The sequence below is a fragment of the Pseudoalteromonas phenolica genome, from assembly GCF_005886345.1.
GTDB lineage: Bacteria > Pseudomonadota > Gammaproteobacteria > Enterobacterales > Alteromonadaceae > Pseudoalteromonas > Pseudoalteromonas phenolica_A.
In genome coordinates, this window is sequence record NZ_PNEC01000042.1 from 57,672 (window position 1) to 115,342 (window position 57,671).

39 protein-coding genes (1 of these 39 only partly in view) are annotated in these 57,671 nt (G+C 41.0%); 20 read left to right on the forward strand and 19 right to left on the reverse strand.

Translation table 11 applies throughout. The features are described from left to right. The 4 genes in view from CWB72_RS14405 to CWB72_RS14420 are tightly spaced (each overlapping or abutting the next) and all read right to left on the reverse strand, a layout consistent with a single transcriptional unit that may run on beyond the window. Window positions 1-792, reverse strand: the 5' portion of a protein-coding gene (locus CWB72_RS14405) for an efflux RND transporter periplasmic adaptor subunit (protein WP_138632697.1). The gene continues 399 nt to the left of window position 1, outside the view; only the first 792 of its 1,191 coding nucleotides appear in the window; its start codon is at window positions 790-792; its stop codon lies off the left edge, out of view. After that, window positions 789-1,970 (reverse strand): efflux RND transporter periplasmic adaptor subunit, encoded by a 1,182-nt coding sequence (locus CWB72_RS14410; RefSeq protein WP_138632700.1) that lies wholly within the window; start codon window positions 1,968-1,970, stop codon window positions 789-791. Before CWB72_RS14410 ends, CWB72_RS14405 begins: the two co-directional genes overlap by 4 nt. Next, window positions 1,963-2,961 carry an HlyD family secretion protein gene (locus CWB72_RS14415; RefSeq protein WP_138632703.1) on the reverse strand — a complete coding sequence of 333 codons (999 nt, stop codon included), beginning with the start codon at window positions 2,959-2,961 and terminating at the stop codon, window positions 1,963-1,965. The genes CWB72_RS14410 and CWB72_RS14415 overlap by 8 nt, the downstream gene beginning before the upstream one ends. Further along, complete coding sequence (locus tag CWB72_RS14420) at window positions 2,958-3,632, reverse strand: ABC transporter ATP-binding protein (RefSeq protein WP_138566321.1); 675 nt, start codon at window positions 3,630-3,632, stop codon at window positions 2,958-2,960. The genes CWB72_RS14415 and CWB72_RS14420 overlap by 4 nt, the downstream gene beginning before the upstream one ends. 243 nt (window positions 3,633-3,875) lie before the next feature. On the opposite strand from CWB72_RS14420, the gene CWB72_RS14425 reads away from it, so the two are divergent. Further along, window positions 3,876-4,892, forward strand: a complete 1,017-nt coding sequence (locus CWB72_RS14425) for a hypothetical protein (protein ID WP_138632706.1) — start codon at window positions 3,876-3,878, stop codon at window positions 4,890-4,892. Window positions 4,893-4,975: 83 nt separating this feature from the next. Here the strand turns inward: CWB72_RS14425 and CWB72_RS14430 are convergent, their stop codons facing one another. Together CWB72_RS14430 and CWB72_RS14435 are read right to left on the reverse strand one after the other, a co-directional pair. Further along, complete coding sequence (locus tag CWB72_RS14430) at window positions 4,976-6,784, reverse strand: alpha-amylase family glycosyl hydrolase (protein WP_252371564.1); 1,809 nt, start codon at window positions 6,782-6,784, stop codon at window positions 4,976-4,978. Between the two features lie 73 nt (window positions 6,785-6,857). Further along, window positions 6,858-8,495 (reverse strand): alpha-glucosidase family protein, encoded by a 1,638-nt coding sequence (locus CWB72_RS14435; RefSeq protein ID WP_138632709.1) that lies wholly within the window; start codon window positions 8,493-8,495, stop codon window positions 6,858-6,860. Between the two features lie 237 nt (window positions 8,496-8,732). Between CWB72_RS14435 and CWB72_RS14440 the strand changes: the two genes are divergently transcribed. The 4 genes from CWB72_RS14440 to CWB72_RS14455 all read left to right on the forward strand — a co-directional run bounded on the left by CWB72_RS14440 (window position 8,733) and on the right by CWB72_RS14455 (window position 18,269). After that, window positions 8,733-11,237: a TIM-barrel domain-containing protein gene (locus CWB72_RS14440; RefSeq protein ID WP_252371565.1), complete on the forward strand. Its 2,505-nt coding sequence runs from the start codon at window positions 8,733-8,735 to the stop codon at window positions 11,235-11,237. Between the two features lies 1 nt (window position 11,238). After that, window positions 11,239-12,219: a glucokinase gene (locus CWB72_RS14445; RefSeq protein ID WP_138632712.1), complete on the forward strand. Its 981-nt coding sequence runs from the start codon at window positions 11,239-11,241 to the stop codon at window positions 12,217-12,219. Window positions 12,220-12,422: 203 nt separating this feature from the next. Next, on the forward strand, window positions 12,423-16,568 hold the full coding sequence (locus CWB72_RS14450; RefSeq protein ID WP_138632715.1) for a hybrid sensor histidine kinase/response regulator: 4,146 nt from the start codon (window positions 12,423-12,425) through the stop codon (window positions 16,566-16,568). 216 nt (window positions 16,569-16,784) lie between these two features. Further along, on the forward strand, window positions 16,785-18,269 hold the full coding sequence (locus CWB72_RS14455; protein WP_138632718.1) for an MFS transporter: 1,485 nt from the start codon (window positions 16,785-16,787) through the stop codon (window positions 18,267-18,269). Window positions 18,270-18,459: 190 nt separating this feature from the next. Here CWB72_RS14455 and CWB72_RS14460 read toward each other — a convergent pair whose 3' ends face one another. The 4 genes from CWB72_RS14460 to CWB72_RS14475 all read right to left on the reverse strand — a co-directional run bounded on the left by CWB72_RS14460 (window position 18,460) and on the right by CWB72_RS14475 (window position 23,068). Continuing rightward, window positions 18,460-19,473, reverse strand: coding sequence for a LacI family DNA-binding transcriptional regulator (locus CWB72_RS14460; protein WP_138632721.1), 1,014 nt, complete (start codon window positions 19,471-19,473; stop codon window positions 18,460-18,462). Window positions 19,474-19,772: 299 nt separating this feature from the next. Continuing rightward, window positions 19,773-20,219 (reverse strand): inner membrane protein YiaA, encoded by a 447-nt coding sequence (gene yiaA / locus CWB72_RS14465; protein ID WP_436409858.1) that lies wholly within the window; start codon window positions 20,217-20,219, stop codon window positions 19,773-19,775. A gap of 694 nt (window positions 20,220-20,913) precedes the next feature. Next, window positions 20,914-22,308 carry an alpha/beta hydrolase gene (locus CWB72_RS14470; protein ID WP_138632726.1) on the reverse strand — a complete coding sequence of 465 codons (1,395 nt, stop codon included), beginning with the start codon at window positions 22,306-22,308 and terminating at the stop codon, window positions 20,914-20,916. A gap of 13 nt (window positions 22,309-22,321) precedes the next feature. Beyond that, window positions 22,322-23,068: a helix-turn-helix domain-containing protein gene (locus tag CWB72_RS14475; RefSeq protein ID WP_138632729.1), complete on the reverse strand. Its 747-nt coding sequence runs from the start codon at window positions 23,066-23,068 to the stop codon at window positions 22,322-22,324. Window positions 23,069-23,310: 242 nt separating this feature from the next. Here CWB72_RS14475 and CWB72_RS14480 point away from each other — a divergent pair, with 242 nt between their 5' ends. Both CWB72_RS14480 and CWB72_RS14485 read left to right on the forward strand, forming a co-directional pair. Beyond that, window positions 23,311-23,661 (forward strand): hypothetical protein, encoded by a 351-nt coding sequence (locus CWB72_RS14480; protein ID WP_130255111.1) that lies wholly within the window; start codon window positions 23,311-23,313, stop codon window positions 23,659-23,661. A 601-nt stretch (window positions 23,662-24,262) separates the two neighbouring features. Continuing rightward, on the forward strand, window positions 24,263-25,063 hold the full coding sequence (locus CWB72_RS14485; RefSeq protein WP_138632732.1) for a DUF2145 domain-containing protein: 801 nt from the start codon (window positions 24,263-24,265) through the stop codon (window positions 25,061-25,063). Window positions 25,064-25,308: 245 nt separating this feature from the next. Here CWB72_RS14485 and CWB72_RS14490 read toward each other — a convergent pair whose 3' ends face one another. Next, window positions 25,309-25,839: a TetR/AcrR family transcriptional regulator gene (locus tag CWB72_RS14490; protein ID WP_138632735.1), complete on the reverse strand. Its 531-nt coding sequence runs from the start codon at window positions 25,837-25,839 to the stop codon at window positions 25,309-25,311. Between the two features lie 82 nt (window positions 25,840-25,921). On the opposite strand from CWB72_RS14490, the gene CWB72_RS14495 reads away from it, so the two are divergent. The 6 genes from CWB72_RS14495 (at window position 25,922) to CWB72_RS14515 (ending at window position 31,501) form a co-directional block, all read left to right on the forward strand. Beyond that, window positions 25,922-26,575 (forward strand): glutathione S-transferase family protein, encoded by a 654-nt coding sequence (locus CWB72_RS14495; protein WP_171037314.1) that lies wholly within the window; start codon window positions 25,922-25,924, stop codon window positions 26,573-26,575. A 621-nt stretch (window positions 26,576-27,196) separates the two neighbouring features. Continuing rightward, a complete protein-coding gene (locus tag CWB72_RS14500; RefSeq protein WP_138632741.1) occupies window positions 27,197-27,451 on the forward strand; it encodes a helix-turn-helix transcriptional regulator in 255 nt (84 codons plus the stop codon). After that, a complete protein-coding gene (locus tag CWB72_RS14505) occupies window positions 27,452-27,991 on the forward strand; it encodes a hypothetical protein (RefSeq protein WP_138632744.1) in 540 nt (179 codons plus the stop codon). After that, window positions 27,969-28,118, forward strand: coding sequence for a hypothetical protein (locus CWB72_RS20600; protein ID WP_171037315.1), 150 nt, complete (start codon window positions 27,969-27,971; stop codon window positions 28,116-28,118). The genes CWB72_RS14505 and CWB72_RS20600 overlap by 23 nt, the downstream gene beginning before the upstream one ends. A 192-nt stretch (window positions 28,119-28,310) precedes the next feature. Beyond that, complete coding sequence (locus CWB72_RS14510; protein WP_138632747.1) at window positions 28,311-29,690, forward strand: M23 family metallopeptidase; 1,380 nt, start codon at window positions 28,311-28,313, stop codon at window positions 29,688-29,690. 260 nt (window positions 29,691-29,950) lie between these two features. Further along, window positions 29,951-31,501, forward strand: a complete 1,551-nt coding sequence (locus CWB72_RS14515) for a hemolysin (protein WP_138632750.1) — start codon at window positions 29,951-29,953, stop codon at window positions 31,499-31,501. A gap of 239 nt (window positions 31,502-31,740) precedes the next feature. Here CWB72_RS14515 and CWB72_RS14520 read toward each other — a convergent pair whose 3' ends face one another. The 4 genes from CWB72_RS14520 to bcsE all read right to left on the reverse strand — a co-directional run bounded on the left by CWB72_RS14520 (window position 31,741) and on the right by bcsE (window position 38,039). Next, window positions 31,741-34,467: a bifunctional metallophosphatase/5'-nucleotidase gene (locus CWB72_RS14520; RefSeq protein WP_171037316.1), complete on the reverse strand. Its 2,727-nt coding sequence runs from the start codon at window positions 34,465-34,467 to the stop codon at window positions 31,741-31,743. A gap of 175 nt (window positions 34,468-34,642) precedes the next feature. Then, on the reverse strand, window positions 34,643-36,217 hold the full coding sequence (gene bcsG / locus CWB72_RS14525) for a cellulose biosynthesis protein BcsG (protein WP_252371567.1): 1,575 nt from the start codon (window positions 36,215-36,217) through the stop codon (window positions 34,643-34,645). Window positions 36,218-36,271: 54 nt separating this feature from the next. Further along, window positions 36,272-36,442 carry a hypothetical protein gene (locus tag CWB72_RS20605; protein WP_165385523.1) on the reverse strand — a complete coding sequence of 57 codons (171 nt, stop codon included), beginning with the start codon at window positions 36,440-36,442 and terminating at the stop codon, window positions 36,272-36,274. Further along, window positions 36,435-38,039, reverse strand: coding sequence for a cellulose biosynthesis protein BcsE (gene bcsE, locus CWB72_RS14530; RefSeq protein ID WP_138632756.1), 1,605 nt, complete (start codon window positions 38,037-38,039; stop codon window positions 36,435-36,437). Before bcsE ends, CWB72_RS20605 begins: the two co-directional genes overlap by 8 nt. A 372-nt stretch (window positions 38,040-38,411) precedes the next feature. On the opposite strand from bcsE, the gene bcsQ reads away from it, so the two are divergent. The 5 genes from bcsQ to CWB72_RS14555 are packed head-to-tail and all read left to right on the forward strand — an operon-like array spanning window position 38,412 to window position 48,923. Continuing rightward, complete coding sequence (bcsQ, locus tag CWB72_RS14535; protein WP_171037317.1) at window positions 38,412-39,119, forward strand: cellulose biosynthesis protein BcsQ; 708 nt, start codon at window positions 38,412-38,414, stop codon at window positions 39,117-39,119. Continuing rightward, the gene (gene bcsA / locus CWB72_RS14540; RefSeq protein WP_252371568.1) at window positions 39,116-41,752 is read left to right on the forward strand and encodes a UDP-forming cellulose synthase catalytic subunit; all 2,637 of its coding nucleotides are present in this window, start codon (window positions 39,116-39,118) and stop codon (window positions 41,750-41,752) included. The genes bcsQ and bcsA overlap by 4 nt, the downstream gene beginning before the upstream one ends. A 1-nt stretch (window position 41,753) precedes the next feature. Then, entirely contained in the window at window positions 41,754-44,009 is a 2,256-nt protein-coding gene (bcsB, locus tag CWB72_RS14545) for a cellulose biosynthesis cyclic di-GMP-binding regulatory protein BcsB (RefSeq protein WP_252371569.1), read from the forward strand. 4 nt (window positions 44,010-44,013) lie between these two features. Further along, window positions 44,014-45,141 (forward strand): cellulose synthase complex periplasmic endoglucanase BcsZ, encoded by a 1,128-nt coding sequence (bcsZ, locus tag CWB72_RS14550; protein WP_138632761.1) that lies wholly within the window; start codon window positions 44,014-44,016, stop codon window positions 45,139-45,141. Further along, on the forward strand, window positions 45,126-48,923 hold the full coding sequence (locus CWB72_RS14555; protein WP_171037318.1) for a cellulose synthase subunit BcsC-related outer membrane protein: 3,798 nt from the start codon (window positions 45,126-45,128) through the stop codon (window positions 48,921-48,923). The genes bcsZ and CWB72_RS14555 overlap by 16 nt, the downstream gene beginning before the upstream one ends. A gap of 317 nt (window positions 48,924-49,240) precedes the next feature. Here the strand turns inward: CWB72_RS14555 and CWB72_RS14560 are convergent, their stop codons facing one another. The 3 genes from CWB72_RS14560 to CWB72_RS14570 are packed head-to-tail and all read right to left on the reverse strand — an operon-like array spanning window position 49,241 to window position 53,649. After that, window positions 49,241-51,664 (reverse strand): ABC transporter permease, encoded by a 2,424-nt coding sequence (locus CWB72_RS14560; protein WP_138632767.1) that lies wholly within the window; start codon window positions 51,662-51,664, stop codon window positions 49,241-49,243. Then, the gene (locus CWB72_RS14565) at window positions 51,657-52,346 is read right to left on the reverse strand and encodes an ABC transporter ATP-binding protein (protein WP_138632770.1); all 690 of its coding nucleotides are present in this window, start codon (window positions 52,344-52,346) and stop codon (window positions 51,657-51,659) included. The genes CWB72_RS14560 and CWB72_RS14565 overlap by 8 nt, the downstream gene beginning before the upstream one ends. A 55-nt stretch (window positions 52,347-52,401) precedes the next feature. Beyond that, window positions 52,402-53,649 (reverse strand): efflux RND transporter periplasmic adaptor subunit, encoded by a 1,248-nt coding sequence (locus CWB72_RS14570; RefSeq protein WP_138632772.1) that lies wholly within the window; start codon window positions 53,647-53,649, stop codon window positions 52,402-52,404. Window positions 53,650-53,826: 177 nt separating this feature from the next. Here CWB72_RS14570 and CWB72_RS14575 point away from each other — a divergent pair, with 177 nt between their 5' ends. Both CWB72_RS14575 and CWB72_RS14580 read left to right on the forward strand, forming a co-directional pair. After that, window positions 53,827-55,197, forward strand: a complete 1,371-nt coding sequence (locus CWB72_RS14575; protein WP_138632775.1) for a sigma-54-dependent transcriptional regulator — start codon at window positions 53,827-53,829, stop codon at window positions 55,195-55,197. Beyond that, window positions 55,130-56,491, forward strand: a complete 1,362-nt coding sequence (locus CWB72_RS14580; RefSeq protein WP_138632778.1) for a sensor histidine kinase — start codon at window positions 55,130-55,132, stop codon at window positions 56,489-56,491. The genes CWB72_RS14575 and CWB72_RS14580 overlap by 68 nt, the downstream gene beginning before the upstream one ends. Before the next feature lie 59 nt (window positions 56,492-56,550). Here the strand turns inward: CWB72_RS14580 and CWB72_RS14585 are convergent, their stop codons facing one another. Continuing rightward, complete coding sequence (locus CWB72_RS14585; RefSeq protein WP_138632781.1) at window positions 56,551-57,609, reverse strand: Kelch repeat-containing protein; 1,059 nt, start codon at window positions 57,607-57,609, stop codon at window positions 56,551-56,553. Window positions 57,610-57,671: the final 62 nt, after the last annotated feature.

The following is a 57,671-nucleotide window of genomic DNA, read 5'->3' on the forward strand; positions in this document are numbered from 1 at the left end:
CTGCAAGTTAATGGCTTCGCGCTCTTTCACGAATAGTTTAATTTGCATCACTGAGATATCCGGTAAACCCGCAATTTTCTGGCCCGGCCAAAGTGTTTGCCCAGCTCTTGGTTTTTCGCCGCGCCAGTTCACACTGTGCGTTAACAAGCCATCATGGGGAGCAACAACTTCTAATGACGACAAGTTACCATTGAGCATATCAATTTTGCTTTGGTGCTGCTGACTCTGCATGTTTAAGAGATCTAATTCACCTTGGGCACTGCTATTAAATTGCTCTGATTGCCAATTAAAATAGTCTGTTTTTGCATTTAGGTAATCAACCTTTTGTGCCTGCTCTAAGATATCGAGTTTGGAGATGATGCGTACATCATCAATTGAGAAGGTTTCAGCAAATTGCTTTTCTTCTTCAACGATATCAATGTCATACCCTAGATGCTTTCTTCTTGTGTCAATCTCAGAATTTTTACCAGACAAGTCTTGTGAAACTTTATTGTTTGAAAATTCATTTTCGCGCTTTTGCTTACTCATGACACGACCGTCGAATCTCGCTACCACTTCACCCTTTTTCACTTGCGAATATTCAGGCATTAACCATGCGAGCGTTTGTGGACCACGCGAAGAAACAGGCGTACTGATCACAGTTTCTGTTGCTGCGATTAATTCGCCCTTTGCCTCAACATAGTTCTTAAATGGTGCTGTTTTAACCACATAGGTTAATTGCACATCAACTTCTGCCAGTTCTGAGCAAGCCGTTAGTAATAATGCACTGATCACTATCGCTAAATATTTCATAGACGTACCTCATCTCCTTGTTTTACTCCCTCTGTGATCACAGCAAAGCCATTACTGATATTACTGACTTGAACAGACAGTTTATCGCCGCCTTTTTCTATCACGTAAGCGCTGGCTCGCTCTCCACTTGACTGCTCATTGTGTAAGGCCGAGATAGGCACAACTAACACATTTTCAATTTTATCTGTGGCGATTTCTACCCGAGCAGTTAAGCCAGGACGCATGATCGCAGCATCAATGTCATCTAAGGTGATCAGGGTATCAACTATGCGGCGTTTGTCTTGTGGTGATTTTTCACGAAAAGCACTGCCAATGGTAGTAATTTTACCTGAAGTAATGAGCGGCTCGGGGCCATCTATGGTGACTTTAACATGTTGATTAAGGGCAATACGGCCAAAGTCTGCTTCATCTATTTGTGCTTTTACTTGCATGTCTTCTATTACTGCCATTTCAATAACTGGCTGGCCAAATTGCACACTTTCACCCACCGTCGGCTTTTCACCACTCGAATTACTGTAATACATCACAATACCATCCATAGGGGCTTTAACTTTAAGCCTTTCGATGTCTTGCTTTAGTGCGTCAACTTCGGCCTTCAAGCGGCCTACTTTGCCTTCAGCCAATCGAATATTGAGCTCTTTGGTTTCTTTTTGAAATGTTAATTTTTTTTGTGCCAGCTCTAGGTCATTTTTAGCAATGGTGAAATCTATCTGCGCCTTGCGCTTATCGTTGTCTGAAAGCGAATCATCGTTAATGTCGGCTTTACGCTCAGCAATATCAAAGTTCATCTGCGCTTCGGCAAGGGCTAGTTTAAGCTCTTCTTGGTTTTTAATTTCGAGTGCTTTTTGGTTCTCTAGTTCTTTGACTGCACGATCATATTCGCTGTTTTTATCAATTAAGCGATCGCGAACAGGTTTGTCGTCAAACGATGCAACCACCTCGCCTTTTTTAACTTGCTTGTTTTCAGGCGCTAGAAACTTTACCTTGTATTGCCACATGCGAGCAATGGAAGGAGGCGCAATCAGCGACTGCTTTGCTGACTCTAGTTCACCATTGGCCTGTACAGCAAGTTGAAAACTGGTTTTCTCGACAGTGTGATAGTCAAATTCATCACTACCACAGCCAGCTAATGATAAAGCGACAATACTGGCTAGTATGCCTAATTTAAACTTATTCACTTTGGCCTCCTTGTAAACGCACACGCCCAGTCATCCCCGGCAGTATTTTTAGCTTTTGTGTTTCATCAAATGAGAAAACAGCACGATAATAGGCGTCTTTCCCCCATTCTTTTCGTTCTTCAGGTTGTGTTGATAAATTAGTTAACTTGGCTGTAATAGGTGTTTTTTGGTAGGCGTCTAGGGTCAAATTAACGCTTTGGTCAAGCGTAAGGTGCTTATAATCAATTTCATGTACCCAAGCCTCAAGGTAGAGCCCTGTCATAGCTGGAATTTCTGCAATTTTCCAGCCTGGTTGTGCCGTCGCCCCCGAAAATAATTTAGACCCATACCAAGGGTGATTTGCATATAAGATCGGGCCTTGATTGGTTGCCTTATGGGTTAAGTCATTTAAGCGTTCTCGGTTTTCTTTTAAGTTAATTTGTAAACGTGCGATTTCGATTTCTTGTTTACGAATATTCACCTGCGCTGTGGTTTTTGCTTCAGCTAGACTGGCTTTAGCTTTGTGTTTTTGGATCACCGCTTGCTCAAGTTTGAGCTGGTTTTCTTCGTAGTCGAACACGCTGACATGACTTTTCGGCACAGCGGCATCAATTTTCGCTTTTTCGAGTAATAACTCAGCCCGAGTCAAAGCAAACTCAGCTTCTAAAATAGTTTGCTTGCCTTTATTTTTCTGTCGCTTTAATTCATCTTGCGCGTTATTAAGGCTGACCTCATCTTGCTCTATGGTGCTGGCGATTGAGCCGCCTTCGAAAACCACCACCACATCGCCGGGCTTCGCCACTTCGCCTTCTGGCAACATCCATTCAATTTGCACACGCCAAGTATCACTTTGTGGCGAAAAGAAAGTTTGGCTATCACCGGCCTTGATTTCACCTGTGATGAAAATGCTTTGAACATCCTCTGCATAGCTATTAGCGCTGAGCATTGAGCTTGAAAGCAACATAGCCAAACACAATGGTTTTAATGTGCATCGTTTTAAATTAGCTTTCATCGGCGGCTGTCCTCTATTTTCACACCATCTTTCATTCGGATAATACGTTTTGCATACTCGGCAATATCGTCTTCGTGGGTCACCATCACAATGGTGTGCCCTTGATGGTGTAAGTCACATAGCAGTGACATAATTTCGTGAGAGGTTTTGCTATCTAAGTTACCTGTAGGCTCATCGGCAAAAATGACTTTTGGCTCATTCACTAGGGCTCTAGCAATTGCCACCCTTTGTCTTTGACCACCCGACATTTCATTCGGTTTGTGCCCTGCTCTATGATCAAGTCCGACTTTGGCAAGCATGGCTAAGCCTTTTTGCTTGGCTTCTTCTGGTGAAGTCTCGCTGTAACGCAGTGGCAGGGTGACATTTTCAAGTGCACTCAAGCGGGTTAAAAGGTGAAAGGTTTGGAAAATAAAACCGATACGCTCGTTTCTTATTTTTGATAAGTCTTCATCGCGCATATCTTGAATAGACTGACTCGACAAAAAGTATTCACCCTGTGTCGGTGTATCAAGACAGCCTAAGATGTTCATGAGGGTTGATTTTCCCGAGCCCGAAGAGCCCATAATGGCAACAAATTCGCCCTCATCAATGGAGATAGAAACATCGTTTAACGCGGTGACTCGCGTTTCCCCATTGCCGTATTCGCGATATAAGTTCTTAACTTCAATCACTTGCTACAATCCTTGATTATTATTTTTATCAGATATTCACCGTATACAATGTGAACAACTGAGTCAACTATCATAAGCGACTGATTTTAGTAACAATAAATCAAACTGTACCGATTTACCAAAAGTTAACTTTATAGTAAAAAAAGCATTACCAATGAAACATAAAATGCAAAATAATAATGGTTACATTCCAAACCTGTTTCCACTATAGTAACTTTCAGGTTACGGAAAACAGTGATTGTTATGAGAAAAAGTCTTATATTTTTAAGTGTTTGTCTACTTGCCGCCTGTAGTAAAGAAAGTAAACTTGAAGAAAGTTACTACCAGGCTGAAGTACAAAGAGATCACCAAAGCCAATATCAATTCGCGCAGCAACTTGTTGAACTCGGTGAGACATCGTGGCAACAGCGAGCACAGCAACACAAAACAGCCATTGATAAAGTCACACAATCACGGGCACATCTTATTCAACAAGATCTGATAACGGCATTTAATTTAGCCGCTGAAGCTAAGAAATTAGACAATTCAATGGCGGCCGACACTGTTCTTAAACAGATCCTCAGTGACGACGCTTTACAAAAGCTAGTTAAAAGCACCTATACCTTATTAGACAAGCACTCTGCTTTAATTTCACAAGGGCAGAAATTGCTAAGTGAAGCACCAATAGAATGGAATATCATTGAGTTAAACGAATTCTTATTTCAACTAAATTCACTGATTCAAAACTCAGAAAAAACAATTGAATTAACGCCTTGGCAGCAAAGCAATCAGGCTTACCATTTAATCACGTTAAATACGCAGCACATTGAGCAGCTAAAATTAATGCAACAGCAGCTTTTAAGCACAGTTAAAACAGCAACTTGTGATACGCTTTGCGCTGGATTAAAAGCCAATCTAAAAGACGTACAGAAAAACATTAATCTCTTTGATAAAGTCGCTGTAGAAAGCATGATGGCCTTCCCATTTGAACAACAGCTAAAAAAATCGAGAGAATGGCTAGAGCTAAACAATAATATTCGTATCACACTTGAAGAAGTAGATACCATTCTTGGCGCAAATCATAAAGCCTACTATCAATCTTTACTTCGAGCGGTCAGAGGTCCTAAGTATGATCAACAATATTGGCAATTTGCTGATGAAGATGTCGTCAGGGTAAGCAATGCCGAACAAGTCGAAGACGTGAGTTTTATTGCCATCGAGCTCTCGGCGAATTTAAAAACATTCTTAGAAAACTATGAACAGCTTGCGTTTTTGAGATAGCTAACTCAGGCAATAAACAAAAAAGCCCCATCAGCATAAGCAAATGGGGCTTTTTTCGGTGTGATGAATTGGCCTTTATTTGGTTAATCTAGCTGATAAACGCTAAATCCAAGACCAACTACTTGGCCTTTCTCACCTTCAGCTGATTGATAAATCAGTTTCGCATTTTCACTCATCCCAGTCAGCTTAATGCTCTGAGATTTCGTGCTGTTATTAAAGATAACCGCTAGGTTTTGCTTACCTTGCTCACCCTGATACGCTCGTTTGATGGCGAATAAGCCAGGCTCATCTTGTGAGAATAGAATGCTTTGCTCACCTTGACGTAGTGCGATATGCGCTTGATATAGCTCAGCATATTCAGCAAAACGCTGATAGAACAGGTGCGATGTATCAAAGTTGTCGTCAGCTGTGGTTTTATCTGTGGCTAACAGGTCATCATCGTTATAGGTTTTAACCAATGATGGCATCATGTTTTGTCTTGAATCTTGGTCGCCACCGTCACCCACAAAGCCTTGCTCATCACCGTAGTAAATAACCGGTACACCACGGCTAAAGTACATCAATGCATGGGCTAATAGAGTACGTTCAACCATTTCGCTTTCACTATAGTTAAACTCGCTGCTCTTTAAGCGATATGCAATACGGCCCATATCATGGTTACCCGTAAAGCTCACAAGGTGATTGGCATTAAAACCATCTTCATGCTTGTATAAATGATCTTTCGCGAAAAGCTTTGTCAGTTCACTTGTGCCTTTTTGATTCACCACAACCGCTTCAATACAGCCTTGAAGTGCAAAGTCGAGTACCGATGGCATTTTACCTTCAGTTAAGAAAGTACTAAGTAGTTCTGGCTCAAAGCTATACGCTTCGCCATACATCATAAAGTTGTTGATACCTAATGAGGCAGCATGATCCATCAGTGCCGGCGAGAACTGCTCCCAGAATGACATGTCTACGTGTTTTACTGTATCAATTCTAAAACCATCAGGCTTGAACTCGGTGATCAGGTTCTTGTAGATATCGATCATGCCATCAACCACTTTTTGTTGTGTGGTGTCGACATCGTCTAACCCTGCAAAATCACCTTTGATTGAGCTTTCGCCCGACCAATGTGAGTCGCCTTGGTTATTATATAAATCAATGTCATTTAGCCAAGCGGGTACTTTAACTGCTTCTTCGCCTCTAGGGATCAGTGGCTTATAGCGCTCGTTTTCTGGTGTATTATTGTCTTTAAATTGGCAACGGTCACCTTCTACCAACCACCCTAGGCCATCTTTACCATGGCACTGTTCGTATTTGATCACGTCAGCAGTGTGGTTAGTGATGATGTCAAAGTACACTTTGATATTGCGTTCGTGCGCTTGGTCAATGAAGTTTTTAAGCTCTGCGTTTGAACCCCAGTGTGGGTCAATCTCGGTAAAATCTAAGATCCAATAACCGTGGTAACCCGATGTATCGGCTTGCATTGCACGGTTACGTAGTACTGGCGTTAACCAAATCGCGGTAATACCCATGTTATCTAGGTAAGGCAGCTTTTTAGTTAAACCTGCTAAGTCACCACCGTGATACATGCCTTTGTGAGTAACGTCTAAACCACCTCGTGATAACGCACGTTTAGTGTCGTGTTCAGCTGCGCCCATATCGTTACTCGGATCGCCATTGTAAAAACGATCGGGCAATACAAAGTAGAATACTTCGTCACGAAAGTCTCGTTGCTGATACGGTGTCAGCTTAGCCGCTTTACGCTCAAACTGTTCAACGTTCGTCGCTGCAGCTGCGGTATTCGCCTGCGCTGCTGACTCTTTTGCCGTATTCGCTGATTGGCTACACGCTGTAAGACCTGTCGCTAACATGAGCGACAAGGCAATCTTATTCAATGGTGATTTAAACATAGGATCTCCTTTTTATACCAATCCTCTATATTAAATAGTCTATTTTGAGGATTGGTATTATGCTTGCATTCAATTAAGAAAGCTTTGCATAAACGCTCGCAAACGCTGGCATTTCTAAGTTGTTGTCATTAATGGTCGCTGTCACAAGCTTGTGATCTGTAATAAGTGATAGCTCACTTACACCTAACTGCTCAAGGCGGATTGTTTGCGCTTCATTACTTAGGTTAAAGCAGACTAAAAGTGTCAGGCCATTGTAGCTACGTTTAAACGCAAGAATTGGCTCCGGCGTTTCGATAAACTCAATGTCACCGTAAAGAATAGCTTCAAAGCCTTTGCGCCATGCACTGAAATGACGGTAGCTATTTAGTACTGAGTTTTCATCATGTTCTTGGGTATCTACTGCGGTAGTATAATGTGCTTCAGGCACAGGTAACCAAGGTTTTGCTGTGCTAAAACCCGCATTGTCTTTTTGGCTTTCCCAAGGGTGTGGTGTACGGCAACCATCGCGGCCTTTGAATTGTGGCCAGAACGTGATGCCATATGGGTCCTGTAAATCTTCATAAGCAATTTCAGCTTCAACCAAACCAAGCTCTTCACCTTGATAGCTACAAACACTACCGCGCAATGATGAAATCATCGCATACAGCATTTTCGCGAGAGTTGTATTGCCCTCTGCGCTTTGCGTTCTACCCCAGCGGCTTGCAACACGAATAACATCGTGATTCGACACTGACCAACACGGCCAACCATCCGATACACGTGCTTCTAATGACTCTACTACTTGCTTAATGTAGCTTGCTTTAAAATCGTCTGTTAAAAGGTCAAAGCTATACCCCATGTGCAGACGCTTATCACCCTGGGTGTATTCAGCCATGGTCTTTAATGAATCTTCAGACGAAATTTCACCTAATGCCACTGTGCCCGGGTACTTGTCTAACAGTGCGCGGATGTCTTCCATAAAGCCCAAGTTTTCATCTTGGGTATTGTTGTAGTAGTGATACTGATATGCATACGGGTTCTTTGAGTCAAAACCGATATTGGTACGCAGTTCTTGCGCTTTAGGCGGGTTGTCACGTAATTGCGCGTCATGGAAGCAGAAGTTAATTGCATCTAAACGGAAGCCATCTACACCACGTTTTAGCCAAAACTCAATATTATCAAGCGTTGCTTGACGTACCTCTGGGTTATGGAAGTTAAGGTCTGGCTGACTGGTTAAGAAGTTATGTAGGTAGTATTGTTGACGGCGCGGTTCCCACGTCCAAGCAACACCACCAAAAATAGACATCCAGTTGTTTGGCGGTGTGCCATCTGGCTTAGCATCGGCCCATACGTACCAATCAGCTTTGTCATTGGTTTTATCTTCACGACTTTCTAAGAACCAAGCATGTTGATCAGATGTATGACTTAATACTTGGTCAATCATGATCTTAATGCCACGGTCATGGGCTTTGGCGATCAGCTCATCAAAATCTGATAACTGACCAAATAGTGGGTCGATATCGCGATAATCACTGATGTCGTAACCGAAATCTTTCATAGGAGATTTAAAGAATGGCGATACCCAAATCGCATCTACACCTAAACTTTTGATGTAGTCTAATTTTGCGATGATACCCGGAATATCACCAATACCATCTTGGTTGGCATCATAGAAGCTGCGTGGATATACCTGATAAATTACAGCGCCGCGCCACCACATTTGTTCTTTCATTTAAAACCCCAAAGACTCTTCTTCATCGCCCTATACCTCATTTTGTGCTCAGTGCCACGGTTACCGACACTCAGTTTTAAAAGACCCGAGGCATAATCGGATAGTCGTTATAATATTGTCATAAAGAATACGCGTTATGATTTTTTCGTAACAGCCTTTGCATACGTATTCAGGATTTGCAGTTTTATGAATGACGCTATGATGCAATCATCAAGAAAAATGACAAAGAGGTTGGGTGTGAGTAAAGTTTTTTTGGGTATTAGCCTAGTTACAGGGCTGCTTTTAAACCCTTTAGTTGCAGTACAAGCTTTTGAAAATAATAACAATGACAAACCTTATACAATTGTATCAAAAGCGCATAAATATGTGTCGCACAGCTATCAAAATGGTGAGTTGACGGTTACCACAACACTGGGTGATGTTACCTTCTCTGCACTCAATGACAGTGCCATTGAAGCAGTATTCAATGCCAAACAAGCTGTTGTGTCGGCAAGTGACCTGCCTTCTTATACCATCAGTGAAACACACCAAGACCACACCTTACTCTTTAGTCAAAAGGCTTCACAGCAAGGCAATGTGCTTGTTGGCTCAGCAGGCAATATGCGTGTTGAAATTACCACGCAGCCTTATTCAGTAAGTTACTTTAAAGGCAAACAATTACTGATAAAAGAAGAGCAAGGTTTTTACTCAGGCACTGTGATTGAACAACATGACAGCCAAACTCAAACACATAACGTACACGGTGTTCGCTTTAACTTAAATGAAGGTGAGCAATTGCTTGGCACAGGTGAGCGTGTATTAGGTATGGACCGCCGTGGTCATCGCTTACCTTTGTACAATCGAGCGCATTACGGCTACGAGACTGAATCAGTACAAATGAACTTCAGCTTACCTGCGGTGATGTCCAATAAACAATATATGCTGCTATTTGATAACAGCGCCAAAGGCTGGGTTGATTTAGCAAAATCTGAACAAAATGTCTTGCAGTTCGAAGCTGTGGCAGGTCGTAACGCTTATATTGTCATCGCGGGTGATTCTTACCCTAAACTTATCGCCAACTTCACCGATATCAGTGGCACACAGCCCATGTTACCTCGCTGGGCGTTTGGTAATTTTGCCTCACGCTTTGGCTATCGCACACAACAAGAAGTGATGGACACGGTTGCCAAATTCAAAGCACTGAATATCCCACTCGACTCCATCATCATTGATTTATATTGGTTTGGTAAGGACATTCAGGGCCATATGGGCAACCTTTCTTGGGATAAAGACGCGTTTCCTGAACCTGAAAAAATGCTCCATGAACTACGTGAACAAGGCATTCAACCTATTTTGATCACTGAACCATTTATTCTTTCGAGTTCAAAACGTTGGGACGATGCAGTTGCGCAAAAAGTACTGGCAAAAGATGCCGAAGGCAACCCAAAAACGTTTGATTTTTACTTTGGTAATACCGGTATTGTCGATGTCTTCAACGACACAGGTCGAAACTGGTTTAATTATATTTATCAAGAACTTGCTGAACAAGGTGTACAAGGTTGGTGGGGCGATTTAGGTGAACCAGAAGTTCACCCGAGCGATGCATTGCACACCTTAGATAATGGCCAGCAAGTGTCTGCCGATGCCATTCATAATGCCTACGGCCATCAGTGGGCAAAAATGTTATTTCAACATTTACAAACGACGCAACCTGAACAACGTCCATTTATTTTAATGCGTGCAGGTGCTGCAGGCTCTCAGCGCTACGGCATGGTGCCTTGGACTGGGGATGTGAATAGAACTTGGGGCGGATTAAAACCGCAAGTTGAGTTATCACTGCAAATGGGTATGTTTGGTTTGGGTTATACGCACTCTGATTTAGGTGGGTTTGCCGGTGGTGAGCAATTTAATAAAGAGTTGTATATCCGTTGGTTACAATACGGTGTGTTCCAACCAATTTATCGCCCGCATGGTCAAGAACATATTCCTTCAGAAGTGGTATTCCACGATAAAGAAACGCAAGATATTTTGCGTCAGTTCATCGAACTTAGATACCAAATGATGCCTTATAACTACACGTTAGCGTATCAGAATAGCCAATCGGGTCTCCCGCTGATGCGACCAACCTTTATGGATGACGCTGCCAATACAGACCTTTCGAACAAAGACAGCTACCTATGGGGCGATGCGTTTTTTGTACACCCTATTACCTCTGCGAATTTAAGTTCTGTTGACGTCACGCTGCCAGAAGGTGTGTGGTTTAACTATTTCACAGGCAAAAAGTTCGAAGGCGGCAAAACACATAAAGTCGAAGTAAACCTTGAGCAAATCCCTGTGTTCGTTAAAGCGGGGGCATTTGTGCCTATGGTTGAGAAGTTCAAAACCACGCAAAACTACAGCTCTGAGCACCTAGCCTTACATTATTGGGCCGATAACCAAGTGCAAAATGCCACGGGCAGTATGTATGAAGACGATGGCCATACCATAAACGCCGACAAGCGTGGTGAGTTTGAATTACTTAACTTCGCTGCGAAGCAGAATAATAGCCAACTGGGCATGCTGCTTATGCGTCAGGGTAAAGGCTACAAGGGCATGCCTAAAGCTCGTGAAATCACCTTAAAAATCCATAACTGGCAACAGCAGCCAAAGCAGGTTAAGGTAGGCGACCAAATCATTCAATCTTATGATTGGAATAATAAAAACAGCACCTTAACGGTGAAATTTAACTGGCAGCATCAGCCACTGACACTACAGGTTCAATAACATGACAACACAACAGTCTGAGTCTTTAACCCGTATTATCGCCGACATTGGCGGCACCAATATTCGTCTTGCGATTGTCGACGAGCAAGCCGATGGCTATTACCGCAATATCAGCACCTATAAATGTGCTGATTATGCCGGTCTTGCCGAAGTATTAAAGCTGTATATCAGCGAGCAGCAATTAGAAGGCAATCGCTTAAGCGCTTGTTTAGCCATTGCATGTCCGGTGGATGATGATTTGATTTCGATGACAAACCTGCCTTGGCAGTTTTCTCAATCGGCTTTAAAAGAGACATTAAAGCTTGAGTCTTTAACGCTTATTAATGATTACACCGCCATTGCTATGGCTATTCCACTTTTGAGTGATGAACAAAAAGTGAAAATCGGTGACAGTGAAGCCGTTGCAGGTAAACCTATTTCAGTGTGTGGTCCAGGTACAGGGTTAGGTGTTGCGAATCTTATTCCTGTTGGTGACAAATGGCACTGTGTCAGTGGCGAAGGCGGTCATGTAGATTATGCCCCTGTTGGCGAGCTCGAAATCGAGATTTTGCGTTTCTTAAACAAGATTAAGCAGCGCGTTTCTTACGAGCAATTGCTATCGGGTTATGGTTTAGAGCAAGTTTATCAAGCTGTTTCTGCCATTAAACAAAACCCAAATACTGAAAAGCTCTCAGCACAGCAAGTATCAGAGCGCGGCTTATGCAATGACTGTGAATACTGTAACCTCGCACTCAATGTGTTTTGTCGTGTACTCGGCGCCTTTGCAGGTAATTTGGCACTAACATGCAATAGCGTCGGCGGTGTCTACATCGCCGGAGGCATAGTACCGCGTTTTGTTGATTTCTTAAAATCAACGGCATTCAGAGAGCGCTTTGAAAATAAAGGCCGTTTATCACATATTCCGCGTCAAGCGCCGACCTATGTGATCACAGAAAGCCAACCGGGCCTATTGGGTGCTGCGGCCTATGCGATGCAAAGCTAAAAGCTAAAAGCTAAAAGTTAAGTAAAGCCCTCACTTAGCTTTTAGCTTAATTATTTATTCTATATTGTATTTTTTAACCCTACGCCTTCAGCTAAACCGCTAAAAAACCTGCTAAATTTACTTTCTTTTAATTAGAAATAGTCCCTTTTTTAAACTAGTCTTAATTCAATCCAATTTAATTTATAAAAACCTAAAAGCCTTTTATGGATAAACTGTTTAGCTTTGCCCGTGCTGTTTTCATGTTACTACTAATTATTTCTAGCAACAGCTTCGCGCAGATCCCACTACTGACCAATGAATATGCGGTGAAAAGACTCACTGCCGAAGACGGCTTTGTATCCTCTGAAATCTACTCAATCATTCAAGATCAACAAGGGCTGATTTGGTTTGGCACCGCCGAAAATGGCGTAATGCGTTACGACGGCCGAAAAGTCTCTTTATTCGAGTTTGACAGCATGAGTGAAAATGGCCTGTCACATAACGATGCCGGTAACTTGATGCTTGATAGAGAGGGCAATATCTGGATTGGTACATGGGGGGGCGGCGCCAATCGTTATAACCACCAAAAAGGAGTCTTTGAAAACTTTCTCCACGACCCTAAACGCCCAGACTCTATTTCAGCCAATCGTATTCAATCTCTTCACCATGATGAAGATGGCACAATTTGGCTTGGTTCGTATGATCAGGGCTTGAACCGCTTTCTCGGTAATAACAAATTTGAGCACATCAAAAAAGCGACTTTTAATACGCCTGGTCTTTCCCATAACCGCATATGGGATATAGAAAACCATGATCTGAACTCATTATGGATAGCAACTAGTTTTGGGTTAAATTTATTTAACAAACAGACCAACACTTTTCAGTATTTTTTCCCTGACGAAAACAATAAGACCCCAACTGGCGCAAATGAAATACGCCATATTTTAAAAACCCAAGACGGTAAAATTTACATTGGTACACAACAAGGCCCATTTGCTTTTGATATTCAAAGTGGTTCATTTAACTCTATTGGTGCACTCAACGGTGACAATCTAGGCCAAGTTAACTCTATGATACAAGATCAAGAAGGGTTTATTTGGTATGTCACAAGTAAAGGGGTTTTTAGACAAAGCCCTAATGATGATGAAGTTAAACAACTCGATCTTGATCATAACAATGGTCTGCGCATTATTTTTGAAGACAATGCCAAAACACTTTGGATCACCAATGAAGTTCAAGGCATCTATAAACTGGTCCCTCACCGTAAATTTAAATCAATCCAAAAGCCTGAATTACTTGCACCAAACGGTATTCTCACCGATAAAAAAGGCGATTTACTGATCGCAACATCGAAATCAGAAATTTATAAATGGCGTGTTGCTTCGCAAACACTGGTTAAGCTTTCTGACGCCATTTTTACAGAGGCCCGTGGTTTTACTAGCAATCGCTTACTCGAAAAGCCCGTAATGTACTTATCTCAAGACAATATGCTATGGGTTGCGCAAGATAATGGTTTAGCTAAATTTGATCTAAATAACCAACAAGTTGAGCTTATTACTTACCCTAAGGACGACCCAAAGCATCAAGAGTTTAGGGAGTTCAGAACACTCAACTCTGATGAATTTGGAAAAATCTGGATAGGCACATATAAAAATGGCATTTATACCTATAACCATACTAATAATAAGTTTAACCACCTAGATGCTGCTTACGGGTTAACTCACCCCGAAGTATTAGAAATTTTCAGAGATAACAAAAACAACATGTGGGTGGGTACTGGTGACGGTGTAAACCTCTGGCAAGAAGATATGCAATTATTCTTGCCATTTAAAAATAATAGATACAACCCGGATAGCTTGCTAGGCAGTTTAGTTCAAGACATACATCAAGATGATGACGGTAATATTTGGATAGCAACACAAAAGGGTTTAAACCTATATCAAGCTGATTCAAAAAGCTTTAAACATGTAAAAAAAGAAGATGGTCTACCGACTAATTTAATCAGAGCCATTGCCGATGATTCTGAAGGCTATTTATGGTTAACAACGAACAAAGGCATTTCAAAATATTCACCGATAAACAACACCATTAAGAACTTTGATAGTCAAGATGGTCTGCTAGGTCTGAATTACTATCCAAGTAGCTTAGTAAAAGGTCGTGATAATACGCTTTTTACCAGTAGCCAAAGGGGCATTGAATACTTTAGCTCCACAACATTAAACAGTCGCCAAGTTGAGCCAAATCTAGTCCTCACTGGATTTAATATTATGGGGCAACCCATAGAGCTTGATAGACCTTATGAACATGTTACTGACATACAGCTATCTTATTTAGATTATGTGTTTTCGTTTGAGTTTTCGGTTTTAGATTTTGTTTCTCCTAATAAAAATCAATATGCCTATAAGTTAGAAGGATATGACAACAACTGGATTGAAATTGGTAATCGCAATATTGCATCTTTCACCAACTTAGATGGGGGTGAATATAAATTTATGGTAAAAGCCACCAATAGTAATGGAGAGTGGAGTGACAACATGCTCACCATTAATCTGCATGTATCTCCTCCAGTATGGCAGACATGGTGGGCCTATACCATTTATGTGCTATTGCTTACTGGGGCTATTTTTGCAGCCATATATTTAAGAACTCGCCTTCAACGCTTGGAAATAACAAGACAAAAGCAATTTGTTACGAAACTAGAGCAGCAAGTTTCAGAGAAAACTGCCTCTCTTGAATCTCAAGCGAAAGACTTAGCTGTTGCGCTAGAAAAAGCAGAAGAAGCCACGCAACTAAAGTCTGACTTTTTAGCCAATATGAGCCATGAAATTAGAACACCTATGAACGGGGTTATTGGCATGCTCAATTTATTGAAAGCTGGTCAACTAAACTCAGAACAAGCACATACTGTAGATATAGCTAGAACTAGCGCCAACTCTCTATTGTCGTTAATTAATGATATTTTAGACTTCTCGAAAATAGAAGCCGACAAATTAGAATTAGAAGAGATCGAATTTGATATAAGAGAGCTTATTGAATTATTAGCAGAGTCTATGTCATTAAGTGCACAGAGTAAGGGAGTTGAAATGGTGTTAGATTTGGCTGAATTATCAAATCATGTCATTCAATCTGATCCAGGTCGCATAAGACAAGTTCTGACTAATATTCTCAGCAATGCAATTAAGTTCACAGAACACGGCGAAGTCGCTATTTCAGCTAAGTTTGAACCTAGCGATGATGGCTCAACTATGTTACTAACATGTCAAATCCGCGATACAGGGATTGGTATACCACAAGATAAACTGGCCACGTTATTTGACGCCTTCAGCCAAGTTGATGCCTCCACCACCCGCAAATATGGCGGTACCGGGCTCGGACTCAGCATCACTAAGCGATTATGCCAACTGCTTCAGGGGGATATTCAAGTGACCAGTGAAGTTGGTGTGGGAAGCTGCTTTACAGTTACGAGCCTAGTGAAAGTTAAAACCATACAAAAGCACCACGCCGTAAGCAACTTAAGCCTTAAACTTTTGTTGGTCGATTCAAACAGCTCCTGTCGTTTCGCGATCAGAAAACAACTTGAGCTTTGGGGCGTTACAGTTTTTGATGCTGTCAGTGGCGAAGCTGCAGTCCGAGTTTTAAAAGAGCATACTTCGCATTCAGAAACTCCTTTCGATATCATCTTGTTCGATAAGTATCTTCCTTGTATGCAAGGCGAGTCTTTGGCTAAATCACTACGAGCAAACACCTCGAATAAAGTGACTAAACTCGTCATGATGGGGCGATTGAATGAACAATACACCCAAGCGCAAACTTTTGAGTTAGGTGTTGATGCCTACTTCCATAAACCTATGACACAGATAGCCCTAATTAAGACTTTGGCTGTTGCTGATACTGCGCTTAAATATCAACTTACAAATGAACTGGTTGAAGCTAAGGAAGTCAATGAAACCTCGACACTGGATGATAAAACCAATTGGATAGATAAAACTCATGTACTACTGGTTGAAGACAATAAAGTAAACCAATTAGTTGCATTAAAAATACTCAGTAACCTTGGCGTAAAAACCGAAGTGGCAGAAAATGGTCGACTCGCCATCGAGCGTATTAAATCCTGCTCGGAGAAAAATCCATTTAATGTCGTCTTAATGGACTGTCAAATGCCGGAGATGGATGGCTATCAAGCGACTCACGCTATTCGTTTAGGTGAAGCTGGTGGTGGCAATATCAATATTCCTATTATTGCTATGACCGCAAATGCTATGCAGGGCGACAAGCAAAAATGCCTAGATGCGGGTATGAGCGACTACATTACGAAGCCAATTGTGGAAGCTCAAGTCATTGAAAAGCTAAAAGAGTGGTCGTTAAAATAAGCGGCCCACTTCGCTTAACAGTCACTTAATCTAGTGTTTTACACAACATTGAATACGTATGCATAACATGGTGGTTGTTTCATATACTCGGTAGTATTGATTGAATGTCATATTAAATACCATGATTTTTCGATTTAGACTCACTAATTAGTGATAACTAAATAGCCTTAGTCTCCAATCAAAATATCGGTAGAAATTCACAATAAGAGTCGCTTTATGACCAGACAACAAACACAACACACCAAGCCCCAATTGAGCTTCTGGCAGATCTGGAATGTCAGTTTTGGTTTCTTAGGCGTACAGTTTGGCTTTGCCTTACAAAACGCCAACGCCAGTCGAATTCTTTCAGACCTTGGCGCAGATCTTCACTCTCTTTCTCTTTTTTGGCTAGTTGCCCCTGTAATGGGCTTAATCATTCAGCCGATTGTTGGCTCAGCGTCTGATAAAACATGGAATCGCTTAGGACGACGTAACCCATATATTTTAGCCGGTGGTATTGCCGCTGCATTCGGTATGTTACTGATGCCAAACTCTTCAAACATTGCAACCTTTATGACACCACTTTTATTTGGTGCCATGATGCTTGCATTGATGGATGCCGCATTTAACCTCGCTTTCCAGCCATTCCGTGCACTTGTTTCAGATATGGTGTCTGAAGACCAACGCAACCTTGGTTATTCAATTCAGTCTTTCTTAATAAATATTGGGGCGGTATTTGGCTCTATTTTACCTTTCTTACTGACCAATGTGATTGGGCTAGAAAACGTTGCAGATAAAGGCGAAGTTGCCCCTTCTGTGATTTGGGCTTTCTATATTGGCGCAACTGTGATGTTAGGCTCAGTGCTTTGGACTGTTCTGCGTACTAAAGAATATGCTCCAGGCGAGAATGGCTTACCAGAATTAAACCAAGAAGCCGAAAAACTGCCACTAGTTGAGCGTCTTGCTGGTTTCTTCGGGTTAATGAAAACCATGCCTGAAACAATGAAACGCCTTGCTGTTGTTCAGTTTTTCTCATGGTTTGCTCTATTCATTATGTGGGTTTACACCATGCCAGCCATTACCCAACACATCTGGGGGGTTGACGCTAAATGGTTTGATCCTGACTACTTATCTCAAGTTGGTCAAGTTCCAGCGTATATTGCACAAGCTAAGGGTACTGCAGGTGACTGGGTCGGTATTATGTTCGCTGCATACTCGGTTTTTGCTGCTATCGCATCATTATTTATGGCAAAAGTTGCCAACCAAATAGGTCGTAAGCTGACTTATTCTGTCTCACTATTAGCTGGCGCCATTGGCTATATCAGTATCATTTTCTGGCAAGACAGTACGCTGACAATGGTGAACTTAGGGATCACTGAAATCGAGGTGCCACAAGGTGCTGTGATGTTACTTATTTCTATGATTGGCGTTGGTATGGCGTGGGCGGCAATCTTAGCCATGCCTTATGCCATTCTTGCTGGCAGTTTACCACCGAAACAAACTGGTGTGTATATGGGTATTTTCAACTTCACCATTGCCGCGCCACAAATTGTATCTGGCTTGTTTGCGGGTTGGATTTTAACCTCAGTGTTTGAGAGCCAAGCGATTTACATCATGATGATGGCCGGCGGCGCAATGCTGCTCGCAGCCTTGGCTGTTTACTTTGTAAAAGAAAATGGGTCGGAAACAACTGAGACCAATTCAAAGCAAGCAACAGCTTAATACGAGAATCAAAGTAGCGTTTAAAAGTTAAAGTTTATTTAACGTTATCCCAAGCGAAAAGCCGATTGAAGCCAGACTTCAATCGGCTTTTTATTTATCGAATACAACAAAATGACGCTCAAAGCCTGGTGGGAATATATAAGCATTTGTTGTGAATGTGGGAAGAAAGGCCCACATTCTTATTTCTTCTTTAACAAGACTGCCTAACAATAAGCTGAGGCTCTATCAAACGGCTTTCTACCGCTTTGCCTGCAATCATATCAAGCAGCGCTTCAACCAATAACTCACCTGCACGCTTGGTGTCTTGTTTCACCGTAGAAAGCGGTGGCGAGGTAAAGTTGGCAACAGCAATATCATCAAAGCCAACGACTGCCACATCTTCAGGAATGCTTAAACCATGCTCTTTAAGCGCACGCATCGCACCTACAGCAATCAAATCACACGCAGCACAAATAGCATCAAATTCAACGCCTGAATCGAGCAATTTTTTCGCCGCATCATAACCCGCTTCTTCAGTATACAAAGCGTTTATTTGCAGCTTCTCATCAGCTTTAATACTGTGCTCTTCAAGCGCATCACAGTGCCCTTTATATCGGTCGAAAAACTCTGGCGCATGGCTTGAAGCTGTACCTAAGAAAGCCAACTTTCTGCGGCCTTGCTTCAATACGTGTTGCGTTATTTCTTTACCACCCGCAAAGTTGTCGCAGCCAATTGCAGAGCCTTTGAGTTGGTCTTCTCCCACACCCCAGCGTACATAATGGGTGCCTTGCGCAGACAGTTTTGTGAGTTTTTCAGCAAAATCGACATAGTCTCCATAACCCAACAAAATGAGGCCATCGGCTTTGTTACTATCTTCAAAGTCTGCATGCCAATCATTACTCGCTTGCTGAAAAGAAACCAATAAATCATAGCCTCTATCAGCACAGGCACGGGTAATGCTACCCAGCATAGATAAAAAGAAAGGGTTAATGGCTGAACCATCATCGGTTGGGTCTTCAAAAAGCAATAAGGCTAACGTATCACTGTGTTGAGAACGCAGATTACTGGCGTTTTTATCAACTTTGTAATTTAATTCTTTAGCAATTTTTTGCACTTTTTCGCGGGTTTCTTGGTTCACCAAAGGGCTATTGCGCAAAGCGCGCGAGACCGTTGATTGCGACACCCCAGCAAGGTAAGCGATATCGAAAGACGTTGCTTTTTTCACAGACAAAACTCGTAGTTATACTCATGTAAGAATATACCTGAGTAGACCTTTTATGTGTAGTTAAAAGCACAGGATTGATTAGTAAAGTAAAAACCGACTCTTTGTTGTAGGTGAGGTTTTATTTCACGCAGTGTAATACAAATAAAAAAGCGTGGGGTAAACCTACGCCTACAAAAATACAAACTATCAGCATTAATTGCCTACTGTAGGCGCAACTTTATGTCGCGCAAAGTAAGAGCAAAAAAAGAGCAAAAAAAGCGTCGGATAAACCAACGCTTTTATAAAATCGAAATGTTTATTTATGATTGAGACTCTAGGTCAGCTTCTTCTCTAACTTCATCATCACCCAATGCCATCACGTCTCGTACGTTCTTTTGCACTGTGATTGCAGCAAAGCCACTCAATAAAAACGCCATGGCGTAAAAGCCTTTTTCGCTCAGTAACAATTCTGCATTTACTAGACCCACAGTTAACAGTGCAATTGCAGACCCTACAGCTGCCCAGCACATCATAAAATAAGGTTTTGAAATGGTTTGACCCTCCATTTTATCGCGGATGGTCTTTTGTAAAGACACGAATGAAAACAGGCCAAATAATAATACTGCTAGGTAATAACCTTTTTCATTCAATTGCATGGTGGCATTTGCTAAACCAATTAAGAAGGCCGCAACACCTGCTACTAACATGGCAACTGACGCCATTCTAAAAGCTTTACTTGGTTTATTGATAAGTACTTGTTTATTCATCATCTGTGTCTCCATTAATCTTGAATCTATTGCGTCTTGTAATTGGCTTCAGTATTAGAGACACATTTAATTTAGTAAACCCAAACTATCAAAGGTTAGTATTTGGGGACTAAAAGTATTGTTTTAATAAACTTTACTGGGGTTTAACTACTTATGGACCCTGAAACAAGTTCAGGGTGACTATTATTTCTACATTACAAATATACAGGCTGTCATCCTGACGAAGGTCAGAGTACATAGTCAGATTTGAGCCAGGTTTATGAACCCTGAAACAAGTTCAGGGTGACCACTATTTTTACATTAAAACTATACAGGCTGTCATCTTGATGAAGGTCAAGAACCATAGTCAGAATTAAAAGAAGTTTATGGACCCTGAAACAAGTTCAGGGTGACCACTATTTTTACATTAAAACTATACAGGCTGTCATACTGACGAAGGTCAGGAACCATAGTCAGAATTAAACGAAGTTTATGGACCCTGAAACAAATTCAGGGTGACCACTATTTTTACATTAAAACTATACGGGCTGTCATACTGACGAAGGTCAGGAACCATAGTCAGAATTAAACGAAGTTTATGGACCCTGAAACAAATTCAGGGTGACCACTATTTTTACATTAAAACTATACAGGCTGTCATCCTGACGAAGGTCAGGATCTATTTCGTTAAAAATCCTCAAAATTATAAAAACGATTACTTTAAGGTGCTCTCAATAAACCCTTGCATCTGTTCAAGCATTTGCTCGTAGTAAGGGTTAAAGGTTAAGCGCTGCAAATTAGGGGTCGTTTCTAAGTTCGCCTCAGTCAGCTCACCTAAAGTAACTGCGCGGGCGGTTTTACAACTTGCAAATAGATCGCCAGTTAAATGCTCACAATTGCGGTAACTGCCCTGCCAACCATAATGCGGGTTACTAGGTGCATTTGTTGGCGATGTGTGTGCTATATCAAGTACATGGTCACAATACACTTGCCCTGCACACGAAAAGGTCGTAACGGTTTTTAATGAGTTAGATAAGGCATTAAGTTGCTCTTCAACTTTATCAGCATAGTAATACACAAACCTATCTTGTGCCTGAACTGCGCTATTTTGTGCATGCCAACGGGCCAGCATGTTTACCGTTGCATCAGTTTCTATGGTTTGGTCCACTTCGCTCGCCACCACAAAAAACGGTATATTGCGCAGCCCTTTTAACTTTTTCGGTTCGGTCTGCTTCATAAGCGCATGAACTTGTGCACCTGCATTCGCAGGGAACGATTCATATTTAGCAAAGTCGATATCAGCCGCTTCATCCAAATAGTCGGTAAACCAACTGACGTATTTCGCTGCCCACGCCATACCCGCTTTTGCTTCACTGGCTGGCGACCACAGCATTACCCCTTTAAGTTTTTGCTGCTCAGTTTCGTTCAAGGTATTGTGATTCAAGTAATCAACCACCAAAGCACCGCCTGTTGAAAAACCACCTAAATACACGTTATCGAAATCGCTAAGCATACTTTTAATGGCATACGATGCCGCTTGTCGCCAATCAGCTTGCTCTATATCAACCAATGCTTCTGCTGCCGTACCATGCCCTGGTAATAACAGAGTACGCACAGATATCCCCTGCTCAACAAATGAATTGGCTAAATCATGAAATAAATATGGTGAATCAGTTAAACCATGAATCAGTAATACTGCTGCCTTTTCGTTATCGGCTTTGAGTTCAAACGGCGTGATTAAATCTACGACCTGAAGTGGCTTATCTGCATACAAGCGTTTGCTGGTTGGCGTTGAAATTGGGCAAGGCATACTTGCTTTGGGGTTTTGCGCATTAATATGTGCGCGCGCAGCAGCCAAGTAATCTTGAAAAGGTTTGCTTGATGCAAAATCGAAGTTGATGCGTTGAGCGCCGCCTTTTGCAAATCGATAGGTGCCTGCTTGTTTAAATTTTTCGATTTGCGCAAGGTCGTTATTAATCGTCACGCAGTTAAGCGAACTAGTGGCTTTAGTCGTAAACATATTGGCCGCAAACACATTGGTTGAGAAAGCACTCGCTGATAAAACAAAAGCACTCAACATCGCTTTTTTGAAAGTAGTATTAACTGACATGGAAAGTGTCCCTCTAATCTTGTGATTTATTGCGTCGAAATTGCTCAAATAAAGTTGGCTCCCATGCTCGCATCGCGAATAAGAGCCCCATATGTTTGCGTTTAGCAATTGGCAATGCCGAATCTTCTTGGTTCAAGATAGCCGCTTCTTTAGTGAGCTGATTCAATTTACGCTGAATGATCTCAATAGAAGAATTGGAATAACGACCTCGTAAATAAAAACGAAAGCTATCTTCTTCATCAAACTTACTCGCCATAAAACGATGCAACACTTCTTGTTCCATAAATCGCTCTAACGGACCGTTTTTGATCCATCTGAAATCTTGAGCGATGAGGAGTTTATAGTGGTTGTTTGGCAGTAGTTGAATCAGCTTGATTTTATCGAGCCGCGCAAATAAACGAATAAGCTCAAACTGGTCGATATCATATTGTTCAATAATGTCGTCAAACTGCCATGCATCACGCACACAGACCGCCACCAGCAATAGCTTAGGGTTATCAATAAGCTCTTGCTCTTGATCTAATGTGAGCTCTGTTAGTTGGTCTTGTTGCTTCTCGGTGATGGTAAATAAATCAGACAAGCTAATCTGTAATAAATGACAGATCTCTTCTAGGCGCTGCAAAGTAAAGCTTTGTTGAGCAAAAATACGTTTAATATTTGCCTCGCTCATATCGAGCTTTTCGGCAATGTGTTTATACGTTAGCTTTTGCTGTTTAAGCAGCATTTTAAGTGTATCGCTCACCTGCGAAATTTGGCTCATAGTGTTCCTTAAAAGTTTTACCAATGGCTTTAAAAAGGTGCATAGATAGCATAAAAGTCATTACCGCCGACAACCTTTCAAATTGAAATAGCCTAAGTAAAAAGCCAGATAGTTTAGGATTACTATACTTAGAGTTTCTTAAATTGCTACATCTAATAACTGAGTTTACGTTATTAATCCTCTGGTCTAACTTGTAGTCAACGCAAACAAACACAGTATGTTGAATTTTAAAGGACACCACTATGAAACGCATTTCTCAACTTTTCACATTAGGTTTAATTGCATTGACATCATTTGCATCTTACGCAGAATCTGCGTCTGAACATGCCAGTAAAGGCAGCCGCCACTCAGCACTTGCTAGTGCTCACAGCACAACAGCCAGCGCCCAAGTAGCCAGCGGCGTGGTCGCAGTGCCATTATTAGTTGTTGGCAGTACCGCATCGGCAAGCCAAGCCGTTGGCGAGTCACTAATCGATGCTGCATCAGGCAAACATAAAATCGATAAGCATGAACCGCTCGAAATTACCGAGATCACCATTACAGTGGACCGCTCACCCGCAGAGCAAATGAAAAAATCAGACAAGAAAGACTGAGCGTCACCCTGAACTTGTTTCAGGGTCTATAAAAACAAATTACAGTAATTAATTGGATTCTGACCTTCGTCTGAAGGACAAACCATAAAGAAAACATGTAAAACTAAACGTCTCCCTGAACTTGTTTCAGGGTCTATAAATAAATTACGGTAATTAATTGGATTCTGACCTTCGTCAGAATGACGAACCATAAAGCAAGCATGTAAAACTAACTGTCACCCTGAACTTGTTTCAGGGTCTATAAAAAAATTACGGTAATTAATTGGATTCTGACCTTCGTCTGAAGGACAAACCATAAAGCAAACATGTAAAACTAACTATCACCCTGAACTTGTTTCAGGGTCTATAAAAAATTACGGTAATTAATTGGATTCTGACCTTCGTCAGAATGACGAACCATAAAGTAAGCATGTAAAACTAACTGTCACCCTGAACTTGTTTCAGGGTCTATAAAAAAATTACGGTAATTAATTGGATTCTGACCTTCGTCTGAAGGACAAACCATAAAGCACGTATGCAAAACTAAACGTCTCCCTGAACTTGTTTCAGGGTCTAAGGGCAACGTAAAGCCCCTTTACAGCTTTCAAATAAGGAGCACTTTATGCGCTACTTCAAATCTCTTATCTTCTCATTTGCTCTGCTGCTTTCTCTAAACACCTTTGCAGGCAGTCAGCAAAACAGCGAATCTAAATTTGCAGCCGAAGAAGTCGCAAGCTTTGCCAAATCAGTAGAAAAATACGCAGCAAAACATGGCGCGCGTGCGTTTATTATTGCGCGTTTAGGTCAACCTGAAAAAGACTTACCTCGTGGCTTTCAATTCACTCACACAGCTATTGCCGTCTATTCTCAGATCACGTTAGATAATGGTAAAAAAGCTAAAGGCTATGCCATTTATAACCTATATCAAAATGCCGACAACCCAGCAAAAAGTACGTTAATGACAGACTACCCTGTCGATTTTTTCTGGGGCGTAGAAAGTCTAAAAGCCGGGATTATTATTCCCTCACCTGACTTGCAACTTCGTTTAATTGAAGCCATTTCATCAGGTAAAAACCAAGCACTGCATAACCCAAATTACTCGTTAATCGCTAACCCATTTAACAACCAGTTCCAAAACTGTACAGAGCACACGCTGAATGTGATCAATGCTGCGATTTACGAAACCGACGACATGGCGCGCATTAAAGCCAATACTGAAGCCTACTTCACACCGCAACCTGTGAAAGTGAGCCGCTTTAAATTGGCATTAGGAAATTGGTTTGCTAAAGGTGTCAGCACCGACGACCATGGGCGAAAGATTCAAACGACCAGCTTTACGAGTATTGCCCAGTATTTACATGAGTTTGGCTTGATGGAAGAAGCGGTGGTCTTTGAGGATGGAGAGGTGAGTAAGTTGTTTTAGTACGTTCAAAATACACGTTGCTAAGCAAGGTTACTTTTACGCAAAGTAAAATGAGCAAGCTTAAAAAATGCAGAGGGATTTTCAAGCTACCTGGATGTATAAAAACACTGTTCTCAAAACTCTAATTGTAGGTCGTCATTTATGGCGACCTACAATTAGAGTTTTATTACTTCCAAGAAGCTTGGATCCAGTTCCGCCATTCAAATCACAATGCTAGTCTTGCTTCGCAACATATATTTCGCACCTTACTCCTGACACGCAGCTAATAACTTCTCCACCAAGCTTTTATCAATCAACGACTCCGACAAGGCCACAGCACCAATCATAGTTGCAGCCTCTTTAAGTGCTTCAGCTTCTGTCAGTCCTTGCGATTCAATGTATTTCACAAAACCTTTAAATACCTTTTCGTAAGTTTCTCTGACTAAGGGTTCTCGCTGTCTGATGTCAGAAATCAACAAAGCCATCGGGCATTGCTGATTATCTTTTAGAGTTGGGTCTTGCCCTTGCTGTAAGTAGTTATGTTGCAAACTTGCAAAGCCTTGGTCACAACCTTGAGTGATGTTTTCTCTGGCTTCAAATGCAGCAACTACCAGCGCTTGGTTATATAAGTCAGCTTTTGATTTAAAGTGTGCATAAAAGGCACCCCTAGTCATGTTTGCTGATTTCATCACATCATTGATCCCCACAGCATCAAAGCCCTTTTCGACGAAAAGCTTTGCGGCGCAGATTAGAATTTTCTCTTTGCTTTTAGTTTTGTGCGTAACATCCCAAGGCATGGCTATTCCTTAAAATATGATCTTGAACATATTGTCGTTGCAAATAATATCGAGTGCAACCATTCAGAAAAGGAAAGTAAAAATGAACACACTCAAGATTGTAGGCCCTGATTTTTCAACATTTGTTCGCTCAATTGAGATGATCTGTAAAGTAAAGTCATTACCCTATTCGTTGCAAAGCCAGTGGCAAGATGAAGATGTCACTTTGGGCTCCGAAGGACTATTAAAGCTTCACCCTTATGGCAAGGTGCCAGTATTAATTGATGGTGATTTTATCTTGCCTGAATCAAACGCTATTGCTCGTTATCTAGATACACTTACAGGCCCAAGCGTGTTTGCAAGCGACACCAAACAAGCTGCCTTAATAGATGCTTGGAGTAGCATGCTGTCGATTTATGGTTATCGTGATTTGATCTCTTTATATGTTTTAACCCTTAAGTTTCCAGCAAATCAAGATGGAACTCCTTGTTTAGAAGCCTTAGAAAAAGGAAAGCAAGCAGCACATTCAACATTAAAAATATTGGCAGAAAAATATAAATCGCAAAGTAAAAAAAGCACTTGGTTTTTAGGGGAGCAATTCACTTTAGTTGATGCAATCTTACTGCCTATGCTTGATTACATTCATGGTTTAAATGGCGATTTAAACTTGCTAAACCAATACCCTGATCTTAAGCGGTATTATCAAGCTGCCTTTGAATATCCTCATTGCGCTGAAGTTTTGAGTTTTAATAGCTAGCAAATAGGCGGGGGGAAGGTCTGCACCATGTAACCTATTCTCAAAACCAGCAGACAACTCCCTTTCCCCTTCTATCATGACTGAAAATGAGCAATTGATGAGTAATGACAGCGCATGGAGGGATTTTTGTTCCCGACAAATCCCAAGTACCTAAATCCATTTAGGCAATGCGCTGTAAGGCTGATTTAGTCCATGAATGAAAAGGTAAGCAGCCATACAAAAGTTAAGATGGTTCATTTCACCTTGCGCAAAAATAACTTCGCTACGCAAAGTGTATTTTGCACGATTAGGCTCAACGCTAGTCTTGCTGCGAGTACTGTAAAGAGTCCGAAGTGATTTACTTCCATGTAGCTACGCCCATCGGGTATCCATACCCTCACCTCCTCGCACTGCGAAACTTCGTTTCGGTCACTCGTCGCCCTTGCGCGAAAATAACCTTACTTCGCACGCAACAACTATAACCTCAGCTACAGCTAAAATGGCTTATTTCATCTTACGCAAAAGTAACCTTACTTCGTAAGGTATATTTTGCACTTTTAACAAAATATATACATTTGAAATGTCACATGATAATCTGAGCGCCGTTTACCTATTGATAAATAAGACATGGAATGAAAGTGAATGAAGGAAATAGAAAGAAAGCAAAGCACTGAAAGCTTTAAACTTCACGTTCAGCGATCTATTCGGCAAATGCGTCAAAGTAAAGGTTTATCACAAGCCCAACTGGCCAAAAAAATGATATCAAACGTTGATCAATCAACAATTAGTAATTGGGAATCTGGCAAGAGTGAAATGTCTATGACACAACTTTTAGATGTGTTATTTATTTTCGGTGTCGATTTGGATTCTTATTTTTCATTTTTAAGGAAAGATTAAATGGAAGCATTATCAGAATATTTAAATTACTTCACTTACGCTCCATTGCCAATTTTTGTATTTGCATTACTGAAATGCTGGAAAAATATTGGAGCTCGATGGTTTTTAACTCTGTTAATAAGTATTGAGTGTATAGATATATATAGTTATCAATACTCAATCGAATGGACAACTCACTACTATGTCTGGTCTGCATTCATGTGCACTTTATTCTTCGTTCCTTCTTTCTTTAGAAGAAAAATAGCTCTAAATATTTATAGGAAGACAAACTCTAAATACTTTCTCGATGCTTCAAAGTTAGATTTTTCACAACAAGAAGCTGCTCTTTTACTTCTATTCTTCACCTCTATGTGTGCTAATTTAATTAGTTATATAGAAATATTAATGTACAAAAATTACATAATTGATGTGATTTACTTTAAGCTGTACATTTTAGATAAATTGCAGTTAATTATTCATACTCTAGTTTGTTTAGCTGCTTTATCATTTGCAATAAAACCAAACAAAGGACAGGACTATGAAACAGCTAGCGATTCATGAATTAAAAAAAGTTGTTGGTTGTGGCGGTGGAGGTGTAAAAAGCCCACCACCTCCCCCTCGCGACGCTGAGACACAAAACACTGACGGGAGCTACACCCCACCACCAAAAACAGAAGAAGGTAATTAATTCTTCTTTCAATGCACTATTGAAACCTTAATAAACCCTGATTTTTCAGGGTTTATTTGTTTTAATCCCCTCAAAAACCCCCTACACTGTGGCGACTAATTAGAATTTGAATCGCTTGCCTTCATTGCACTTCAAAGTGATTAAAAAATAACTATAAATTCAATGAATAAATCATCACAACAGGGAAGTCTTATGCCTTTAAAGCGACTGTTATTATTAGCAAGCCTAGTGGTTGGGTGTGCTGAAAATGATGAACAAAGCAAACAACACAATACCGAAGCTCAAGACCTGAATTCAGAAAACACTGAACTTGCACATTCGCCAGAAACTGCAGTTGATGAAACAGCTACTGAAACAGTCAACCCATCACTCCCCTCCCTTGCTGAAGAACAGGTTAATGTCGAGACTTTTACCCTTAAACGCGGACAAACGATTACCCATGTTTTAAAAGAAGCTGGGTTTAATCTGTCACAAATCTATGCTCTGGCAAATGATATAAAGCCGCACTTTGATTTTAAGAAAATTAAATCAGGCACTCAGTTTGATGTTGTCACTCACACTTTAAATACGCCTGTTATTGCGACTGAAACAAGTACTGATACCGACATAATCAGTAGCGAGGCAAGTGATACTTACACTGTAGAAGAAGAAAAACGTCTTCGCTTTGCAACCGGTTATGGTGAGTTAATTGAAGCCACATTAGTTGATAACACATGGCAGCTGTCGCCTATTTCACTAGAGGTTAGGCAACGCCGCTTTAGTAAATCGTTCGAGATCAGTCAAAGCCTGTACAAGGCAGCCAGTCAGGCTGAGATCCCAGCCAATGTGATCAATAGTGCTATTTTAGCTATGTCTCACTTTGTCGATTTTCAGCGAGAAATCCGCAAAGGCGATAAGATCACCCTTAACTTTAGCCAATCAATGGTGCAACAAGACACCCATTTATTTGCCAAGTTTAGCGCACCACAAAAACTGGTTGCCATTGAGTTTGTGAACAACAAAGACAGCTATCAGCTGTATCAATTTGAAGACGCCTATTACTTTGCTGATGGTAAACTGGCACAGAACTTTTTAATGAAAACGCCGTTAAATGGGGCACGTTTATCATCTTCTTTTGGTAGACGAAAACATCCCGTTTTAGGTTACACCCGCCAGCACAAAGGCATTGATTTCAGTGCACCAACAGGTACGCCAATTATGGCAGCAGGTAAAGGTAAGGTGTTAAAAGCCAACTATAGTAAAAGCTTTGGTTATAGAGTATTACTCGAGCATCACGGCGGCTATCGCACCTTGTATGCACACTTAAAAGGGTTTGCTAAAGGCATTAGAGCTGGCTCGCGAGTCAAACAAGGCCAAATTATCGGTTATTTAGGTAATACGGGCATGTCGACTTCGCGCCATCTTCACTATGAAGTACATAAAAACGGCAAAGCCATTAACCCTCTGACGATGAAACAACCGAGTAATATTCAGCTAAAAGGTGATGACTTAGTCGCATTTAAAGCCCACATTCATGGTGTTAGGCAAGTTTACGCGGCCGTATACCAAACCCAAAACCAAACTGCTGAATAAAAAAACAAAGTCCTTAGCATAAAACGAAACCATATTAATTGGTTTTAGTTTTATGCTTTTCATTTCTGAAAACCTAAAGTTTTTTCTACCTTAAAACTCTTTAAAAACAAATAACAACCACAAAAACCAAACCTTTATGACTATAAATTGTAAATTAAATGTTTACATTATTTTATTTTCATGGATAAATAGTAGTACACAAGTAGTATATTCATCCACGGACTGGCCGAATCTCCGTCTAATACTTAGAGAGGTAAGCTATGTTAAAACCCCATATTTTCTTCACCTTATTAATAACCTTTTGCTGTTTGTTATCCGCGCAAGTGCAAGCAAATTTTTGCACAGGGAAACTTTATGGCATTAATGCTGGACGAGGTGAGGTAGGTCTAATATTTGATGTGAATGAATACAGTGGCGACACCTTTATTCATTCTAAAGCAAAGTTTAGTTCTGCGGCTTTGGCTTATGCCAATGACTTAAACCGCTTGTACTATGTGAGTGCACCAAGGGCACATGAGTATAAACTTGATGTATCTGGCGTTGCTTTAAATAGTACAGAGCTTAAGTCACTGCCTATTTCAGCAAGCCGACATAAGTATACTCGCATTGCCTATGTTGATATGGATACAAAAGAACATACTACGCTTGCTAAAAGTAAGCCTATGTACCGTCTGGCTTATAACGAAAATACGGGCCTGTTAGTTGGGTCGTATTTCGATAAATTATATAGCATTGATCCACATACAGGTGCTACGACATTGCTTGGCACCCTCTCTGGTTACGGGCAAGACAGAGAGATGTGGCGTGGTGATTTGGCCTTTAACCAAGGGCAGTTATATTTGATCTCTAACTCGGCCATTTTTACTGTGGACCTCGAAACTTTCGCATTAACTAAACTCGCCTCTCATTCTATTCCAACTTTAACAGGTGCGGTTTTTAATGGCGAAGGTGCCTTGATCGTTAGCCGCGATAAAACCAATGATTATGGTAGCTTAAATAAAACAGACCTCTACCAAGTTCAACCATATACAGGTGAAGCATGCGAAATGGCGACTCTTCCTGCGCAATTAAATGACTTAGCCATCGATAATACAAACTCTATAAGCTGCCCGGAGACTCCGCTTTGCCAACCTTTAACACTACCTGAAATTTCATTGTCTGCCATTACGGCCTCAGTAAATGAAGGCGGTACACTAGAGTTTGAAATCTCCCTTGATAGAGCTTCAGGGCAAGATATAAAAGTAGATGTATCAACTACCCCTATCACAACTCCTAATAATGATTACACCTACCCAGATCAGACCATCACCATTGCTGCGGGTGAGGTGAGCTACCGTATACAGATCCCAACGATTGATAACACGGTATACGAGGGTAACAAGCTATTTACTTTACAAGTAACAGCTGCTGAGCATGCCAGTGGTAGCGCGCAACAAACAGCCACAATAATAGAAAATGATCCTAATACTGCTGAGCAATTACAAAATGCCGCTAAATATGGTCAGGTAAACTGGGAGGGCTCAGATGGTTGTTGTCATGGTCAGCGTATCAGAGGAATTAAAGGTCACTTCCCAAATGCCCCTGCAGGCACAGTAGTTAACTTTTATATCAGTAGCCAAAAAATAGCGACCAAAACCTTATCTGGTAACTTTGCTTATGCCGGCGATAGTCAGAGTACTTGGTGGATGAACAACGGCACTGTGGCATGGGCAACGCTCACTTACAATGGTGTCACAGTGAATGTGCATACAGGTCATAAATCGCAGATTCACAATCACCATAATGTCAACTGCGCAAATGGTTGCTGGTAGGCAGCAAAGTACTTACCGCCCCCACAAGTAGTGCAAAAGCAAAATGGCTTCAGGGAGAAGCCATTTTTTTGTTCTGAGATATTTTTATATTTATGTTTCAAGCAAGTCTCATTACTACTTACAAGGCTTGATAAAAATAAAGTGTGAATAAACTATTTAATCGTTAGTTATAGCTGCAGAGTTTAGCCATCTTATGCCTTATCATTAGCCAAACTAGTCATAAGTTGCTTTGAAATACCTTATTGCCCAGTCACCGCCTTTTGGAAGAACTTTTGACGCTGTAACAACCAAGGGTTTTGCTCTATTGTTTTAATGCTTTGAGCATGGCGTTCAATTTTCTGATTTAACTGCCTGACCGTCTGATTAAATAACATAATTGATGATGGACCGCCTAGTTGAGCTATCTCATCTTCTGTGAAACTTCTGCCAGCAAATAGCATGGCATTTAGGTAACCAGGTTCAGATTCAAAAGTATCATCCGTCAACAATAATAATTTCTCAGATAACGCCCACCTATCATTTATTTCACCTTCGTCTTTTTCACCTACCAGTTCACCATTAATAAATATTTTTAATGCCCCCTGCTCTGGCGCGGCATAGAATACGAAGGCGACACGATACCAGGTATTTGCTTGTAATGAGCCAAAGTAACCACTATCTGTCGTAGTGATCCCCACCCCATTAAACTCTCTGTCTACATACAAGTCTGCGTCATCTGTATTTTCAACATTGGTCTGTAACAGTGCTCTGAATTGATCTGTACTAGACTCTGGCCATAACAAATCCATCACAAGCGTATAATCACTGACTTTACCCTGTTCTAAAAAGTCACCATTAGCTGGGACATTGTGTGACAGTAATAAGCCTTCTGTCGGACTGTGACGAGAAAAGGCCAACACTCTGCTATCTTCCCCATTTATCAATGGAATTGACAGTGCAGACGCCAATTCAAACTGGCTGTCTTCTAACCACCACTGCGAACTTTGAGGATCGAAGAAACTTAACTCACTAGGCCCGCTATTCGCTGTTAGTGGTTGCTGTTCATCATCAAAGTTCCAGATAGAAACATGCTCATCAGGCGTACAGGCAGTTAAGGTTGTATCTGAGTCAATATGCAAACATTGACTCGTACGGTGGCGACCATATTGATCTAGACTCCACCATGACTCACTCAGAGCAGTGAGCTCATTGAACGTCACCGATTCAAAAAATAACTCAGGGTTAAAGGCTGCGCCTTTTTGTAATGCCACCGTGTAGTTTTGAGTATCAATTATCTCGGATTCATCTGCTTTGCTGAACAGCCAAGTTGGTTGAGCTTGCAGCATCTGTTTTAGTCCAGCACCAGAGACATCTACTGAATAGAGCGCATTGAATCCAGGTGTATCTGAAGGCTGTCTTTCAACATAATAAGTTTCATGTAGTTTTTCTTGAGTGATTTTCCCAGGTGTCCAACGATTTTGTACTTGGATAGGGTCAAATAAAGTAGCATCGACTTGGTGGGTATGTGACACAGCCTGACCTAAAAGTGCCGCAATTTGAGACTCGGTTGGAAAATTCTCAGAGAAGGCTATTGCGGTGTTGGCATCTGGCGCATATCGCCCCATAATTTCATCAATGGTTGAAGCCATTTGTGGCTCAACATAGTTCAATGAGGTAGAAGGTATCGTTTTATATTCGTAGTCTATCAGCGCCTTACTTTTTGCATCAAAATTCAAAGTTAAATCTGTTAGGCCCTGAGCAAAAAAGTTTGGCTGGATCACTAAAGCTCCATTCTCAACTTGCTCTATTCTTTCACCACCATGGGTATGACCGCCAAGAACAAGATCAATGCCTTCGACGTTTTCAGCAACTCGATTATCTCCACCGTAGCCAAGGTGGCTCAGCATAACCAAGTAGTCAACATCGTCGCGATATGTGTCAACCAAACTCTGTGCGACAGCATTCCAATCCCAATTCATTTTAAAATTAGGAATAAAATCAGGAATAGGCGCGGTTTCAACAGGCTGATCTAATTCGTTCCATGGCACCGAGGTCATGCCAAAGAAACCAACTTTTACGCATCCAACTTGAACTGCGGCAAAATCGACAGCTGCAAAGCCGTTTTCATCGTTACCCACATACTGGGTATTACTTGCTAGCACAACCGCATTATCATCACTGGCATAATCTAATAATTGGCTAGGACCCCAAGCATAATCATGGTTGCCAACAACCCTGACATCAAACTGCATACCTTTAATCGCTTCAACTGTCGCTAGCCCTTGCGAAGTTTGCTCAGCCACAGTGCCTTTCTCATAATCATCACCGCCATTGGTGAATAAGGTGTAGACTTGTTCTTGTTTAACTTGTTGGTAATAGCCTTTGATCTTACTAAAAAGTTGTTCTTTATAACCAAAGCGAGAGTGAAGATCTGCCACATGCACAAATCTCACGGCTTGCTCAGTCGCGCTATCAAGACACGCTGGACCAATAGACTTAGTCACTTCAATAGTTTGTTTTTCTTTATAAAGGACCGCATATTCGCCTAGCTCAAGTACATCAGCACTAATTTGTGTGTCGCTTAACTGTGACTCTACGGGCAGCCAAACACCTCCTTGTTTACGAACAATCAAAAGCTGACCATTGTTGAATTGTGTGGTGTCTAAAAAGAACGTAATACGCGCTGTTAGGGATAGTGTGACTGACTCTGGGGTGAGCTGATAAATATTTGATACAACGCCTTGGCTTTCGTCTTCAGTGCTCGGCGGTAAGGTCAACACTTGCAATGTAAACGCACTCTCAACACTGCCAGAAGACAGCACTACTTCAAACTTGCCATTGTCTGCTTTACCAGAAAAACTGGTTTCCACATCTATTGGCACACCACCTTCTAAAGTTGGTGCAAATACTTTTTCTGTTTCACCTGAGCCACAGCCTAAGGCTATACTTACCAAAAATGAGACGAATAAAAAGCGTATAGAATTCACAGTTCACCAACTTAATACTTATAAATAAAAAGAAAAATATAGAATGATACTTTTCATTCTATTAACCAAGTTTCATTTATACATCATTACAATAATGCGCCTACATATCATCAAGGTAATACCAACAGAGGCAAACTCAGTGTAATCTTGAATGTGCCTCTGTTTAAAATGAAAGCTATTGCGGATACTTTGTCCACATGCCGTTATCTAATTGGATATAAGGCTGATCAGAATAGAGTATCATTTTCGAGTTTTCATTTTCTGCCACCATTGCTGATGTCGGTAAGTTTGATAACAAGCTTCTAATATTGATAGTCGCTTGATCAAACGGATTATCTTCGATTGTTCTTGCGATAAATTCTGAAATAGCAAAATAACTCAGCGGCTCATCATACTTAATCGGGTTACTGCCTGACTCTTTATTTGGGCTGATAAACTTAATGCCTACAGGAACATTGACGATAGACGGCGTAGGAATTTCTCTTAAGCCCGAGAACTGCATTTGATCGCCCTTAAGTGCTGCACCATGCTCTGGTACCATGACAACTAAGTAGTTTCGACCCGTATTTGTTAATGTCTGAAAGAATCCATCAATATCGTTTAATAAAGCTTGTGCTCTTGCTCTATAATTATCGATTGAATTAAAGCGATTGGCTTGCCCTGCCATAATGTTTCCATCATGTAGGCTAATGCTATTAAAATAGAGTGCATGGCGCTCTTGGGCACTTTGCTCTCTATTATCAAGCCATTTGCTAAGCACTTGTTTATCGCTATAAATTGGCGAGCCATCGAATGATCGTTGAATAATATTAATGTCATCAAGAGGCTGTAGCGGAGCACTGATCCCACCTTCAGTCTTAATTAACTGTAAAAAACTATCGAAAAAACCATTGTGGTTCATGGCTAAGTCGGTTTGAAAACCTAATTGCTCTAACTGTGCGAATAAGTTGCACTCTTCTCGTTTATTACCGTATAAGCCATTATGCGGCCTTTGCCCACAACTGGAATTTAAAAGACGGGTTGCGGCTGGGCCTGAATAAGACGTCGCAGAATTAAAGTTTTCGAAAATAACATCAAACTGGCTTAATAAAGGATGATTCTCCATACCAATATGGCGTAAATCGCCCCACCCCAAAGAGCAGATATTTAAAATAACCACATCAAAGTTAGAGCCAATAAATTGATTCGGAAACTCTGTAACTAGGCTTTGTTGCTGTGCATAGAATTGTGTCATCGCACTTGCAGGATCTGTTACTGGACTCGTTAAGTTAGTAGGCGCATCCGGTATTGCTTGTTTTACTACTCGAGTCGGAGCGGCTTGAATATTTTGTTGATTGTTTAGTGACGCAGCCCCCGTCACTCCAACAACGAAGAAGGCTAAGATGTTTACACCCGTGAACCTGATCCACTGATTGAAATACAAATAAGTAACCAAAGTAACCAGCATGAGTGCCGTACCTTGTAATGAAACAACTCGCATTATCAATTCTAGTAAATAAGCAGGGCTAAAGGACATCAACAGATCATTGTTACTCATCAACAAAGATAATGGCGGTAAATAAGAGTCATGATGTAAAAGCATCATAGCCAGCACAATACCAACAATGTGCTTGAGTTTATGCAGTAAACCACTTCCTAACGGAAAAACCAAAAATGCAATTAAGGCAAGGTTTTCTAATACATGTATTTCAATATAAGAAAAGTAAAACAAGCCAAACTTGAATAAGAAATAAACATTCCATAAACCCAAAGGCTCCCATTTAACTTTTGACAATAGGGGTGACGTACTTTCTTGGGACATGGATTACTTCTCTTTCTTCTTAACTGTTGGGGTATAAACTTCAAGCACTCGATGACGGAATCGCCACTTGTTATAGATAGGAGCGACCAGCTTGATCATATCTTTTATAAAGACACCCAGCGCAATACCGATCAATAAAACGATAATAAGCGTGGTGATAGTATTCTCATTCATGTTCGTTTTTAACTTTTAAAGAAATGGGAGTCGCATTTTTGCGATTAAAGTCACTAAATTCTTGTTTTGAATTTTCTGTTGAACTAGCCTGGCTTTGATTTAAATCTGCAACATTAGATGACTCTATTTGACTAGAATAATCTTGCACATCGCCATTCATTGCAGCTTTGCGTATAACCCGGCATTGTTCTTCAATACTAAGCTCTGTTGAGAAAACATCATGGAATAAAAAGAACTCGCCTAAAGACAATCTAAATAGTCTAGATAAGGCCAAATCTACATCATTTTCGCGGCAGGCATTCAGATAGATATAAATATGCTTTTCAGTAGCAGTGAAAATATCACCACTGCGTTTTACATTAAACAAAGACACCACATCACCCGCATCCAACCCTTTTTGTAATGTGAGTACCACCATCACGCCACTGACTCCGGTATTCACCGCAGTTTCTCTGTGCCTGAATACTTCATCAATAAAACTAAATACTGATAAATAGCCTTTTTCTGAAGAACCTTGAGAGTATGATAGAACCTCTGCAAAGCTTGGTGGTAATGGCCTAGAAAATTTATAACCTTGAATTGCTTGAATTTGTGACATTAATCGTGAGATATCTGTCGAACTATGCAAAATTAAATTCACACCTACGGTTAAAAACAGACATTCATCTTTATGTCTAATGACCCCATCGGTATTTTTAAGCACAATTTTAAGCCAGTTACCATTCGACTTTCTCAGTTGAAAGCACTGCTCAGCAAGTACATTTTGGTCCGTTTTCTTATTAATATTGAAAACAATAGTTGCTGCTTTTTTCTCTTGCACAGCAACAAATAACGCTTCATTTGATTCAAATACCTGATAGGTAGGTGGTAACTTAGTATCACTAGGCACGATGGCCTGAGTAAGCAATACTTCATTTTGATCAGCAAATTGTTGAAAGTGGCCAGAGTCCAGCTTTTCGTACACTTTAAGTGTAAGTGGCGTATGGGAGGTAACTTGGCAAGATACTTCTGTAAGATAACCTGTTTCATGTCGCCAAAAATCAAAAAATAAGGTTTGACTTGCCGCTTCTGTTGCAACCGTTACAAGCCCAGCTATGACTTGATTGAATCGACGCAGTTTATCAAATAGCGTTAAAGCCAAATCACCCGTTAACACCCAAAGTATCGTGGATTTCATTTCCCGAGCAAACTCATCAGCTTGCTGCATCATAATTTTAACAGTATCTAAACTGATAGGCTTCAATAGCTCTTCATCTAAGTGAATGATGATATGACTATTCTTAGATTGGGGGTAAAATTTAATTTCGTTTAGTAATTGTTCAAAGCCATTTTTTCTCAAAAAATAAGTTCGATTAATGCGAAATGGATAACAGTTTTTTTCTAAGTCAGACCACTGCCAATTGAATAGCAAGGGTAAATCTTTTGTATAAAACCGTTCAACATCTTCAGAGATTAAAAAGTTATTAACATTTTTACTAATGCTTGATAAACCATATTCTACTCCTTGCTCTACGCTTCCAGCCAGTACAACATAGCTTGATGAATCGACCAAGGAGAATGATTTTCCACCTAGGCCATTTATTGCCAATCCCCGCATAATTATATTTTGTATCTAAAATAACAACTAAATTCAGAATAACATAAAACATAGTACTTTTTCATTGTTAATTTAATGAAATATTTAGTATACTTTGCGCGCTTTTTAGGGACATAAAAACAACGCCCTTAATATTATCAATAATTTAATTCTGTAGTAGAGGTGTAGAATTAAAGATTTAAAAAATGTATCCAATGGCTATAACAGACATGATATTTCTAAGCTAACTCAAAAAGTCGACTTATCTATTAATGACTATGTTGAGATAAATGAAAAAACTCAAATAAAAGACATAATAAATAAATACGCGCTTTTTTCTGAAATAGAATTAGCTGTTGCAAACAATACTCAACTGAAAAACTTGAAATCATCTTGAAACGTATATTTTTCTCTGGCCTCAAAGGTGGGGTTGGTAACACCACATTACTTGCAAATTTAGCCTGTGCACTTGTTCAAGCAGGAGAGCGTGTAACTTGTATTGACCTTGACTCTAAAAATGAACTTAGGTTGCACTTTGCACACCAATGGGATGACTTGTGTGGTTGGTCAACACTTGAAAATAACACTCTAGAGAAAGTCGCTTTTGCCGACCCTGATGGTGTTAAATTTATTCCTCATGGCTATAAAGCCTCCACTTTGTCAGAGAAAAAACAGTTAGTCTCTTTTTCACAAAATCTAATTTTAGATGAAAATGAATGGCTACTTTTCGATGTGCCAAATTATGCCAATGCACGTTCTTTAGGTTTAAAAGATGATGACTTTTTTATTCGTACTGTAAACTGTGATGTAAGCTGTCATAGCATCATCAATCAAAGAAAATTGATGCATAATAACGATGATGAATACTTCTTAATTAATCGTTTTAATAGTGCCGTTGATATTGAAGTTGAGATTGCTAGGTTATGGCGACAGCAATTGCCCCATATGCTACCTGTCTTTATTCATCAAGATGAAGTGCTGAAAGAAGCTTTGGCTTTTAAGAATGTCGGTTACAATTGTGCGCCTTTCAGTGTGATTAAAGATGACTTTCAAGCACTCATTAGTTGGCTGAAATTACATTTTAGTAAGGTAGCTGAGTGAAACCCCTATCTTATTCTGGCTCTAATTTCACATTGTTCTTAAGTTTGTTTTTAACCTCAAAGTCAATTGATTGGTTAAAGCAACGCTATCGCTTTTTCTTTCAAAATTGTGGTTACAGTGTTTTCAACTCTGCCATATTTACCTTAATCAGTATTTTACTATTCAGCATTTTTAGAATCGATGCATTGTCGAGTAGAGGCAACTTCTTCCTTTACTACCCTCAATTAAGACACAATGAATTCAGACCCGGTGATTGGCTTCGTTTGACCATTCAAACCATCTATTTAGCGCTATTCAAAAATAAACCAAGAAGCAAGCGTACTAAAAAAACAACTCATTCAGTGTGGTTTATCTTACCTGCCTTAATCAGAGTATTGACCAAAATTGACAGCGCTGTAAGTTCTGCGGTGAGGCAGCGATTAGGCAAGCAACACAGTACTGACAAGACTCTTTTTAAGATAGTTACAAATGCATCCATTTGGGACAACAAACTGTTTCGTAATAGTGTCTTAGTTATCTTTTTTGCATTTTTAATCGTGCTCATAACTGTGCCATTTTCTTTAACTGCCCAAGCTATTTTTATGGGTTTAATTTTATTTGTAGCGTATTCATTACGTGGTATTGAAGGCCGTATGCCGACTATGATCATGGTGACATTGTCTGTCACTATATCAAGTAGGTATATATGGTGGCGGATCACTGAAACACTCAATTGGGATGACCCTTTTGCGTTATTCCTTGGCTTTGGTTTGCTGGCCGCCGAGCTCTATGCTTGGCTGATCTTAATTTTAGGCTTTTTCCAAACAATACACCCCCTTGAACGCAAACCCGTGGTACTGCCAAAAGACACCCGTTTGTGGCCAAGCGTTGATGTGTATATTCCAACTTACAACGAGCCACTTAGTGTTGTTAAACCAACCGTCATTGCGGCACTGGCGCTGGACTGGCCAGCTGATAAATTAAATATTTATATTCTTGATGATGGTAAAAGAGACTCATTTAGAGAATTTGCAGAGCAGGTGGGGGCAAACTACATAATTCGCCCAGATAACAATCACGCTAAAGCTGGTAACCTTAATCATGCGATGCAGTATACCGATGGTGAACTGATTGCTATCTTTGACTGTGACCATATTCCTGTTCGGTCTTTCCTACAAATGACCGTGGGACAGTTCGTAAAAGACGACAAAATGTGTTTGGTACAAACACCTCACCATTTTTTTTCAGCCGACCCATTTGAAAAGAATCTAGACAACTTTTCAAAAGTACCAAACGAAAACATGCTGTTTTACGGTTTAATTCAAGACGGTAATGATATGTGGGATGCTACCTTTTTCTGCGGTTCATGTGCGGTAATAAAAAGAACTGCGATTGAAGACATTGGTGGTTTCGCCTTCGAAACAGTCACTGAAGATGCGCACACTGCTTTAAAGATGCAACGTAAAGGCTATCGGACCTCGTACATAAACCTGCCACAAGCAGCAGGTTTAGCAACTGATAGCTTATCAACCCATGTTGGACAGCGGATACGTTGGGCCAGAGGAATGGCACAGATATTTCGCCTCGATAACCCTGTATTTGGTAAAGGTTTATCGCTGGCACAAAGGTTATGCTACCTCAATGCGACTTTACACTTTTTCGCCGGTATACCGAGGATCGTATTTTTAACGGCGCCTCTGGCATTCATTTTCTTCGATGCCTATATTATTTACGCACCATTTTTGGCCATCCTCTTATACGTTGTGCCTAGCCTCATACAAATAAAGGTCACAAACTCTCGGATCCAGGGCAAGTGGCGTTATTCCTTCTGGGGAGAAGTTTATGAAACAGTCCTTGCTTGGTACATTTTAAAACCGACTACGATTGCCCTATTTATGCCTCACAAAGGTAAGTTTAATGTCACCGAGAAAGGCGGCTTAAACGATAAAGACTATTATGATTGGGATATATCAAAACCCTATATTGTACTAGCATTAATTAACTTGACCGGCCTGATTGTGGGTATTGGTCGTTTCGGTATGAGTGACTCTATACAGATGGGCATTTTAATCATCAGTATGGCATGGTCTCTTTATAACTTAATCATTATTGGCGCGGCTATTTGTGTTGCCACAGAAGCACGCCAAGTTCGTAAATCTCATCGTATTGGTTGTCAATTCCCCGCTATCATTTATACCTCCGCTGGCCGAACGATTAAAGTCACGGTTACTGACTTTAGTAACTCAGGGGTGGGTATAGAATTACCTGCTGAAGGCTTATTAAACCAAAGTGAAAAAGTTGAACTATTAATCAGCCGAGGCAGAAAGCAATTTGCTTTTAAAACCGATATTGTCAACATCACCAAATCTAGGGTTGGCTTGCGATTACATGAGCTCAGTGCAGATAAAGAAAGGCAATATATTGAATGTACATTCTGCAGAGCGGATGCCTGGTTAAGCTGGCAAGATAACTTTTCTCATGATCTTCCCTCAGAAAACCTTAAGCTTATCGTTCGAGTGAGCTTAAGAGGGTTCAAGAGCTTATTTTTACACGCTCCTGAAAGAGTAAGACCAACAATTAAACGCGTTATTGCACTCATAGAGTCACTCGAGACTTTTTTACCACGTAAACCTAAAACAAAAGATGAAGCATAAAATGAACTTTATTAGGATGTTGTTACTTTCAACTTGTTTAGCTGGAATGAGCTTTAATAGCTCAGCTTTTAAACCCACAGACAAGACTGTATTTGCACAAGGATACCCAGAACAAGCCCCTGTGACTTCTCACAAGTTTACGTTTGAACAATTAAATCGTGAAGGTATCCGTTTATCTGGTGCTTTACCAAGTAGTGATGTTAACTTTACCAACCGTATTGATAAAATAATCAAAGAGCTTTCTGTTAAGTTAAAGCACACCAACTCACCAGCTTTACTGTCACAGTTATCTCATATCAAAGTGTATCTAAATGATCAGTTAATGGCGATTGTGCCTGTCACACCTTTAGAATATGACAAAGTGCACCAAACTCTGACAGAGCAAACGCTTAAGCTTAAACCGCACTTAGTTCGAAACTATAACACCATTCGTTTCGAGCTCATCGGTCATTACACCAACGAGTTTTGTGAAGATTCAACACACTCAAGTATTTGGGCTGAATTAGACAAAGAAAGTACGCTTAAATATAAGGCGCAACAAATTGCATTGAAAAGCGACTTATCACACTTTCCAGAGCCACTTTTTGATGAGTTCGACTATGCAAAGTTGTCATTACCTATGGTGTTTGCTGGTACGCCTTCTAAAACAGCCACGCAAGCCGCAGCAATATTAAGTTCATGGTTTGGTGCAAGAGCAGATTGGCGTGGCGCAAGCTTTCCTGTGCAATATGATGCAATACCTAAAGACCATGCGGTTATATTTGCCACAAATGATACTAAACCGCACTTTTTAGCCGACTACCCCGATGCAGAAGGGCCAACGGTAGAAATTATTGCCAACCCTGAATTTAGATACAAAAAGCTGCTCTTAGTTTTAGGACGTACCGAAGAAGAATTAATCACAGCAGTAGAAGGCATCGCCCTTGGCCTGCCTGTTATGACTGGCAGAACGGCTGTCATAAATGATGTATTTCATCTCAAACCCCGTGAAGCATATGATGCCCCTCGATGGTTACGCACAGATAGAGCGGTTAGGTTTGGTGAGTTGCTCGACTACCCAACACAATTGCAAACTACTGAGGGCAGTGATCAATCTGTCAAACTTGATGTACGCTTGCCGCCAGATCTTTTCACTTGGCGCACCGACGGTCTGCCGATCGATTTAAAGTACCGTTTTACACCGCCGACGGATAAGGCCATATCTCGTTTAAATATGTCAATTAATAACGAGTTCATTCAAGGCTTTACTCTGACTCCTGAAGGAGGTAAATCAGTTGTTTCAGAATTAAAGATCCCACTACTTTCAAATGATGATTCAGATAAGGACCGCTATTTTTCAGTCCCAGGCTTTAAAGCCGATATAAAAAATGAATTAGCATTTAAATTTTTATTCTCAACTGAAAAAGAAGGCTTTTGTACTACTAGCGCCAGAGGTGGTGAGCTAGGTGTGATTGATGATGACTCAATTATAGATATATCTGACTTTCACCATTATATCGCCATGCCTAACTTGCATGCATTCGCACAAGGTGGCTTTCCATTTACTAAATATGCAGACCTAAGTGAAACATCCGTTATATTCCCAAGTAATCCTTCTCGTTTAGAGCTAGAAACATTATTCACAGTCGCAGGGCATATTGGTAAAACAACTGGATTCCCTATTTTTAATGCAGACTTGCATTACGCCAATGAAAATATCGATTTAACAGGCAAAGACGTCTTAATCATCGGAGAAGTAGAAAATTTCATGGCTCAAATGAATGAGCAAAGTCAGCTATCTGTGCTCCTAGAGCAATCAACTAGAGAAATCACTCAAGCTGTCTATGATGGCCAGCCTTATGATTACGCTTTAGCGAATGAAGATGCCGCAGCAACAGTCTCATTGTCAAGCTATGGCCCTCTAGCCGCGATTGTAGGTTTTCAATCGCCATTCAATACTGAACGCAGTGTCGTTTCCATCATGGCTAACAACAATGATGACTTAAATCTCATCAATAACACTTTAACAGATAGTGGCAAGCTCTCTCAGATCCGTGGTAATGCAACCATTATCAATCCATATAAAGTTCATAACTCATACCTCGGAGAGCGATACTATATTGGTAGCTTACCACCGTTTACTTACATTTGGTTCCACCTCTCAGAGCACCCTTTAATTTTGGCTATTTTGACTTTGTTAACCCTATTAATTATCTCTTTTGTGCTATGGCGGATCCTATCAGCGCTAGCGAAGAAACGAGTAGAGACTCAGGAGTAATAATATGAAAGCAATATTATTCAGCGTCATAATGATGGCAATTAGCACATACTCATACTCTCAAGATGTGTGCTACAGCTGGCCCCATTGGGAAGACTTTAAACAAAACTTTATTTCTGAACATGGCAGAGTCATTGACCTAGGATCAGAAAAGAACATCACCACCAGCGAAGGGCAATCTTACGGTTTATTTTTCGCGCTCGTTGCTAATGATCAAGCTATGTTTGATAAGTTGTTGGGTTGGACTGAAACACACCTCTCAGAGGGTGATTTAAGTGCCCGACTGCCTGCGTGGCTTTGGGGGAGAAATGGCAATAACTACGAAATTCTAGATTCTAACCCAGCGTCAGATTCAGATATTTGGATTGCTTATAGCTTGTTAGAAGCGAGCCGCTTATGGCAAGAACGTCGTTATGCTGTGTTAGCTTCGGTACTCGCAAAGCGAATTTTAAGAGAAGAAACCGAGTACCTTCCAAAGCTTGGACTTACGCTCTTACCTGCGCCTTATAGTTTTCAATTAGACGATAATATTTGGCGTCTAAATCCAAGCTATGCACCTTTACAATTACTTAAGCGTTTTGCAAAAGCTTATCCTCACTCTCCTTGGCAAGAAGTACATGATACGTCTTACCGTTTACTCATCGAAAGTGCACCTAAAGGGTTATCACCTGATTGGGTTTTATACAGCCCAGAAAAAGGCTTTTACTTCACAAGAAAGCGTCCTGATTTAGGCAGTTATAACTCAATCAGAGTCTACTTGTGGGCTGCACTTATGCACCCAGATGCAGAATATGCTACACAGCTCATTTCGCACTTTAAACCAATGGCAAAAGCGACCAGTAAACGCAATTTAGTGCCACTTAATACTTATGCGCAAAGTGGTAAATATCAAAAACGAGGATCAGTCGGTTTTCATGCTGCATTACTAAAGTTTCTTGATAGTAGTGAAGAAATTAATGCGCTTGTCAGTATAAAACAGCACGTTGACTACAACATTGCCGAAGAGCTAACCAAGAACTACTACTCAAGTGTATTGTCTTTATTTGGCACAGGCGCAATGGACAATCGTTATAGCTTTGGACCAGAAGGTAAGCTACAAACCCAATGGCAGGCACAATGTTCAAAACAGTAAACAGCTTCTTGGGTTTAGTCTTTTGTGTTGCATTATTGCTATCTAATAGCATTAATGCATTTGCGAATGAACAGGGCACAGATCGTAGCTCTATAGAATGGTTACAAACACAGGTTAATATCGGTGAAATTTTAGGTGACGAGATTTTAATTTCAGACTCACTTGAAAAGTTACTGCAAATTGCACCAAACCACCTATTAGCCAAGACAACCCAAGTACAGGTTTTACTGAATCGCGATGAGACAAGACAAGCACTTCGTATTTTTCGCCAATTAGAACAAGAATTTCCCAATCACAAGCAAGTTAAAAGACTTAAGCTACTTATTAATTTAAAACAAGATACGGATGCGCGACGTCAATATGAAAGTGCAAAGCTATTCGCCTTAACAGGCAAAGTTGTACAGGCAATTGATGCCTATGAAGCCGTTTTTTCCGCCGGTTTCCCATCTATCTTTTACGAGCTTGAATACTATAAATTGCTCAGCCGAGATGATGCACATTACGACAAAGCCATTGTCGGAATAACTAGGCTCACACAGCGCTACCCTGGGGTTGGTGATTTCGAGCTCCAAAAAGCACGTATCATTCTAAGAAAAACCCCAAACAGCAAAGCGGCCATCAGTGTCTTAAAGCGTTATGCAAAAACCGACCGATATAAATTTGAAGTAGAAGGACTCTGGCTCAATACGCTTGCATCTCTTGAGCTTGAAAAAAGAACTGACAAACAATACCGAGATTTTTTAAGACTCTTCCCTAAATCTATGCAAGGCAAGTTGCAGTATGAAGCATTTCAAAAAGATTACGCTGCATACAAAAAGCTACTTAAAAACCCAGGCTATCAAGCCTATTTAGCAGCCGTTAATGCGCTAGATAATGAAGAGTCTGAAAAAGGCCATCGACTATTAAAAAAAGCCTTAAGATACCGCCCGAAAGATTCGATGATCATCGGCGAGATGGGCCGTGCACACTTGCAGTTAGGAAACTATGAAGAAGCGATAAAATACTTTGAGAAAGCACTCAAATATACCGAGTTCGAAGGCGCTGAGCGCTGGGAAGGCTTGATTAACACAGCAAGATTTTGGGGGTTGATCACCCAGCTAAGACAAGATTTAACTGACAATAATCTCGAACAAGCCAAAAAGCTGCTCTCTCAGGCAAAAGCACTTGAAGAAGACAACGACACTGTCCTCTTTTACCAAGCTGAACTGTTATATCTTGAGGGAAAAGAGCTACAAGCCTTTCAGATTTATCGTCAGCTCATAGAGCGCAATCCAACCAATCAGTCCGCATTACAGCGTATACTTAGATCCGTTCAAACGGAAAACAGCCTACGCTCATTAGACAAGCTGAGCGATGTTTTAACTCAAGAACAAAACGAATTAATTAGACCAGAACTATTAGTCGCTAAAAAAGACATTGCTAGAAACCTAGCTGATACAAAAGCTGAGCGTGGTGACTTTCATGGCGCAATTCAATTACTTGCCAGTATTCCGAATAACAATGAAGCGGATCCATGGCTGGTTTACCAAAAAGCACGTATTTGGCGCCAAGCTGGCAGTGAGAGTCAAGGTATTAGGTTATTCAATGAACAGACTTGGCAACACCCTTTAAATGGCGAATTACGCTATGCACAAGCTCTTTACCTCTCGAGCATTGATGAATACCAGCAAGCAAAAGAAGCCCTACAATTTGTCCCTCTAAAAGATAAAACACCCGAAATCATTTCATTAGAAAATGAACTGGTGTTTAGAGATTTTCTACTCGAAATTGATCAAGCGATAGCCGAAGATGAGTTAAATACAGCTAAAAATCAATTAGCTGCACTTGAGCTAGATGTGATCAGTTCAGCGAATGTGAAAGCACAAGTCGCAGCAGCTTGGTATGCTGTTGCAGAGCAGACCATAGCGATAAACTTACTCGAACAAACGCTTAATGAAGATCCATCTTTAGCGCCATATTGGCATATTCAGCTTGGTACTTGGTTACTTGCACAACGAGATACCGTTAAGTTACAACAGTGGCATAAAAACAGACATAGAATTGCTATAGAGACAGAAGAGGAACTAGCGCAAATCGAGCAATTGTCACTTGATTATAAATTACTTGCCTCTGACTCTCCACGCACATTATTAAACACATTGATTGCTGAATCACCGTTTAATATGGATGGATATGCTCGATTAGCCAGCCTTGATATGAATGATGACGAATTTGAACAAGCTTATGATACCTTGCTCAAAGCCCACCAGTTCGGTGAGTTTACCCGAGAAACTGAAGAACAACTCCTAGATCAGGCACTGTTAAAGCAAGACACACCGCTTATAGAATACCTAGCTAGCCATTTGATTCGACGTGTTGGTATTACAGATACCGCATTGCAACAAAAATTAATTTCACCTCTGTTCTTTTTTAGAGATCAAGAGAAAGCCATGGAACTTGCGCAAGATTTAGTTTTGTTAAGCTCATATGAAAGTGAACTAGTAAAACAAGCCGGTGATTTAGCTGAGCAAGTAGGTCGTCATGATATCGCTGCTGAGTATTACCAGAGAGTTGTTAATACCGCTCCAAGTTCAAGCCAAAATGAAGCTTGGTATGTCAGCTCTGCACGAACAGGGATCACCCGTGTCAATCAGAAAACTGACGGACATATTGCTTTTGCAACTGATTTAAGCGGCCAAACCAGTACACAGTCAGACTCTGAGCTCGGAGTTGGTGCTTCATTATTAGAAAGTTACTTCCCTCTTTGGAGTGGACACGGTTTTGTTAAGCTCGATGACTTATATGTATCAGCACAATCAACAGACTTTACCGCGAACTTCAGCGCAGGTAGGTATGGTACAGGTTACTTGTGCTACCCACAGTGTATTCTAGAAAAAATCACCCCTAAAGATCATGGTGTCGCAATTGGTTTAGGTTGGCAAAATGAACAATGGCGAGTCGATATTGGTACTACGCCAAAAGGTTTTTTACTTGATAGCCTAGTTGGTGGAGTAATTTATCAATCTGATTTTGAAGACTTTAGCTACGACATAGAATTAAGAAGAAGACCCTTAACTAACAGTTTATTGTCTTTTGCAGGTATGGAAGACGTCACCTTAGACAAAAAATGGGGTGGGGTAATTCAAACAGGCATCACGCTGGGTGCTTACTATGACTTAGGATTAGAGTACGGCTTTTGGTCAACCCTAGATTACCATCTATTTAAAGGTTTAAACGTTAAAGACAATGACCGTATTCGTGCTATGGGTGGTGGTTATTACCGTCTATATCAAGGTGAAAACTATGAGTTCACTGTCGGCTCTAACTTGCTTTACTGGAGCTACAAGCATAACCTATCTGAAGAAACATTTGGCCATGGCGGTTACTACAGTCCACAAAGTTATTATGGCCTCTCGATCCCAGTAACCTTTGATGGAAAGTGGCGAGAAAAGCTCGTTTACAGACTTAGACTTGGGGTTGGCTACTCTACCTCTGAAACCGAAGAGATTGAGTTCTTCCCTAACAACCCTGAATTACAAGCACAGGCATTGTCTCTCGTAGATGAAAGAGTTGAGGCCCCTATCTTTGAAGGCAGTGAAGGTGAAGGTGTATCATATAACCTGCAAGCGATAGCTGAATATCACTTTTATGATCATTGGATCATGGGTCTCAGTTTAAGTGTTGATAGAGCAGAACTCTATGAACCTAATTATGGTCAGTTTTATATTAAATATAAATTCAATCCTATTTTGAGGCCTTTGGATTTAGGCCCTAGCCCGATTTCACCTTATGTTAATTTCTAACTGAAACTCCCCTAAGGCGCGTTCTACTTATCTCACACTTGCCTTTGACATGAAAAAACGCGGCTTAATTAAGCCGCGTTTTTTCGGGAGTTATACCTATCCGCTTAACTAAGTGGTCTATTTTGAGGTAAGAAAACCTTGTTGATAGCACCGCTCACGCGTCCTGCTATCGCTGAGGTACCTACATCCATGTAGGCAAGGCAAATATTTCATTATTTAGTTGTTCTAAATGAGAAATCTTTAACGCAGCTATCGTCAGATTTAATCCCTCAAAATAGTTAAGTGTTATTGCGGATTGGTATCAAAATCTATAACTACTACTCATATCGCAGAGCTGTAATAGGTCGCTCTTTCGCTGCAATAGCTGATAAAGAGCCAACTGTTACCCACGCAATCACAAAGGCCAAAGCCGTAGCAACAGCAAATGGCAATATAGATAAATCAATACGATACACAAAGCTATTTAACCATTCTTGCATAATGAAGTAGGCAGCAGGCCATGCAATGATGTTGGCAATCAACACCTGCTTTGAGAACTCTTTATTGATCAAAATAACAATATCTAGCACAGATGCGCCTAACACCTTACGTATGCCAATCTCTTTAGTGCGACGCTGTGTAGTGAAAGATGCAAGGCCAAATAACCCTAAACATGCAATAAAGATAGCCAGCAATGAGAACAGGTTAAACACAATGAATTCTCTGTCTTCTTGCTGATACATTTGGTTGAATCTATCGTCTAGGTAGTCCAATGCAATCGGCTGCTCAGGTACAAATTTACTCCATGTTTGCTCAATGTAGTCGCGCACTTGTGCAGTGTTGCCCGAGTATTTAATCGACATGTTGCTACCATTGTTATGGTTAAGCAAATGATAGGTTGGTGCCACTTCCGTTTTAAGTGATGAAAAATAATAGTCTTCTGTTACACCCACTATGGTCGCTGTGCCTTCAGAGGTACGAGTAAATAATACTTTAAACTGCTTACCTAACGCTTCTTCAGGCGAGTAGCCCAATGTTTTTGCGGCTACGCTATTAATGACCACGCTAAACTCTGGGTTAGGGTTTTCTTCTGAAGGTTGAGAAATTGCATCTGCGGTAAAGTCACGGCTAAAACCTCGACCACTCAGTAGCTTAATATTGTAAGACGAGAAATAATCTTCATCGACTGCCAGCACTGGCATAAGCTGCATCTCTTTCGTTGCAGGGTTAAGTAAGCCCATTGAATCCGTCAGCGAACCCGTAGGAAAGCGTGATGTCATAGTGACGCTGGTGATATCAGGATTTGCCAGCAACTGAGTTTTAATGGCATCGCGTTGTGGGCTGGCTTCAGTGGTCCACAAACCTCGCAAAACAAAGGTATTCGTTTTGTCATAGCCAAGCTCAATATTTCTCGCATAATTCAACTGCATACTTGCAATCACGGTTGCCACAATTAATATAATTGCCACACTAAACTGGAATACCACCAGACCTTTTCGCAGCAACGCTCCGGTTTTACCTTGCGTGACTTCACCTTTTAACACTCTGGCCGGCTTGAAGGCGCTCAAATAAAATGCTGGATATATACCCGAAATTAAACCAACCACTAGCCCTAACGACAATAAAATACTCAGAGTATTTAAATCTAAATAGCTAAAACTCAGCGCCTTACCAATAAAATCGGCAAACATAGGTAAAGTCGCTTCAACCAACGCAATCGCAATAAACAGAGCAATATAGCAAAGCATGATGGCTTCAATCATAAACTGAGTGACAAGACTATACTTCTTCGCACCCAGTGTTTTACGCACTCCAACTTCCTTAGCCCGTTTAGTTGCGGTTGCTGTCGATAAATTCATAAAATTAACGCATGCAATTAATAGGATCAGCGCAGCAATGATACTGAATGAGAATACAATATTAATGTCACCATTCTTTTTCATTTCACCATAAAGGTGTGAATTTAAATAGATATCAGTAATATTGATCAGAGTGTAATGGAAAATATCTCCGAGGCCTTCTCCGATATGATTTTCTAAAAACTCAGGAAAGCGTGCTTCAAGTGCTTTAATGTCCGTATTTGGCTTCAATTTGAAGTAGGTTGAATAATTGAAACTCTGATCTGTATCCCAATTAGGGTTTTGAAGAAACTCAGCAGCCGTGCCCATACTCACTATTGCTGAAAACTCTAAATGCGTTCGCTTTGGAAGATCTTTGATAATACCAGTGACTTTTAAAGGAATACGATTCGCTAAAATAAGCGTCTTATCGAGTACGTCTGCACTCGAAAAATAACGACGTGCTGCAGACTCTGTTAATACAACAGTATTGGGCTGGACTAAAGCGCTTTGCTTATCTCCCTTTATCATCTCAAGAGACATAAAATTGAACACATTGGCATCAGCTAATGTTAGCCCTACATCACTAAAGTGCGTATCACCAAAACCCAAAGTAGCCCCCATTGACCGAAGACGGGTAGCTTCAGTGATTTCATCAAAATAATTCGTAAACCGCTCCGCGTTATATACAGAGCCTTGAGCAAAACTCTGAGTAGGCGAGCCTGGCACAGTCATTTTTAATGACGTACGGTAAATGTTTTCGTGGTCTTTAATGTGTTTGTCGTAACCCAACTCAGACTCAACAAAGATTGCCATGCTGATACAAATCACCAAGCCAATGGCTAAACCAAGAATATTAATACCTGAGTAAAGCTTTTGTTTTAACAGATTGCGATAGGCAATGACTAAATAGTTATTAAGCACAACGCACCTCCTGCATATTTTGAGACACGATATGGCCGTCTAATACATTGATAACGCGGTGTGCGTAATTGGCATGGTGATCTGAGTGAGTAACCATCACTATGGTGACCCCTTCACGATTTAATTGCGCAAGTAGCTTCATAACCTCTTCACCATTTTTAGAATCTAGGTTACCTGTTGGCTCATCGGCCAAGAGCATTTTTGGCTCTGCGACTATGGCACGCCCAACTGCTACCCTTTGCTGCTGACCGCCCGACAGTTGCTGTGGGTAGTGATCTTTACGGTGCGCAATGTCGACCTTTTCTAAAATTGCCAATACGCGCTGCTCACGCTCTTTTTTTGCTATGCCTTGATAAACCAATGGCAGCTCAACATTTTCAAAAACGGTTAGCTCATCTATCAAATTAAAGCTTTGGAAGATAAAGCCAATGTTGTCTTTACGAATGTCGGCCAGCTTATTTTCGGTGAAGCCACTGATATCTTGGCCTTCAAAGATATATTCACCTTGATCGATGTGATCAAGCATGCCGACGATATTCAGTAGCGTCGATTTACCCGAGCCAGACTGACCCATTATGGCCACAAACTCACCACGCTCTACGTGCAATGTGACGCCATGAAGTGCATGTGTTTCGACTGATTCTGTGCGGAATATTTTGCTAATGTTGGTTAGGTTGATCATCTGTTTAGTCCTAATTCTTTTTAAATCTATTTAATTATTCATTGCTGACGGGCTTTTACTGCGTCAGCTTTAAAGTCTGCATATCGATAAAAGTGCTATAGCTTGAGGTGATGACTCTGTCGCCCTCGTTTAACCCTTCTAGTACTTCAATGAATTTGTTATTGCGCTGGCCTAGGCGAACTTGCTTGCGAATGGCAACTTCGCTACCTGGCTCGATTACAAACACCCATTTACCTCCTGTATCTTGAAAGAAGCCGCCATTTGGGATCAGCTTAGCGGGTTTTGCATCAGCTAGTAGCAACTCCATTTGTAGGGTTTGGCCACGACGAATACGCTCAGGTAAGGCATCGTTAAAAGTTAGGTCGACTTCAAAGCGACCATTGCTTACCTCGGCATAAACTTTTGCAAGTGTCAGTGTGTAATCTTGACCTTGATGGATGATTTTTGCAGTTTGCCCAGCAAATACACGGCCTAAGTAAAATTCATCAATTAACGCGCTGACCTTGTACTCATCGACAATATCAACCTGACCCAAACGTGAGCCACGCGACTTTGACTCCCCTAGTTCAGCATTAAATGCGGTTAGCTGGCCGTCGATTGGCGCTTTGATCACTAAGTTTTCAAGGTTCTTGCGGGCAAAATTTAAGTTCTTATTTAGCTGCGCGACACTGTCTTCAAGCTGAGCAATTTGGGCGGTACGAATAAGCTCATCTTGCTCTTGCTGTTCAATCACCAGCGTGCGGCGATCTTTTAAATATTGTGTGCGGTCGTTCACAGCTTTTAATTCGTTTTGTGACACCAAGCTGTTTGCCACCAGCTTTTTATGTTGTGCCAGCTTGCGTTCACTCTGTTTAATCTCAAAATCTAGTTCTAATAAGTTACGCTTTAGGTTTAAACGATTTTGATCGATGGCCAGACGGGTGTTGTGTAGGTTATTTAACTGCTCAGAAATTTGCGCCTCACGAGAGATAACATCAAGCTGTAATCCTGTGTTACTCAAAGCTAAAATCTTATCGCCCTTTTTAACCATCGCGCCTTCTTCTACAAAGCGCTGCTCTACACGTCCCCCCTCAATAGCGTCTAAATACACTGATTTACTCGGGGTAACATTACCACGAAGTGGGATCATATCTGTGAATTCACCACCAGTGACTGTGCTTACCTTTATTTTGTCCATTTCTAGGTTGTAACGACTGCCACTACTGTTTGCGGTATTGCTTATTAAAAAGTATGTAATGGCAATTGCTGGGACTGCCAACCACCACGCTTTAAATGTGCGTTTTTTGCTGATCACTTTATCCATTTCTAACATCCTAATCGTTTAGATTTGTTAGATATAAGACAATTACTGTGCCAAAAACAAAAGCATATACATAACAACAACTTATAATTTTAAGCGCGATTTAACACAGATAAAAGTGTAAAACTTTAAAACACTTGGTGTACGATATCGTACACTTTGAAAGTAAGGAAATGCGCCATGGCTGTAATTAATAAGTCGATTCTAGTGGTTGATGACAACGCCGAGATATTAATTGCCACTAAGATGTTATTAAAACAACACTATAAGCATGTTGTTACCCTAGATAACCCGCATAAAATCAATGACGCCATGGAGAAAGAGTCTTTTGCTTTGATTTTACTCGACATGAACTTCACCCGAGAATCCACCTCTGGTGCTGAAGGCTTTTACTGGTTAAAGCAAATAAAAGCCATAGACGAAGACGCCGTTGTGGTGCTATTTACAGCTTTTGGTGATATGTCGATGGCGGTGGATGCCATTAAACAAGGGGCCAGTGATTTTGTGCTAAAACCTTGGCAAAACGAAAAACTATTGGCAACCGTGGCGAACTGTATCGACTTAAGCGCGCAGCGCCAAAAAAGCAAAAAGCTGAACCAAATCGCGGCGCTGTCTTTGGCAGATCAAAATCGTCCATTTGAGAACCTCATTGCAAAAAGTCCTGCCATGGAGCAAGTGTTCACAACTCTCGAAAAAGCCGCAAAGACCGATGCCAATGTATTGATATTAGGTGAAAGTGGCACTGGTAAAGAAGTTATCGCCCGAGAATTTCATAAGCAATCACTGCGTGCCACCGACACCTTTTTATCGGTTGATATGGGCACCATTGCCAGCTCGTTATTTGAAAGTGAGCTATTTGGTCATGCCAAAGGCGCGTTCACCGATGCCAAAGAAAATAAGCAAGGTCGCTTTGAACTGGCCGACACCGGTACCCTCTTTTTAGATGAAATCGGTAATATTCCGCTCGAATTACAAGGTAAGCTATTAACTGCCATTCAAAACCGCGTGATAACCCCAGTTGGCGCCAGCAAAGAGATCTCAGTCGATATTCGTTTGATCACCGCGACCAACATGAATCTATACGACATGGTGCGTGAAGGGTCATTCAGACAAGACTTGTTGTATCGTATCAATACCGTCGAGATCACACTGCCGGCACTGCGCGATAGACCGCAAGATATTCCGTTACTGATAGAATTTTATGCCGACCTTTACTGCAAAAAATACAAGCTAAGCCATAAAACAGTGAGTGACAAAACCATGGCTCAATTACTTGCCTATGATTGGCCAGGTAATATCCGTGAATTGCAGCATTTAGTAGAACGCTCAGTGATTTTATCTGATGGTGAACAATTGCAATTTCAGCTCATGCCAAGCCAAGAGACACAAAGCGGTTCTGCGCAGCTCGATACCTATAACCTTGCTGACATTGAACAAATGACCATAGAGCGCGCCATTGCTGACTTTAAAGGCAACATCAGCCATGCAGCTAAAGCACTCGGTATCACCCGTGCGTCGTTATATCGCAAAATGGAGAAGTACGGTGTTTAATAAAAACAGCGCAGCGGTGTTGGGTTACTTTATCTCGGCGGTCGGTTTTGCCTGTGTTGGGCTTTATGGTTTTGCATTCAGCCATGCCACTTTGCTCAGCATTTTGGCTTTATTTGGCTCTGCCCTATTTGCAGCCCTGACACTCAAACTTTTTGCCAAACAGCAAAAGCAGTTCAACGAAGTTATCAACGCACTGAAATATCAAGACAGTAGTTTTCGCCTCAGTGAAACCCACACCTTAGGTTTACAAGAGCAGCAGATCTGCAATGACCTGATCAAAAAAGTACAACACGATAAATTCAAGCAAGCCGAACAAGTCGCTATTTTTGAAACCATGCTACAACACATTGATGCAGGGGTTATTCTTATCAAAAATCAGCAAGATGTGGTGGTGTGTAACAACACCGCTAAACGAAGCCTAGACATTCGAACGTTTAGCGACGCGAAAGAGCTCTTAACTGCAAAACCCATTCTTGAACAAACCAAGCAAGGTGCCAGTGTCGAAGACGACATACTATTTAAATACTTCGCCTTTAATTACCATAACAATCGCTATGAGGTTTGGCTGTTTACTGCTATTTCAGAGCAAATCGAAAGTACGCAAATCGATTCATGGCAAAAGCTTATTCGTGTATTAATTCACGAAATTGGTAACTCTGTCGCCCCAATTTATTCGCTGTCAAACACCCTGGCGACCATCACAGAGCAGCAACTTGCAAACCAAATAGATGACCAAGACTTAGTCGACGATTACCTACAGAGCCTTAACGCCATTGGCATTCGCAGCCAATCCTTACTTGGCTTTATTGAAGACTATCGTAAGCTCACACATATTCCTCATTTAGAGCTACAACCGATCTCAGTGCAAAGCCTATTTGATGATTTGCAGCCGCTCGTAAAACCACAATTTGATGGGGCCAATATTGCTTTAACGATTTCAATTGAGCCCGAAAACTTAACTGTATCAGGCGATAAAAAGATGCTTGAACAGGTGCTAGTTAACTTAATCACCAATGCCCTAGATGCCTTAAAATTGAGTCAAAAAAATGAGAAAGCAGTGAATATCACTGCGAGTATTAACCGCTATGGAAAATGCGAAATTGCCATACAAGATAACGGCGATGGCATTGAACCGAGTGCACTTGAGAAGATCTTCGTGCCTTTCTTTACCACTAAACCAAAGGGCTCTGGCATAGGCTTAGCGCTTAGTCAGCAAATTATTCATCGTCACAAAGGGCGTATAAAAGTGGCCTCTGAAGTAGATGAAGGAGCCAGTTTTACGCTGGTTTTATAATAGCTTCTAAGAAGAGCCTGAATTAAAAGCGCTAGAAAGTTCTAACGCTTTTTCTTTTATCAGTTTTGTGTTGGCTGATAAATCAAAGTGCTTGATAAAGTTTCTTGCGGACCAATTTTAGCGGCGCCACCCAGCACATATACTTCCCCGTTTAAACTCACTTTACCGTGACCATGACGCGGGGTCGGTAAGGGTTCAAGCTCCTGCCACTCGTCAATGTTTGGGTCATACAAAAACACCGAGTTAAACACTTTGCCATCTTGCCAATTGCCTGTATTTGAAAAGGCTTCGCCACCAGAGACGATTATTTTGCCATCAATCACGGCAGCAGCGAGGCCAGCCGCGGCAATCGGTAAAGGAGCGCGAGATTCCCAAGTTTCAGTTTGGGTATCGTATACTTCAACAGTGTTTAAGTTTTGTCGATTTTCACCGCCTGTACGTCCGCCAATCACATAAATATTATTACCAATCACCGCACCAGCCGCAGAAGCGCGTGCAGTCGGTGCTGGCTTTGCTTTACGCCAGTATGCATTATTCACCAGCACGTAGTGGGCGTTGGTGTCGATATTTTGCTTCTCGCCTCGTTTTCGCGTTTTCCCACCAATCACATGAATGCTTTTACCAACGCTTGCATAAACAGACTCGGCCAAAGGAATTGGTAAAGATGATGCACTCATCCAGCGACTCTTTCTGCTGTCTAAACGATACACTGAACGTTGTGGTTGCCACGCATCCTCCTTAGGGCCGGAGAAACCACCGATGGCATAAACATAATGAATATTGCTCGTCATCCCCAAATGATGCCGAGACTCAGGTAAATCGGGTGCTTTTTCCCAAAACTGTTCTGCAGGGTTTAAAATAAAGATCTTTCTTGTTGGCCCAAGGCCATAGAAACTCTCTGATTTTGATGGCACGAAGCCGCCCCCAACGAATATACGATCTAAAAACACCGCTGGGTAAACCTCTTGTATGGCGACAGGAAGATCAGGTGCAGGTTGCCAAATTTGCTCCATACCAGTCGGCTCTATAGTATCGACAGCTTTCTCTTCAGCAGCAGAATAGAAACTAATCAAGCTCAATAAAACCAAAGTAATCATTCCAGCAGATAATTGTTGCATGTACATTCCTTAAAAAATGTTCTTTCAATTATACCATTCAGGGGTGTATCTAGATCAGTAAC

Coding starts and splice junctions, on each gene's coding strand:
- CWB72_RS14505 (WP_138632744.1), top strand. CDS start 27,452: ATGGAAGCATTATCAGAATATTTAAATTACTTCACTTACGCTCCATTG.
- CWB72_RS14415 (WP_138632703.1), bottom strand. CDS start 2,961: ATGAAAGCTAATTTAAAACGATGCACATTAAAACCATTGTGTTTGGCT.
- CWB72_RS14575 (WP_138632775.1), top strand. CDS start 53,827: ATGGCTGTAATTAATAAGTCGATTCTAGTGGTTGATGACAACGCCGAG.
- CWB72_RS14565 (WP_138632770.1), bottom strand. CDS start 52,346: ATGATCAACCTAACCAACATTAGCAAAATATTCCGCACAGAATCAGTC.
- CWB72_RS14580 (WP_138632778.1), top strand. CDS start 55,130: ATGCAGCTAAAGCACTCGGTATCACCCGTGCGTCGTTATATCGCAAAA.
- yiaA (WP_436409858.1), bottom strand. CDS start 20,219: ATGAATAAACAAGTACTTATCAATAAACCAAGTAAAGCTTTTAGAATG.
- bcsZ (WP_138632761.1), top strand. CDS start 44,014: ATGAAAGCAATATTATTCAGCGTCATAATGATGGCAATTAGCACATAC.
- CWB72_RS14435 (WP_138632709.1), bottom strand. CDS start 8,495: ATGAAAGAACAAATGTGGTGGCGCGGCGCTGTAATTTATCAGGTATAT.
- CWB72_RS14445 (WP_138632712.1), top strand. CDS start 11,239: ATGACAACACAACAGTCTGAGTCTTTAACCCGTATTATCGCCGACATT.
- CWB72_RS14480 (WP_130255111.1), top strand. CDS start 23,311: ATGAAACGCATTTCTCAACTTTTCACATTAGGTTTAATTGCATTGACA.
- CWB72_RS20600 (WP_171037315.1), top strand. CDS start 27,969: ATGAAACAGCTAGCGATTCATGAATTAAAAAAAGTTGTTGGTTGTGGC.
- bcsB (WP_252371569.1), top strand. CDS start 41,754: ATGAACTTTATTAGGATGTTGTTACTTTCAACTTGTTTAGCTGGAATG.
- CWB72_RS14495 (WP_171037314.1), top strand. CDS start 25,922: ATGAACACACTCAAGATTGTAGGCCCTGATTTTTCAACATTTGTTCGC.
- bcsE (WP_138632756.1), bottom strand. CDS start 38,039: ATGCGGGGATTGGCAATAAATGGCCTAGGTGGAAAATCATTCTCCTTG.
- CWB72_RS14450 (WP_138632715.1), top strand. CDS start 12,423: ATGGATAAACTGTTTAGCTTTGCCCGTGCTGTTTTCATGTTACTACTA.
- CWB72_RS14585 (WP_138632781.1), bottom strand. CDS start 57,609: ATGCAACAATTATCTGCTGGAATGATTACTTTGGTTTTATTGAGCTTG.
- CWB72_RS14500 (WP_138632741.1), top strand. CDS start 27,197: ATGAAGGAAATAGAAAGAAAGCAAAGCACTGAAAGCTTTAAACTTCAC.
- CWB72_RS14490 (WP_138632735.1), bottom strand. CDS start 25,839: ATGCCTTGGGATGTTACGCACAAAACTAAAAGCAAAGAGAAAATTCTA.
- CWB72_RS14555 (WP_171037318.1), top strand. CDS start 45,126: ATGTTCAAAACAGTAAACAGCTTCTTGGGTTTAGTCTTTTGTGTTGCA.
- CWB72_RS14430 (WP_252371564.1), bottom strand. CDS start 6,784: ATGTTTAAATCACCATTGAATAAGATTGCCTTGTCGCTCATGTTAGCG.
- CWB72_RS20605 (WP_165385523.1), bottom strand. CDS start 36,442: ATGAATGAGAATACTATCACCACGCTTATTATCGTTTTATTGATCGGT.
- CWB72_RS14425 (WP_138632706.1), top strand. CDS start 3,876: ATGAGAAAAAGTCTTATATTTTTAAGTGTTTGTCTACTTGCCGCCTGT.
- CWB72_RS14470 (WP_138632726.1), bottom strand. CDS start 22,308: ATGTCAGTTAATACTACTTTCAAAAAAGCGATGTTGAGTGCTTTTGTT.
- CWB72_RS14510 (WP_138632747.1), top strand. CDS start 28,311: ATGCCTTTAAAGCGACTGTTATTATTAGCAAGCCTAGTGGTTGGGTGT.
- CWB72_RS14515 (WP_138632750.1), top strand. CDS start 29,951: ATGTTAAAACCCCATATTTTCTTCACCTTATTAATAACCTTTTGCTGT.
- CWB72_RS14485 (WP_138632732.1), top strand. CDS start 24,263: ATGCGCTACTTCAAATCTCTTATCTTCTCATTTGCTCTGCTGCTTTCT.
- CWB72_RS14475 (WP_138632729.1), bottom strand. CDS start 23,068: ATGAGCCAAATTTCGCAGGTGAGCGATACACTTAAAATGCTGCTTAAA.
- CWB72_RS14570 (WP_138632772.1), bottom strand. CDS start 53,649: ATGGATAAAGTGATCAGCAAAAAACGCACATTTAAAGCGTGGTGGTTG.
- CWB72_RS14455 (WP_138632718.1), top strand. CDS start 16,785: ATGACCAGACAACAAACACAACACACCAAGCCCCAATTGAGCTTCTGG.